This window comes from Prochlorococcus marinus XMU1411 (assembly GCF_017696075.1).
Classification (GTDB): Bacteria; Cyanobacteriota; Cyanobacteriia; order PCC-6307; family Cyanobiaceae; genus Prochlorococcus_A; species Prochlorococcus_A marinus_V.
The window spans coordinates 1-56226 of sequence record NZ_JAAORI010000002.1 but is presented as its reverse complement, the minus strand read 5'-3'; the positions used below and the strand labels follow the sequence as shown (position 1 = coordinate 56226).

Sequence of the window (56226 nt, the reverse complement as noted above, 5' to 3'; positions counted from 1 at the left end):
TAGAATTCAACTGTATTCTGTTGGTTCTCCTTAATAATGCTTTTATGCGTACATGTAATTCTTCCAAATCGAATGGTTTAGTGATGTAGTCATCAGCTCCGGAATTAAAACCAGTAACTTTATCTTTAAGGCCACCTAATGCTGTTATCATCAAAATTGGAATATTCGAAGTTCTTTCATCTCTTCTAAGTCGCTGACATAATGTTAATCCGTCAACACTTGGTAGCATTAAATCCAAAAGTATTAAATCTGGTGAGTATTGAAGAGCTAATGCTTGCCCTTTAATGCCATCTTCAGCTTTCTGAACATCGAAACCAGAATGTTCTAAATGCTTAGCCACCAAATCACGCATATCTCTATCATCTTCAATTAAAAGGATTGAAATTTTCATAATATAGACTATTAAATTAAAATTAAATTTTTGTAATATGATTCTCTCAAGTTTTTAGAAAGATTGCATAATTAATGTAAAAAGTTTTATCAATTAGATTTATCAGATTTTTCAATAATTGCAAGGCATTAGAGAGAAAATAGGAATTTTAAAAAGAGTTAAATTTTAGAATTTCTTTCGATTTTATTAACTATTTCTTAATAATCAAGAGGATATCTGAAATAAATATGGATTGAATTTAAAAAAATATTTAATTCAGAGTGTGATAAATCAAAATTGAATTAAATGGAATTTATCAATTTTCAAAGCGGCTTAAACAAAATTTATGGTTCTAGATTTTTTTCTGGGTGTTTAAGTTATAGATATTGTCTATATTAAAAAAAATCTAAGTTTTTATGAAAAAGAAGTCTTTAATCTTTTCTGATTTATCAAAAAAACAACTAGAAAATCTAAAAGAACTTTATATTCAAAAAAAAGTTGAATCGATGAGTCATCAAGAACTCAAACAATATGTACGAGAAATTATTTCTCATCAGATAAACGATACTATAGACAAAGAAGAAGAAATGGAAGCTTGGAAGGAAATGTCAGATTTCTTTGGAGAGCAATTTGAGATAGTTATTTTAGAAATACAAACAAAATACATTGACGATAAAAACTTACTTGAAACAGAAATAGATTCTCAGAAACAAAGAATGGAATTACTTGAAAAGAATAATTTAGATAAAGAGAAAACGGATATGTGGGATGACTAGAATTTTCTGAAAAGTGTAATGTATAAAATATAAAAAAAATATCTTAATTATTTAGAACTTTAAAATCAATTAAAAAACTTATTTTATATGTGTAAAGATTTCGATAAATGTTCTATTTACTGTTCTTAAAACACATTTTTTCTAATAAATATAATTTGTTTTTGGATAAATTTTTTTGTTCTATTTACTGTTATTAATAATACAATTTCTTAGATTATATCCTTTGCTAACCACTTTTTGACAAAAAAGAGGTGATAAAAATAAAAAATCACCTTTATTAGGATGACTTTGCATGATTTTTTGAAATGTAGAAACTCCCTAAGGGAAAGCCTAGTAGACCTTTGCTAATATTGCCTTAATAAGCCTCATATAAAAAAATCGAAATTGAGATATATTCTCAAAATAATATTACATTCATAAAAAAGCATTAAAAAGGACCTCAAGTGCAATAACCTGAAGTCTTTAGATCATAAAATTTAACTCCCCGGGCGGGATTCGAACCTGCGACCAATCGATTAACAGTCGATCGCTCTACCGCTGAGCTACCGAGGAATATATGATGAATTTAACTCTTTAAAGTGCCTTATGACAAGTAGAGGAATTCATTTATATAGAAATTTTGATGGTTCTTGCCAGTTAGATAAAAAACCATTTTTCAACTCTGCTACATAATCAGCGTAAAGTAATTCTTCATAACGATGAGTAATCCATAAAGCGGATAAAGGTTTTTTATGGTCACTTGTAAGATTTTTAATAGTTTTTAAAACTTTTAATTGGCTGGTTTGATCAAGTAACGCTGTAGGCTCATCTAAAAGGATAAAATTTCTATTACTAATCAGAACACATGCAATAGTTAAGCGTTGTTTTTGCCCACCGCTTAACGTGTGTACTGGCCTTTTTTCAAAACCAGACAATCCCACCTGAGCAAGCACATATTCGATTTTTTTATTAATTTCATTATCACTTATACTTTGGTTAATATTTATAAGAAGTTCGCTCCTGCAATTTGGCATCAATATTTGATGATCAGGGTTTTGAAATACCATCCCTATATTTGCTTTAGAATTAATGACTCCATTTTTGGGTTTAATTATTCCATTAATTAGTTTTAGGAGGGTGCTTTTTCCACTCCCATTTTTACCGACTATCATCCAAAATCCAGTGTTTTTTATTGATAAATTACATTTAAAAATTAAATTTTCTTTTTTCCCAGGATATGAAAAAGAGACATCTTTGAAATGAATATGAGGTATTTCATTTTCAAGAGAATCTCTCATTAATTCTATTAATCTATATTGAGAGAAAATCCTGGTCTTTTAGCTCCTCCTGCTACTGATGATTTTTCGTATATCTGAACAGAAATGATTTCTTTAGCTCTGACAGCAATTAATTTATCTTGCACTTTATCACACCTTAATTCAATCAAGTTTGAGGATTCTAAAGTGTCATTCATAGAACTTTTTATTTCATCAAAAATTCGTTTAGCATCCTCCAATTCTTTCTTCTGAATTGAAAGTGGAAAAGGTGAATATCTTAGATTTAGTTCCAGCGAATACATAACCATTATTAAAAACTTCCTTTTATAATAATAAATAATTTCTCGTTGAAAGTATTATAAATTAAATTCTTTTGAGAAAATTATATAAAAGATCTTTAAATACAATTACTATAGAAATAGGTTTTTTAATTTTGCAATTTAAATAATCATTTTATGGAAATAGCAAATGATATAACTTCTCTAGTTGGAAATACCCCTTTAGTTAAATTAAATCGAATCAGAAAGTATTTTAATTGTTATCCAGAAATAATAGCCAAACTAGAAAGTTTCAATCCATCAGCTTCTGTTAAAGATCGCATCGCTTATTCAATGTTAAGTAAAGCTGAAGAAAAGGGATTGATAGAACCAGATAAGACGACTTTAATTGAAGCAACAAGTGGCAATACTGGTATCGCATTAGCAATGGTTGCTGCAGCAAAAGGCTATAAATTGATATTAACTATGCCAGATACGATGAGTATTGAAAGAAGGGCAATGTTGAGAGCATATGGCGCTGAATTACAGTTAACACCAGGAAAAGATGGAATGAAAGGAGCCTTAGATTTAGCTAATGAGTTATCCTCAAGCATTGCAGATAGCTATCAATTTAATCAATTTGAAAACTTTGCTAATCCAGATATTCATGAAAGAACAACGGCTCAAGAAATATGGACCCAATCCAATAATAATTTAGATGGATTAGTTACAGGGGTAGGAACAGGAGGAACAATTACTGGTTGCGCACGTTTTTTGAAAAAAGTTAACCCAAATTGCAAAATTTATGCTGTAGAGCCCAAAAAAAGTGCTGTTATATCAGGAGAAAAAGCGGGATCTCATTCTATTCAAGGAATAGGAGCAGGTTTCATACCGAAAGTCCTTAATACTAAATTAATTGATGAAATTATAAAAATAGATGACGTCGAAGCATTTCATTATGGGCGTCTATTAGCTAGATTGGAAGGCCTTTTATCAGGCATTAGCAGCGGAGCAGCTTTAGCAGCAACGATACAAATCGGTAAACGGAAAGAACTAATGAATAAAAGATTGATTGTAATTCTTCCTAGTTTTGGGGAAAGATATTTATCAACCGCAATGTTTGAATCTAATACCTCAATTCAAGCCAGGAAAGATGGTTATCTTTAATCCCTAATTTATAAAAATGAAAAAAAATTTATATGAAGAATTAGGCCTCAAAAAAAATGCAACCAAAAGTGAAATTAAATCTTCATATCGTTCTTTAGTTAAGAAACATCATCCTGATGCAGGAGGGGAAAAAGAACGATTTCTTGCGATACAAAATGCCTGGGAAATTCTAAATGACCCCATAAAAAAAGAACAATATGATAGAAATTTTTTCTCTTCCAGATCATCATTTGATTCATTAAATGACAATTGGGAGGAGAAATTTAATTCAAAAAAATATAATTCGTCAATTAAAGACAGAGAAGTTGAAACATGGATTAAAGAAATTTACACTCCAATCAATAGAGCAATTAGCCAAATAATTAAACCCTTGAATAACGAAATAAAAGAACTTTCTGCGGATCCATATGATGACAAACTAATGGAAAACTTTTGCAACTATATAAGTCTTTCACAAAAGAAAATAGAAAAAGTTGAAAAAATTTATAACAAAAAAATAGTCCCAAATTCTATTACAGCTTTAGGCCTCAATCTATATCATTGTTTTTCACAAGTTAAAGATGCTCTATCAGAATTTGATAGGTATACACAAGGATATGTGGATGACTACTTATTTGATGGTAAAGAAATGATTAAGGAGGCAAAAAGAATTCAATCAAATATGTCTGCAGAGAAAAAAAATAAAAACTTTTAGATATAAAAATTTATTGAATATACTCTTTCAGTTGATCCAATTTCAACCAAACATCTGGCACAGGTCTGCGCCATCGAACCTGAGCATATTCCTCTTTGACTAAAAGAATCTCTCCAGGACCTTCAAAGACATAATTCGGCAGATCATTATCACTGGCTAGAGCCTCTATACTGTTTATATAATTTTCTCTATCGACAAAAACTAAGCTTCCTTTTTTGAGAGGTTTCTTTGGAATAGAATCTGTCATAATAAAGTAAACAAAGTTATTTGAAATTTATTATACAAAAACTTGTTTGATATACATTTAAAAAAATTGATAACGGAATAATAATTACAAAAAACTAAAAAATTTAATAGCCTTTAATCATAAATATCTATAAAAAATGCGTCTTTTATTACTTGGCTGCACTGGATTTGTTGGTAAAGAATTAGTTCCAACACTAATCAATGAAAATCACGAAATATATATTGTAAGTAGAAAACCCATAAGTAAATTAAAGCTAGATTTAGATTTCAATAAATTTAAATTTTTTCAAATAGATTTAACAAAAGAAAAAAACTGGAGTAACGAAAATCTTCTAAATATTTTAAGAGAGACAGATGGAATTATTAACTTAATGGGAGAACCAATAGCAGAAAAAAAATGGACTTCGTTACAAAAACAGGAGATTGAAAATAGTCGTATTAACACTACGAAATTTATGATGAAGGCCCTTAAAAATTTCAAAATCAACCCAAAAGTCATTATTAATGGATCAGCGATAGGTTATTACGGTACAAGTTCTTCTTGTGAATTCACTGAAAATAGTATGGGAGGAAAAGACTTTTTAGCTACTCTTTGCAAAAAATGGGAAGCGGTCGCCGCTGAAAAACCATTTTTCACAAGGTTAGTTATCTTTAGAATTGGAATTGTACTAGAGGCAGATGGAGGAGCATTAGGGAAAATGCTCCCTATTTTTAAAGTTGGATTAGGTGGACCAATTGGAGATGGTAAGCAATGGATGAGTTGGATACATAGAACTGATTTATGTGCATTAATTACTCAAGCATTAATTGATAAAAAGTATACGGGAGTATTTAATGCTGTAGCACCAAATCCAGTATTTATGAAAGACTTTTCTCAGACTTTAGGCAAATGTCTGAATAGACCTAATTTACTTCCAGTACCTGGAGCGGTTTTAAAAATATTACTAGGAGATGGAGCAAAAGTAGTATTAGAAGGACAAAAAGTGATAAGCAGTAAACTCAAAAATTATGCCTTTAAATATCCTCTTCTTGAGAAAGCAATTTTCGCCTCCACCAAGAATTAATACCGTTTACTAAAGCACCAATAATAAGAACTGTTATCAATGGGACTATAAAAGGGTTCCAAACTAACTGAATAAAATTAATAAAAACAAATATCCCATTTAATTGCATTATGATTGCAAAAATAAAAAATATTGCAAAAAAAATTACCGTAAATAAATTTATTAATAACAAATTATCGATAATTTGTTTTAACTTATTTTGAGTATTTTCCTTAGTCATTTTTTATAACAATATTCACATCATCAATCATCTTAAGACAAGCTTTGTTTTCACCCAATCTTTTTTTGGCATTTTCATTACATGAGATCATAAACTTCTTATTTAGTTGTATTAGATATATTACTTTTATAATCAGTTTTATTGTCTGATTTATTTGATCATTCTTATCTTTATAATTACTGGCACAAAAAACATATTTTCCAAGCAAACGTCTTTGGGCTTCTGCAAAAGTTTTTGTAAATTGTGGACCTTTACCTTCGATCTGAATAACAGGTTTTCCTAATCCAATCGCTTGCTCTGCTGCTGTTCCTGCCATGCTTATACAGCATCTACTTTGCAATAAAATTTTATCAAAATTATTCCAATATATATTCACTTCTAAAAATTTATATTTAAATTTCAAGAGATACTTATCTTTTATTTTTTCTATGTTTAACCATCCTCTTTTTTGGAATATCTCCTTTATTTTTGATGAAGATAAATCATTAACTATTGCAAAATTAAACTGAATTTTTTGAAAATATCTTAAATCTGATAATGCCTCTAAAACCTCTAAAATCAAAACAAAATTATCTAAAATCTCAGGGAATCTACTTCCTGGAAATAATGCAATACTAAATTCAGATTTCTTTAATTCTTTGTTTCTAAAAAAAAACTTATCCATAAATGGATTGCCTAAAAAAGACACTTTCTTTTTTAATTGGAAAGTTAAATCTTTAGCTGTAAGAGAATCTCTCGTATATATTTTTTTTGCTTTTTGTGAGAGCAAGAAAAATTTAGAAGGCCATGGTAATTTTAACTTCCCTTCATAATGACTAGAATAAGCAACTAGATATGTAAAAAAATCTTTCTTACAAACCCATGCAAACAAAACTGGCACAATATCTCCAACTACAAAAAAATAGTCATATTTTTTCTTTATTGTAAAAGTTAAATATAATCTTTTTAGAAGATAAAATATCTCTCCCCCAAATATCTCAGTTAGTCTACCCCTAAAAGAATTATAACCAATTCCTCCGGTACTAAATTCTCTAGTTTTTCCAATAATCTTAATCTTTTCTTTTATGTAATGTTTTCCTTTACCAACAATTGGCAAAGCATGAACAACATAACCATTTTTTACAAATTGCTTAGCTATTAAACTCCCAGATAGATCTTCTCCATGCCCATTACTTAATATTAAAATTTTAAACAATTTAAAATTCCAACCATTTTTTGACTTTGGTTAACTCAGGCCAATCTGGATATCTACTTAATCCGTCTTCAATAGATTCATTCAACTCACTTCTCACATCTGGCATCATCATAGACATTTTTTTTATTAACTCAATATGATCCCTAACACCTTTGTTATTAGTGGCCAAAAGAGCTAAAGACAAATTCATTCTTGCTTGTGGATCTTGCTGATTTAATCGAACAGCTTGTCTTGCAGCTGCCAAAGCTTCTTCATTATTTTTCAAAAGTAATTGAAGCCATGATAAACAAGTCCAGGCAGCAAAATGATTTGGTATTTGCTGTATAATTTTCTGAAAATCTTGAACGATTGGAATTAAATCTTGCCCAGCTTTATATCTTGATAGAGCTGCATTAAAATCCTCTTCGATAGGACTAATTTCTTTATTCATTAAGTATTAGACTGCAAAGGAGCTTCCACAACCGCAAGTTTGAGAAGCATTAGGATTTACAAAATTAAAGCCACCGCCAATTAATTCCTTACTAAAGTCTAATTGCATTCCATAGATATATAAGAGACTTTTTGGATCACAAACTACTTGAAAGCTTTGATCAGCTTTTAATGAATAATCGTAAACTTTATCATCTGGATTTATTTCATTACTCCTTATAAAATCCATTGTATAACTCATACCACTACAACCACCTGATCTGACTCCTACCCTTAGTGCTTTTTTATCACTTTGGCCCTTTAATAAATTTGAAATTTGCTCTATAGCATCATTCGTAATTAAGATACCTTTGCCATCATCAGAATTCTTAATTTCCTGTTTAACTTCTACATTTTCCATAAACAAAGAATTTCTACTATTTATAATATAAAAACTTAATCGAAAGGATGCATAGAACAAACAATATCCAAACTTGATTTGTTATAATTTTAATAAAAAAGTGAAAATCGCAATAGTTGGTTCTGGATTAGCTGGTCTTACAGCTGCAGTTAATTTAGTTGATGAAGGTCACGAAGTTGAAATTTACGAGAGCAGGTCATTTTGGGGAGGCAAAGTAGGAAGTTGGGAAGATAAGGATGGCAACCACATAGAAATGGGTTTACATGTATTTTTTTACAATTATGCAAATCTGTTCAAGTTAATGAAAAAAGTGGGAGCTTTAGATAATTTACTCCCGAAAGAGCATACTCATCTATTCATCAACAACAATGGGAATTTGAAATCTTTAGATTTTAGATTCCCATTGGGTGCTCCATTTAATGGACTAAAAGCTTTTTTTACCACCGAACAACTTACTTTGGTAGATAAGTTCAGAAATGCCCTAGCTTTAGGAACGAGTCCAATAGTTAGAGGATTGATAGACTATGAAGGAGCAATGAAAATAATTAGAGAGCTAGATCGAATTAGTTTTAAAGAATGGTTTTTAAACCATGGTGGAAGTGAAAAAAGTTTAGAAAGAATGTGGGATCCTATTGCATATGCTTTAGGTTTTATTAATTGCAAAGATATTTCAGCAAGATGCATGCTAACTATTTTCATGATGTTTGCTTCAAAAACAGAAGCCTCAAAACTAAATCTTTTGAAAGGTTCACCACATAAGTGGTTAACTCAACCTATTGTCGACTACATCACAAATAAAGGGGCAAAAATCTATCTCAACCACAAGGTGGAAGAAATTATCTATGAAAAAGAATCTTCCTATTATTCAGTTAATCAGTTAAAAATATCTTCTCCAGAAGGAACTAAGGCAGTTTTTGCAGATAAATTTCTTGCTGCCTGTGATGTTCCTGGAATAAAAAAAATAATTCCAAAAGAATGGTATCAATTTAAAGAATTTGAAGGTTTAAAAAAACTTAGAGCAGTTGCTGTTGCCACAATTCAATTGAGATACGATGGTTGGGTTACCGAATTACAAAAAGATAATACTGGAAACACACCAACTGGACTAGATAATCTTCTTTATTCTGCTGATGCCTCTTTCAGTTGTTTTGCGGATTTAGCACTAGCAAGTCCGGCAGACTATAGAAAAAAAGATATGGGATCGCTCCTCCAATGTGTTTTAACTCCAGGAGATAGATGGATGGGAAGATCTACAGAAAGAATTACAAAAGAAATAGATAAAGAGGTTCGCCGTCTATTCCCATCCTCAAAAAACCTTAAATTGCTTTGGAGTAACGTAGTGCAAATTCCACAATCACTCTATAGAGAATCTCCTGGTATGGAACCATTCAGACCCGATCAAAAAACATCTATATCTAATTTCTTTATGGCTGGTAGTTACACAAAACAAGATTACATAGACTCTATGGAGGGAGCTACAATGAGTGGTCATTTGGCTGCTGCTGCAATTTTAGAGAAGAAAGCAGAACTAGCTAAAAATCTTGCGGTAAGTTAATTTATGGGTACTTGGCTAAAACATGACGTTATAACAGTTGTTAATGCGCCTCTTGAAAATGTTTGGAGTACATGGAGCGATTTAGACTCAATGGCACTTTGGATGAGCTGGATTGAATCTGTAAAAACAGTTGACGAAGAGACTAATACCTTACCAGATTTAACAGAATGGACTTTAGCTGCAAATGGCTTTAGGTTTAAATGGAAAGCTCAAATTACTGAAAGAGTCGAAAAAAGCAAACTTAAATGGAAATCTATAGGAGGTTTACCAACTGAAGGGTCAGTAGTTTTCGAAAGTAAAGGTGATCAAATCACAACGGTAAATTTAGCAATAACTTATGAGCTACCTAAAATGATTGCGCGGTTTATGGAAGAAAATATTTTAGGCAAAATGGTTACAAACGAATTACAGGCCAATATTGATAGGTTCAAAGATTTAGTTGAAAAGAACTATAGAAAAAATTTTTCTAACTAAAAATATTAATTGCTACATCAAGTAATCCTTCAAAAGTATATTTTTGTGCCTGACTATCAACTCTGCCAAAAATCTTTTTACATATTTTTGTTGTCTGGGGTCCGATAGTTAACAACTTAATTTGATCAAAATATCCTAACCATTTTTTACCAAGTTTTTTTTCTAATAAAATAGCAGAATTTGATACGGTTTTGCCGCTTGAGAAAATAATTGCATCGACTTTTCTATTAAAAATAATATCAATTGTTTCTTCCGGAATTGAGTCAGGACATCTAGTTTCATATGCGGCAACCTCAAATACACGTGAACCAGCCTTTCTAAATTGATCTGCAATTAGATCCCTACCACCTGTTTGAACTCTTGGCACAAAGACTCGGAGTCCATAACCAGATACTGGAAAATTATTGATTAAACTTTCAGCAACAAATTCTGGAGGTATGAAATCAGCCTTAATCCCAAAATCATCAAGAGTTTTTGAGGTTTTTTCTCCGACTACGGCGATTTTTGTTTTTTTTGAACATTCTTTTAATGAACTATTAAAGTATCTAAGTCTTTTATCCACAAATTTGATCCCATTACTACTGGAAAAAATAATCCAATGAAAATCATTTATTTGATTTAATGCTTCATCAAGAGGATTCAAATCATCAGGATCAGCAATACTTATTGCAGGTAAATCAAATACATTAGCGCCCTTGCTTATGAATATCTTTTTTATATCCAATATCCCTTCTTTTGATCGAGTAATAATTATATTTCTTTGATCAAGGGGTAGATCAACTTTTGGCATCCTTATCCTCAACATTAAGATTTTGATTGTTATTTTTTAATTCATCGAGAAGTTTCAAGACTGATAATCCTTTATCAAGAACAACATCGTCTTTAAAAATTATCTCTGGAACTCTTCTCATCTCAATTCTTTTTCCTAAACTATGCCTTATAGAGCTTTTAGCAGTATTCAAGTTTGATACAATTTCTTTCCTCACTTTCTCTTGAGCAGTTGAAGTTATATAAATTTTACAGTGTTGCAAATCACGTGATAAATCAATCTTAGAAATATTGACGAAATGATCTCTAATAAGATCATTTTCTAAATCATTCTGCAAAATAAGGGTTATTTCTTTCTTCAAAAGAGAAGAAACTTTTGCAAGACGGTAATTATTTGGCATTATGTTTGTAAATTTATTGGGTTTGTCATCGCTTGCAAGACAAAATAAACAGTTATGAAAGCACTTAAGACAGAAGATATCAAACCTACTATTGTGAGTGGATTTGATCTATTCTTGAATAAAGGTTCAAGCAAAGCAACAAGTCCCCCAACAATGATAGATATCAAATACTTTGGATATCTCGCAACATTAGAGAAGAATTCGCCCATCAGCTCCACAAATAGATTACTTTTTTAGCTAAGTTTTAACAAACATTAAACAGCATGATTACATTATATCAATTTAGGCATAGTGCTTTTTGTTTAAAAACAAGAATGGCTCTTCATGCAAAAAAACTACAATATCGAGTTGAAGAAGTAACACCTGGAATAGGCCAATTTGAAATCTTTAAATTATCAGGTCAAAAACAAGTACCTGTAATAGTCGATAGTAATGATCAAGTTATTAATGACTCTTCAACTATTTGCGAATATATAGATAAAAAAAATGAAAACAATCCACTGTTTCCAGAGGATCCAATATTATTTGCACAATGCAAACTAATTGAAGACTGGGCAGATACTACAATGGCTACAACTTGTAGAAAAACTTTAATAAAATCTGCAATAGAAAATCCACAGCTAAGAACTGCATTACTTCCAAATGAAATACCTTCTTCAGTTAAAAGTATTGTTGATAAATTACCTTTTGAAAATCTTAGTAAAATTTCTAATGTAGTTTTATCTTCTAAAGATAATTTAGAACTCCAAAAATTACTGGAAGCCTTATCAAAATCCTTGATCAACAAGAAATATTTAGTTGGAGATAGTTTATCAATTGCAGATATTTCAATTGCTGCTCAATTATCCCTTATTAAATTTCCAAAGTCTGCAGGACCAATTCTTTCAGGAGAGGGGAGCCAAGAATACATAAACAACCCTTATTTAGAAAATCTTTTCATTTGGAGGAACAACTTAGAAGAATATCTTTTTAGTGCTAACTCTCAATAAATTCAAACTTCAATTTATATTTATTTGTTTTGATAGCATGAATAGAAGGATCACCAACTTTTGAACCATAAGAAGCAACATATTGCACTCCACAAATTGATGGTTTGATTGAATTATCAACTTCCAATATTTCTTCAGAACATTTTTGAAATTTACTAATGGTCTCTACCTGATTAATCCTTGAAGCACCTGGCTTATGTGCTGTTTGTATAACTAGCTCATCTGCGAAAAAAATATCATTATCTTGGATCTGATTTCTCCCTGTAATTCTTGAATCAATATAAAAATCATCTTTCAAATAAGTAATTTGATTATTAATAGATTGAGGATCATTTACAACCTTGATTAAGGTTTCACCAAATATTGCTTTTCCAATAGATTCAGAATTTTTTGCACGATTACCAACAATTAAATCTGAATCATTCTTAAAGAAATTTACTTTATAAATAACTGGCTCTTCTGAATCATTAACTATATCTTGAGAAGTAACAAGCCAATTCCCCTCGAACCATTTAGGATAAATTAAATCCTTAGAAGTATCCGATAATTTAAAATTTGGCAAATATAATTCTGGCCATTGATTTACACGATTTTCTAAAAACTCTCGTACGTTAGAATCTACGAGAGCAAAAGAACTTTCTAAAAAAATTCCTTGAAAAATCAAGCAAAGAATTAATCCAAGAAGAATTTTCATTATGTCAAATCCACTAATAAGAGCATCAGATCATTATGTATTATTAGAGCCAGATTCGAAGGAAAAAATTGTATCAAAACAAGAAGCAATTTTATGGTTGAAGAATTGGCTTAGTAAGACAGAAACACAAACAATATATCAAAATATAGAAGATCCTGATCAGGAATTTTTTGAAGAATTATTGGAAAGCACTTATGAATTAGAAATAAAATTAGGATACGTTATCAAATGGTTTGCAGTAAGAATTAAACCAGATTAACTGATTATTTCTTTATGAATTGCATTAATTATTTTCATAGCAACTTCTTCAATATTTTCTTTTTTTACTTGAATTCTTAAATCTGCTTGAGAATACAAATTTTCTCTAGATTTAAAAATGCTCATATATAGATCATTTAGATTCTTTCCCTGAAGAAGTGGCCTATTTTTAATTTCATTTTTCAATCTTTCAATTGCTATATCTTTGTCGAGATCTATCCAAGCAATTATTCCCTGTCTTAAGAATCCCCAGTTTTCCGATTTGGTAACTATTCCTCCCCCAGTTGAGATTACTAATGAAGGAATTTTGATAGTTTCTTTAAGGCAGTTTGCTTCTAATTCGCGGAAATCATCTTCTCCTTCATCCTTAAAAATTTGATTGATAGATTTTTTTGCCAACTTCTCTATTAATGAATCTAAATCAATGTATTTATACTTCAATAATTCAGCCAGCTTCAAACCAGTTTGTGACTTACCAGAACCCATCATTCCTATTAAAAATATGCTTCTACCCTTAATAGCATGAACTGTTTTTTCGATAATGGATTGTTCCATAAAGACAAAAGCGTATTTAAAACCTTAAGATAGTATTATCGCAGACAGGTATGACTTCTACACAATCCAAACCATCTCATGGAAAAGGACGTGAATGCGTCATAACTCGACGTGCCTGCTTTAGTTCTAGTCACCGTTATTGGCTTCCTGAAAAAAGCCCAGAAGAAAATTTATCTCTTTTTGGAAAGTGCAGTATTGCACCAGGTCATGGTCATAATTATGAACTTATTGTTTCAATGGGTGGAGAACTAGACTCTGATGGAATGGTACTTAATCTCTCTGATGTAAAACACTCTATTAAAGATAAGGTTACTGGACAATTAGATTTTCGTTTTTTAAATGATGTCTGGCCTGAATTTAATGTTAATAATCAAGAAGGTATACTTCCCACAACTGAAGCATTAGTAAAGGTCATTTGGAGTCGTCTGAAGGATGATTTACCTCTTACAAGTCTAAGACTTTATGAAAACCCAAATTTATGGGCAGATTATTTTGGAAAAAACATGGAAGCATTTTTAACAGTACAAACTCATTTTGCAGCCGCTCATAGACTTGCAAAAGAAGAGATATCCTTTGATGAAAATAAAAAAATCTATGGGAAATGTGCCAGAGTTAATGGACATGGTCATAACTATCTTGTCGATATAACTGTAAAAGGAGACATTGATAAAAGAACAGGAATGGTTTGCGACTTATCTGCCCTGCAAGAGATAATTAACGATTTAGTTGTTGAACAACTAGATCATACTTTTCTTAATAAAGACATAGAATTTTTCCATAGTTGTGTTCCAACTGCTGAAAATATAGCTTTATATATTTCTGATATTCTTAAGAAACCAATACATAATCTTGGTGCAACATTATACAAAATAAGACTCCAGGAGAGCCCAAATAATGCTGCAGAAATTTATGTTGATCAAAAGTTGACCAATTCGTTGAAGTTGAAATTGGAAAATAGTTTAGTAACGCAAACTTGAATATCCCAAGAGTAATAATTGTTATAGCATCAAGTCTTGATGGGAGAATTGCATTTCCTGGAGGTGGAGAATCGCATCTTGGCAGCGATGAAGATAAAAAAATATTAAATCAAAACTTATCAATGGTTGACGCCACCATTTTTGGTTTAGGTACTTTAATAGCTCATCAATCAACTTTCCTAGTTAAAAATCACACTGATAATGACAAAGTAAATATATCAAAAAGTCAACCAATTTCTATAGTTGCTTCAAATAGCAAAAAATTTAACAGTAATTGGAAATACTTTCGTCAACCAATTAGAAGATGGCTAATAAGCTCAAGTAAAGTTGATAATTCGTCGAATAATGAATTCGAGAAAGAACTCTTTTTCGAAGATTCATGGAAAAAAACTTTAATTTCACTTAAAAAAAAAGGGATAAATGATCTAGCTCTTTTAGGAGGTGCAAAACTTATAAATTCATTTATAAAAGAGGATTTAATAACAGATATAAAAATTACAATAATTCCACGAATTATTGGAGGTAGATATACATGGATCCCTCCAGAACAAACAAATGCGATTTTTAATCTCAAAAGGCTATGGGAAATAAAATCAATTAAAAATTTAATGAATAATGAAATCCATGTTCATTACAAAAAGATTTGAAATAGTTTCAATAATAAATGAACCAAAAAATACATAAAGTTGAAATCAAATTGTCAATTAAGGAAATCTCCAAGGAGATATGGAATGAATTAGCAAATGAAATTAATAATCCATTTTATGAATGGAATTGGATTAAAAACCTTGAGATGTCTAAAAGTGTTTCAAGAGAAACTGGTTGGCAGCCTCTATATTTTGTTGCTTATAAAAATGAAGAAATACTAGGAATTGCCCCACTTTTTTTAAAAAATCATAGCTATGGAGAATTCATTTTTGACCAATCATTTGCAAGATTGGCTCAAGAGCTGAATTTAAATTATTACCCTAAATTAATTGGAATGAGTCCTTATAGTCCTGTAAATGGATATCAATTTCTTTATAAAAAAAATAAAGACAAGAAAGAAATCACAAATTTACTGATAAACCATATCGAAAGCTTTGCGATTACAAACAAAATCCTAAGTTGTAATTTTTTATATATTGATGAATGCTGGGGCAACTATCTTAAATCTTTGGGATACTATGAATGGATAAACTCCAGCAGTGAATGGAGGAGTAATGGAGAAAAAACATTCGACGATTTTCTATCTAGATTTAACTCTAATCAGAGAAAAAATATAAAAAAAGAGAGAAAATCAATTACTAAACAAGACATTAAAGTAGAAATTTTTAATGAAGATGATATCAACCAAGAAATCCTCAAAAAAATGCATAATTTTTATGAACAGCATTGTTCGAGGTGGGGAGTTTGGGGAAGTAAATATCTAACATCTAAATTTTTCGAAACACTAGTTGATAATAAAAAAAATCTTTTACTTTTTAGTGCATCAAAAAATGATTCAAATGAAATTTTTGCTATGTCGATGTGCGTTAAAAATCAAAAAAACTTATGGGGTAGATATTGGGGTAGTCAAGAAGAAATATCTAATTTACATTTTGAATTATGCTATTACCAGCCAATTGAATGGGCAATAAAAAATAGTATCCATTTGTTTGATCCTGGAGCGGGTGGTAAACATAAAAGACGGAGAGGGTTTTTTGCAAAAAGCACCTTTAGCATGCATAAGTGGTTTGACAAAAATATGGAAAATATAATTTATCCTTGGCTAAATGAAGTGAATAAACAAACCGAGATGGAAATTGATTTTGAAAATAAATCCATACCTTTTAAATAAAAAATTATTCGGCTTTACCAAAGATTATATTAGTAATATAGTTTTTTATTAACTTCTAAGAATGGATTCTAAGAACAGTTTCGATGAAAAAACAATCATTGATAATAACCTATCCAACCGATATATAGATTTAGATCCAAAAGGTTATTTTATTATCAAAGTAGATTTAGAAGAAAATAAAATAATTTTAGAGCACTTTCTAAATAATATTAATGATGACGGATATGCTCTTGACCCAGAAACAAATGAACCAATTAAATGCGACTCTCAAAATAAAAGAGTTAGTAATGAAGTTTTTAAAGGTATTAGTGCTAAACAACTTGGAATAATGATCACTGAAGAAAGAAATGACTTAATAACCAGATTCGACCATGCCCTATATTTAGGGCGGGAACTACAAAAAGCAGAAGAATGTTTATACAAAAGATTACCATATATCCAAGATTAAGAAATTAAACGAAAAAATCTAATCTTTTCATCTGATGTTAAATTAAATAAAAATAAAAAAATTAATGAACATCATTTTCTATTTTGCATTTATTGGTTTTGGTTTTGGAGCTGCTTTCGCATTAGATAAGCTCTTAAGAGCAGTTAAATTAATTTAAAAAACTATAAAATTTTAATAGTCTCTCCATACAAATCATATTCATCAGCAAAACAAATATTTGCTTCAACAAATTTACCAATATAATTTTTCAAATCAATTTTATCCTTAACAGATAAAATTACTGTTCCGTCAATTTCAGGGGCGAAATTATAGGTCCGACCTATTAATTCGTTATTATCTGATATTTTTTCTACCAAAATCTTCATTTTTGAACCAACATATGACTGATTTTTATCTTTGGAGATATTTTGTTGAACTGAAATAACGTTATCTTTTCTTGCCTCTGCAACCTCTAGGGAAACTTTATTTGGTAAATGAAAAGCTGCAGTTCCTTCCTCAGGAGAAAAAATAAACACTCCCACATGATCAAATTTGTGCCTATCCAAAAATTCGAGAAGATGTTCAAAATGTTCTTTTTTTTCTCCCGGGAATCCAACAATGAGACTAGTTCTTAATACAGCAGATGGAATTTCATCTCTAATTTTCTCCAAAATTGATTCATTCAAAAAAGCCTGCCAAGGTCTATTCATACTCTTCAATATATCTGGATGACTATGCTGAAGTGGTAAATCAAAGTAAGGTACTATATTCTTTGAATCTTTGAAAGCTCTAATAACTTCATCAGTTAAACCCGTTGGATAAGCATAATGTATCCTTATCCAAGGAATTGGAACTTTAGAAAGCTCATTCAAAAGTTTGGCTAATGATGGTTTTCCATAAATATCTTGACCATAATTAGTTGTTATTTGACTAATTAAAATGATTTCTTGAATACCCTGTTTTGCAAGACTTTTAGCTTCTGAAACTATAGATTCTATTGTTCTACTTCTTTGAGGACCTCTCAACTTAGGAATAATACAAAAAGCGCAATTATAGTTGCAGCCTTCAGCAATACGAAGATAAGCAACAAATTTATTTTTATCTACAAAACGAGGTATTTCCTCATCTGCAATAAATTCCGGTATTTTTGAAACTTCATTAACGATTTCCCCTTTTTCTACTCTGTCTAAAACCTTGGCTATCTTTTGATAATCTCCTGTTCCAATCAAACCTTTTATTTCAGGGATTTCTTTTATAAGCTCATCTTTAAAATGCTGAGCCATACAGCCTGCAACTATTACTTCCTTTCCTTGATTTGTATATTCTAGAATTTTTCTAATAGATTCTTCTCTAGCTGTCTCAATAAAACTGCAAGTATTTACAACAACAACATTTGCATCATTTATATTGCTATCAACTTCATAACCCTCTTTATCTAATAAGCCTTGCATATGTTCAGTATCAACAAGATTTTTCTCACAACCAACATGACTGAATGCAACCTTAGATAGTTTTTTTTCTTTTACATTGAGACTATTTTGTTTCACAACTTGAAAAATAAGAATTAAAAGATTTATACAGCATTTCGTAGATAAATCTCATGCCAAGATAATATTAGGATAGATAATGTAAATAACAAACTTTCTTTTCTATGGCCCTTAAGACTTTAAACAGAAGAAATAAAAAAGATTTGAAATGGCCAAAAATCATAATCGCAATTCTTAGCACTATAGGAATAGTTGACACAGGTTCGATTACTTTAAAAAACTGGGGATTATTTACTTCGCTTTCATGCCCAGGGATACAAAATGGTTGTGAAACAGTTTTAAATAGTCCTTGGGGTACTTTATTTGAAAATAATCAAATCAATATACCTCTCTCATTAGCTGGATTTATAACGTATTTATCAATATTATTTATCACAATAATACTTTCGCTTAATTTAATTTCACCGAAAGAAAAACTAAATAAGTTTTTATGGTGGTTAGTATTTCTAATATCTTGTGCGTCATCAACATTTAGCTTTTTATTGATAAATATAATGTTTTTTAAGATTCAAGCATATTGCTTTTTTTGTATACTTTCAGCAATTTTATCGTTTTCTATCTTTATAATTTCTATGATTGGAGCAAAGTTCGAAAGTAGAGAACCAATGATTTTTAGAGGTTTCATTGTAGCCATTAGTGTCCTTCTTGGGGGCCTAATTTGGTCAACAAACGTTGACCCCTCTAATGCTATTGATGTTGCAAGCCCCACTGAAAATGTATCGCCAAAAATTACCACTTCAAGCTCTCCCCAAAAGGTAAAGTTTGCAAAATTTTTAAGTGAAAACAATATTGTTATGTATAGTGCATACTGGTGTCCACATTGCCATGATCAGAAACAATTATTTGGTAAAGAAGCAGTTAAAGAATTAAAAGTGATTGAATGTGCTAAAGATGGTAAAGATAATGAGTATGAGCTATGCCAAACGAAAGGAATCAGTGGATTTCCTTCCTGGGAAATAAATGGAGAAATTATTAGTGGTACGCGTGACTTAAATGAATTAGCAACAAAAACCGACTATAAGGGAGATCTTAATTTTTAATAAATCTTTTTTTAATTTTTTGATCTAACTGTTGTCTAGTATGGCATTCCCAATTTTTATCTTTATCAGGGAAATCATCTCTATAATGCCCTCCTCTACTTTCTTCTCTAAATAGACAAGCCTTTAATAAAGTTAAGGTGGTTATTTGTCTATTCTTTAAATCAAGTAAAAGATTTAATGCTCTTCTATTGCGTTCACTAAGTTTTATTTTTTGATCAAAATTTATTTTTTCAAGACTATTTAGTAAATCATTTTTATTTAATTTATCTATGTCATTTTGAATATAATTTAAAAATTTACTCATATTTACCTTATTTCTAGATACACCTAAATTTAACCAACATAGTTTTCTTAGTTCATCAATTTTTTCAGCAATTATAGAAATTTGATCTTCTTTAGGATCTTCAATATCAAACTCTTGAAATGATCGATCAAATTTTTCAAATTTAGAAAGGTCATTCAAAACAATTGAAGACATTTTTCTTGCGAAAACAAGACACTCCATCAGTGAATTACTTGCCAATCTATTAGCACCATGCACACCTGTAGAAGCAACTTCTCCAACGGCATATAGTCCTTTTCTTGTTGAACATGCATTTAGATCAGTTTTAACACCTCCCATCCAATAATGAGCTGCAGGTGCTACAGGAATAACCTCATTTAAAGGGTTAACTCCATAATCCTGACATCGACTTAAGATCGTGGGGAAGCGCTCTACAATTTTTTCTGGGTCAATATAACGAAGATCTAAGCCAACATGGTCTACATTATTATCATGCATATTTTTCATAATTGCTCTACTTACTTGATCTCTAGTAGCTAGATCACGATTTTCAAGATTTTTAACTGGACTTTCACCATTTTTATCAACTAAAATTGCTCCCTCCCCTCTAAGTGCCTCAGATATTAAAAAGCAAGGTGCACCATAAAACTTTAAAGCTGTTGGATGAAATTGCACGAACTCTAAATCTTCGATAGCAGCTCCTGCTTTCCATGCAAGAGCAATCCCTTCACCAGAGGATTGAGCAGGATTTGTTGTATTTGTAAATAAGTGCCCACCCCCACCTGTAGCCAAAACAACAGCTCTAGATTTAATCCAATATAAATTTGCTCCATCAAGAACCTGAACTCCTCTACATTCCTTATTTTCAATGAGAAGTTCAGTTACTCTTACGCCCCTGCAGTGAAGAATATTTTTTTGAGTCTCAATATGATCTTCTAGAACTTCAACTAATGCTCGTCCAGTACGATCCTTAACATGTAAGACTCTTCTTCGTGAATGTGCTGCTTCCAAGGTAGTAGCTAGTTGATCAGAACTTTGATCAAAAATCATCCCTAAATTCTGTAACCTATTGACACAACCTGGAGCTTCTTTAACTAGCATTTCTACAGCTTGAAAATCACATAGTCCATCTCCTGCTTTTAAAGTATCCTCAGCATGAAGATCAAATGAATCATCTTGTCTAACAACAGATGCAATTCCACCTTGAGCCCATCTACTGGAAGATACCTTACTAGTATTTCTATTTAAAAGAAGCACTTTTAAATTTGAGGGTAATTCAAGACAAGTCATAAGGCCAGCAGCTCCAGCACCTATAACAATTACATCCCAATTATTTATTGGTATCGGTTCTTGCGAAAATGGAGCCCTTAACATTAAACCAATCCACTAAAAGTTGGTTGCAGAATTGCTAAAACAATAAAAATACCATCAACAATTAATGTCGTTTGAATTACGTAACCAGAAACCAAGAGTGCTTTACCACTAGTAGTATTAATTGTGCCAGAATCTAAAATTTCTTTTGAAATAAACCAAAGTATAAGAGCAACAAAAACGATAATAGATAAAGATTTTATTTGAATAAGACTCTCTGAAGCTTTTTGAAGAATAATTGGTGCATTTTCAGAATCTGCTGTAATTACCTGCCTCCATTGATCCATGATTCCGATTAAAAATATCGTTATGTCGGTTACTGCCGTTCCAAATAAAGAAGAGATATAAAAACTTGAACCTATTTTCCAATTAGTACCTAATCCAATTAAAGCTAATGGTAGAACTACAGCTTCAACAGGTATGTGTAGGATAGGAAATGGGCTTAACCATCCCCAGAACAAACATCCACCAAGCCAACTACCTGATATACCAAGTAATAATGAACTGACAATAAACCACTTATTTGATCTTTTCTGATTCAAAACAATTGCCACTAAGACAATAACAAAAGTAAAACAAAGTGCACTTATTGGTTCTAATCTAACCCAAGGGGCTTGAACAAAAATAGGTAAAATTACAAAAAAAGAAGACCACAATCTTAAAGATATAGGATTTGATAAAAAACTATTTTCGTATGAATCGACTGTCTGATGGGATTCATAGTTGAATTTATCTTTTACTTCTAAATTTTTTGTAATTAATTCTTTCAATGAAAAAGGTTATTTTAATTAATCTAAATCGTGTTTAAGAAAACTGCGAATGCCATATTTTAATAAATAAAAGGCCCATATTTTCACACCTTTATTTAGTTTTTTAAAAGTATTTAATACACTTTAAGTCATATATAAGTTTAGAATAAATATAAAGACGAGTATTTGGGCTTAAATTGTGTGGCAAGAAATTAACTATAGAGAAGATCCCAATGATCATTTAGTTCCTAATGTTACTTATAAAATAAATCCTGCAGAGATTGAAAGTATTGAAGCTAATTCCATAGCTCAAGAAATAGGATTTGAATCAGGTGATTCAATTATTAGTATTAATGGCAAAAAACCAAGAGATTTAATTGATTATCAGATTCTCATTAGTGAAGAAATTCTAGACATATCAGTTTTAGATAAAAATCATGAAATTCACAATATAAGTATTGAAAAAGATCAAGATGTTAATTTAGGAATTAATTTTAAAGATGCATTATTTGATTCAATCAAGCAATGCAATAATAAATGTCCATTTTGTTTTATAGATCAACAGCCAAGTGGTAAAAGAAAAACCCTTTATATAAAAGATGATGATTATAGATTAAGTTTTCTTTATGGCTCTTATCTAACTCTTACGAATTTAAAAAAAGACGACTGGGAAAGAATTGCCATGCAAAAACTATCCCCACTTTTTATTTCAGTTCATGCTACTGATCCCAATACAAGAGAAAAATTATTAAAAAATAAAAAAGCAGGAGTGATCCTTGATCAACTTTCTTGGTTTGAAAAAAACTCTATTCAAATACATGCTCAAATTGTTGTTTGTCCAGATATAAATGATGGGGATATTCTTGAGAAATCAATTTTAGAACTTGCTAATTTCTACAAAAAAACTTCTCAGACAGTACTTTCAGTTGCAATAGTTCCCGTGGGGCTTACAAAATTTAGACCTGAGAATGATGGATTGAAATCAATAAGTCCAGAATGCGCAATAAAAACGATTAAACAAGTAGAGAGAATTCAAGCCTCTCTACAAATTACTCTTGGAACTCGTTTTTGTTGGCTAGCAGACGAATGGTATTTAATAGCTGGTATAAATTTACCTAGTTATAAAACCTACGAAAATATGCCACAAGAATCTAATGGAGTAGGATCAATTAGAAACTTTTTAAAAATATTAAATGAGAAGTCTAACAACCTCCCAAAAAAAATAAAACAGCCAAAAGAAGTCAGTTGGATTGTTGGTAAATTAGTTCATGAAGCCCTAATTCCTACAGTTAAGAAATTAAATTTAATTGATGGTTTAAAAATCAACTTATATGGTTTACCAAGTGTGTATTGGGGACAAGATCAAGTTGTCACAGGTCTTCTTACTGGAGAAGATCTAATTTACGGTCTGAAAAATAAGAATTTAGGAGAAGCTGTTTACATACCATCTATTATGTTAAAACTTAATACTGATTTATTTTTAGATGATAAAAATATTAAAGAAGTTGAGGATCAATTAAATACAAAAATTCACGTTCTTGATGATTCAAATGATATTATTAATACTTTGATTGATTAATCTAATAGCCTCGATACTATAAAACATGCTTAGAAGAGTAATAAATCCATTCTTATTCTTGCCTCTTACTCTAAGTATCAACTCTTTTAATGTACTATCGAGCGAAACAAAAAATTCTATTGATAATGTTTTAGAAGAAAAATCAAACATTACTTTTGTTGATTATCAAGAAATAGAGAAAATTGTCTTAAATAATCAAGAATTAAAATCATTAAAAAACTTATTAACCTCTGCAGGCTTTAACCTTTCCAGTCAAGTTGCTCAAAGATACCCAACCTTAGATTTTCAAGCAAATGGTTTACCAAAATATGTTGCAGGAAAAAATTACAGCAGCAATTCACAGACACTAAAAACATCGCAATTTTCGGCTAATCCATCTCTAAATATTAGATGGGATTTAATAGACCCACTTAGAGGATCGGAAATTAAAATTGCCAAAGAAAATTACAAAATAGCAAAAAATAATTACGAGATTAAGAAAAAAGATTTAATTCAAGAAGCAAGAATGAGGTATCACAAATACCAAAAGTCATATCAAGATATCAAAAATAAAAAATTTACACTTGATTTATCAATTACAAGTTTAGATAATGCTAAAACAAAATTAGAATCTGGAATTGGTACAAAATTTGAAGTTCTTGAAGCAGAAGCGCAATTATCTAGAGATCAACAAGCTGTAAACGAAAAGAAAATAGAACATGAAATTAATACAATTTCCCTCAAAGAAATACTTAATATTAAGGAGGATTTTGAAATTCATCAAGAGCAAAAACTTGTAGGGTTTTGGAATCATAGATTGAATAAAAATATTAATGAAGGTTTGGATAAAAATCTTTCCTTAAAAAACCTTATTCTTCAAAAATCAATCAAAAAGAGCCAAGCAAATAGTTTTGTAGCTCAAAATAAGCCAAATATCTATATTAGTAATTCATTATCTAGTACATTTTCAAAGGGTGACTCTTTAACAACTAATATCGATTCAAAAAAATCTGGATCTAATTATACAAATACTATAAGTCTAAATTTTGCATGGAGGATTTTTGATGGCGGACAGAATAAAAACTCTTACAATTCAAAAATAGCAGATGCAGAAGCTGAAAAATATGCTTATGAGAATCTAAAAAATGTTTTAACCACAAGTATTACTAAAGCCTACTTGAATCTTAAATTAAATGAAGAGAAAATAATTTCTTCTCTTAAAGAAATTAAATCTAGCAAAGAGTCTGTAAGGCTTTCCAGACTGAGATATAATGTTGGAATATCAACTCTCAAAGATGTTCTTATTAGGCAAAGTGAATTAAGTAATGCGACATCAAAAAATATTAATGCAATATATAACTATAATTTGAATCTAGATGAATTAAAAAGATTAACTTTTCTTGATATAAGCGAGAGTTGTTTGGGCTTCAATAATACTAAACTTAAAAATACAGAGTCTATTTGCAATATACAAAGATGAATCCACCAAATTTAACTGATAAGCAACTAAGTGAATTAGATTCTTTATTTGAATTAGTTAGTCAACGTCAAAAAAAAGATTTTGGAAATATTAGCGCCAGCAATAAAGCAGATGGATCACTATTAACAAGTTGTGATTTATGGAGTGACAAAACAATCGTAGATGGCTTAGCTTCAATAGCGCCAGGTGAGGGAGTCCTTAGTGAAGAAGGGCAAAAGTTTATTCCAAACTCAAAAGCTTATTGGGTTGTAGATCCACTTGATGGGACAACAAATTTTGCTGCAGGGATTCCTTACTGGTCTATATCAGTGGCAAGGTTTGTTGATGGGAAACCACAATCTTCTTTTTTAATAATTCCCACATTGAAAAAAAAATTTGTATCTATTAAAGGTAAAGGGGTTTGGTTAAATAACCAGAAAATAGATCCCAGCCAAAATAATCGTCAAAGTGAATGCATATCTTTGTGCAGTCGATCTATAAAAATTCTACAAAAAAAGCCAAACTCAGTATTTCCTGGCAAAATTAGACTCTTAGGTGTATCGAGTTTAAATCTAACGAGCGTAGCGATGGGACAAACTTTCGGAGCGATAGAATCAACTCCCAAGATATGGGATATAGCAGCAGCATGGCTATTATTAGAAGAACTCAATTGTTCTATAGAGTGGTTAGAAACGAATCCTTTAAAGCTAGTTAAAGGACAAAACTTAAGCGATGTTAATTTTCCATTAATTGCTTGTAGAACGATAGAAAAATTTGAAATCTTAAAGCCTTGGGGTAATTTACTAGTGAAAAAATAGTTGCATTATTAATAAATAATTGCTTGAAAAATTTCTTTATTAGATACAATAAAAAAAATATATAAGATAAATATTTGAAGAAAATAAATATGCAGCGCAGCTCAACATGGGTACTGAAAAGTTTATGGGGAGCTTGTGAAAGATGGAGCAAATCTGATTGTATTGATTTAAGTGCTGCATTTGCTTACTACACATTACAATCATTTTTTCCTATTCTTCTAATTTCTCTTTCAATAGCATCATGGTTTCTTGGCAAACAAGATGGATTAGATCAACAAATTATCTCTATTGCCGCTCAGCTTTTACCTCCTTCAGTAGTTGAATTAGTAGAAACAACATTATTTAATTTGATTGATCAAGGTTTTGGAGCAGGTATTCTAGGGGCTATGTTTTTACTATTTACAGCAGGCAATGCATATCTATCCCTTCAAAGGGGCTCAGATAGACTATGGGAAGACGAAATTCCTTCTAAAAAAGTAAATGCTGCTTGGAGAGAACAAGCTTCGAGATTTCTCCGAAATAGAATTGAAGCTTTCTTAATAGTATTCTTTATAGGTTTTTTAATGGTATTAGATCAGATTAGTGCAAATCTTAGGATGATTCCAACTAATGTTTTGGAAAATATTGCAAAATCTAATAATTTAATTTCTAATTTATTTCTAAAGTTACCACTATTACAGGTTGGTCAATTTGCAATACCACTTATTGGATTTACTCTAATGGCTCTTTTATTACAGGCCCTCTTACCAAGTAGAAAAGTTCCTTTAAGACCTCTCATGCCGGGATCTCTCCTTATTGGAATTGGCTTAACTACATTGAACCTAGCAGTAAGTAAAAGTATTCTTTCACTTGGGGTAAGATTTCAGGCCTATGGTTTTATTGGAGGTTTTCTTGTACTTACTTTGTGGGTATGGCTACTAGGAGTGATTTTATATTTTGGACAATGTTGGAGCGTTGTTATTGCTAGTATGTCCTTAGTAAACAAAAAAATAAGTAAGAGATAAAAAAACTACCATGAATTATTTGCTTCAAATTAATAAAAATTTTCTTACCTATTCATTAATCACTTTTATAGTTATTTCTATTTTTGGAGTTAACTTTTTTATAAGTTTTTTGGGAAACATCGTACTCATTATCTTCCTAATTCCTGTATTATTATTACTTTTAGTGTTTATAGGTTTTAACTCTTTCAAGTCAAAAATAATTACATGTAGTAATTGCGGTGCAATATCTTTAAATAAGAGTAAAACCTGCATGGCTTGTGGTGCAAATTTACATGATATTAGTGATATGGATCAATTAGATAAAAAACCGAGCGAAAGTATCATTGATGTGAATGCAGAAGAAATAAAATAAAATCTAACCTATTCCAATTTGTCTAAGGATACTCTGTCCAGTGATTAACTCAGTACCAAGACCAATTAAAATACCCATCATCGCCATTCGACCATTCCAAGTTTCTGCAAAATTTACAAAGCCAAATCTTGGTTGATTTACATCATTCATAATAAACTTGTTTATCTATTTGGCTATTTTAACGTTTAGAGGAAGACTTTATGATAATTAATATATTAATTATTTAATATGTCTAATACCATCAACAGGTCGATACTCATCTCCAGTTAATTCCTCATATACAATAGCTGGCAATCCTGTATCAAACATTGTTTGTAATGCTTCCTTTAGCATGGGATTCCATCCTCCAGTACTTACTTTCCCATGTCTTACAGTCCAATCCCAAGTTCCTTTAAGATCTCTAGGTAATCTACCTTCTCTATCTCTTCGAGCTACTAAGTCTAGAGATTCAACTAAACCAACAATAATTGGATTTTTACCATAAGAAGGAGTAAGACTTAGTTCAAGCCTAACAGGATCTTCTTTAACCATTTTTAATCTAAACCTTGGAGGCAGCTTGAGAGATCTTATGACTGCTGAGACAATTTTTGTTCTTAATTCCAATTTTTTTACCTTAAATTTTACTAATCAGTAGTTGAACCCTTTTCTTCTAGGGTAGTGTCGTTATCATTCGAAAATCTAACTGTCAATAATTCTTCTTCTGTTATATTTCCTGATTTATCTAAAAGTTCTGGGTGGATTGTATATTTTTTCTGTTGAAAATTAGAATTATTGAAATGTTTTTTTTCTTTACTAGGTATATTCCAACCATTAGACATTACTTTAAAAGCTTTCCATACCAAATAGGTTAAAGCTGCAGAATATATTATAGGAAAAAGGATAGTCATCAAATTTATAGATTAGTTTATTATATGATTAATATCATAGCCCGAAAAAAAGTAAATTTGCTAATTTAAGTAAAAAAAATTTTATTCTTAGCTGAATTTATTTTTTAATAGTTATATTTAATCTGAGCATATTATTTTTAAGTAAATTTATTCGAAAACATAAGAAAATCAAAATTGGAAAGCTACAATCAAAAGCATCTATTACTCTTTTCAGCAATTGCACTGGGTTTTATATGCCCTTCAAATGTAATATCCCAACCATTCATTAAACCAAAATTTAATGAAGTTAATCTTTATTCAAACAAATCTTTCATAACTAAAGCTGTCGAAAGAACAGGACCTTCTGTGGTAACTATTGAAACTCAAAGATATGTAAAAAAAAGAAGAATTCCAAGAAATTCTCAACTATTTCTAGACCCATATTTTGAAAGATTTTTTGGATTGGATTTACCTAACGATAATCAGCCAAGGATAGAGCAAAATCAAGGAAGTGGATTTATATTCGCAGACGGACTTGTAATGACTAATTCTCATGTTGTAAATGGATCAGATAAGGTAATTGTAGGTTTAACTAACGGCAAAAAACTAAAAGCAAAACTTATAGGGCAAGACTTTTTTACTGATTTAGCTGTGCTTCAGATTTCAGGAGAAGGACCTTGGCCAAAAGCAAAATTGGGCGATTCAGCAAAGATTAAAGTTGGGGATTGGGCAATCGCAGTTGGAAATCCATTCGGACTTGAAAACACTGTTACGCTGGGTATTATTAGTAATCTAAATAGAAACGTTACTCAACTAGGTATATATGATAAAAAACTTGAGCTGATTCAAACAGACGCTGCTATTAATCCTGGAAATTCTGGAGGTCCACTATTGAATAGTAATGGAGAAGTAATTGGTATTAATACCTTGATTAGATCTGGTCCAGGAGCAGGTTTAAGTTTCGCAATTCCGATTAATAAAGCCAAGGAAATTTCCTTTCAACTAATAAATAATGGAAAAGTAATACATCCTATGATTGGAATCAGCCTAATAGATGAAAGTAATTTTGAAAAAAATAAGAATTCCGTAAAAGTTGGGTATGTAGTGCCGAATAGTCCCGCTGAAAAGAGTGGAATTATGGTAAACGACATAATCCTAAAAGTTGGTAATAAAGATATTGAAACAGCTTCAGATGTTATAAGCCAAATAAGTAAAAATGGTATTAATAAACAAATAAATGTATTTTTGAAGCGCAAAAATAAACTTATAAGTTTAAAAGTAATTCCAACTGATATAACTAATCTAGATAAACAGTAAGATTTTCAAACGTTATTCTTCTTAAGTATTTCGACACATCTAGAAATACAATTCCCATCTCTAATATCACAAGTTGAAATACATTCAAAATAACTTTCAATAGGATCAGAAAGTTGAAACGTTTTTTTTTGAAAATCATTATTTTTCATATCAATTATCCAAAATAATTTTTGTATTTTCAGATTAAGCAACGAAGATAAACTATGTAAAGATAAATGAGTGATCTTGCCTACCTATATGTAAACTTTATTAAAAGTAATAAAAATTTTTTCAAGAAATAACTATTTATTAATAACTAATCTTTTTATACTTTTTATTTTTTCTCTAAAAAATATTCGTAATTCCCATCATATGAATATAACTTTGAATCTTTAATTTCAACAATTCTATTTGCAACTTTTGAAATAAAATATCTATCATGAGAAATGATTAATAGGGAGCCTTTATAATTATTAATTGCTAATTCTAAGTTTTCTTTAGATTGCAGATCCAAGTGATTAGTTGGCTCATCCAATAACAAAAAATTACTTGGATTCATAATCATCAAAGCCAATGCTAATCTTGCTTTTTCTCCTCCGCTAAGTTGTTTAACATATTTAAAAACAGTTTCATTTTGAAAACCAAAACCTCCTAAAAATGTTCTTACTTTTTTTTGTGACCATTCTGGTGATTTACTAAATATTAAATCAATAACCCTTTTATCGGGTAAAAGCGCTTCAGCCTGGTTCTGTTCATAATAACTTGTAATTATGTTATGTTTACCAAGATTAATTTCTCCAATTTCAGGAGATATTTTTTTCATAATAATTTTTAGCAATGTAGATTTACCACAGCCATTAGGTCCTAATATTGCAATTTTCTCACCTGAAGAAATCTTTAAATTCGCATCTAAAAAAATAATCTTATCATCGTAACTATGAGATAAATTTTTGATATTTAGGACAGATTTTCCTGAGCGAGGACATTCTGGGAAATTGAAGACAGGACTTTTTGATTTTGCTCTCGGAGCCTGAATTTTAGAAATCTTTTTTAGTTGTTTTTCTCTACTTTTGGCTTGAGAACTTCTAGTTGCACTAGCTCTAAATCTATCAATATACTTCTTCTGGATTTCAATTTCTTTTTGTTGTAATTGATATGCTTTATTTTGTGAGTCTTCCTTTAAGGCTTTCTGTTCCACAAAAAAAGAATAGTTTCCATTATATATTTCAGATATTCCACTTTCTATAAAAATTATTTTTTTACATAATTTGTCTAAAAAATATCTGTCATGACTAATTATAATGATTGAAATCTTAAGCGACGATAGATACTCTTCCAGCCAGAAAATAGTATCTAAATCTAAATGATTAGTTGGTTCATCAAGTAAGAGTAAATCAGGTTTTTGCAAAATTATTTTTCCAAGTGCTACTTTCATTTGCCAACCACCTGAAAAATTTCCAACCAGTTTATTAGCATCTTCAAGAGAAAAGCCTAGTTTTGGTAATATTTTTTCTACATCAGATTGCATTTGATAGCCACCTAAAGCTTCAAATTTTGCTTGATAATTTGCAAGTTGATTTACTAATCCCTCAAGTTCTTTGGAATGTTTTATTATGTCCAATGATTTCATTTTATTCTCAATTTCTAGGAGTTTAAAGGCAACAATTTGTATATCTTTGAAAGAACTTTCTAATTCCTCTCTCACTGAACAATTCAAGTCACAATCAAACTCTTGTTTTAAATGAGCAATTTTAGGATTTCCCTCCTTGATTATCGTTCCACTTGTTTGATCTTCCTCTCCAATTAAAATCTTAAATTGGGTTGATTTTCCTGCACCATTTGAACCAACTAAACCAACTTTTTCTCCTTTCTTAATCTCCCAGTTAATATCTTTTAAAACAACATCTGTAGAATAAATTTTGCTTACACCATCAAATCTAATCACTGTTTTAAAATAGAATTTACAAAATCTAAGGCTTATTTACTAAAAAATATTTTGTGGAATAAAATTGGTTTATGAAAAGAATAGAACAAATCGTAGTAATTTTCATAGCTGCAGCTCTTGCGATTCCAAGTTATTGGTTTTTTTGGACTTTAGCTGGTGGAGGTGGCTACAACAAAAGGATAAAACCTATGACGAATCAGAACAATAATTATTCTAAACCTTCTCCTAAAGACCTCCCCGAGCCTTAACTAACCACATTTTAGTTGCCTCATCATCAATGGTACTCAAATATTCAATAACCTCTTCTTTAGTCACAGCAATATTTAAATCTCTTCCAATATCGCATATTTTATCTAGAGCTTTTTTGGGATTAGTCAGAGCTACCATAAACAAACTTTGTTTCTTTTTTGAGTCGTTTGCTATTAACTTGTAGAGCTTTTCAGCATTACTGGACATGTTTAGTAAAATCTATTTATTAATAGATTATTACTTCAAGCTACATTTTGTTCATTATATTTATTAATAGATAAATCAATGTCACTATCTTTTATTTCTTTTGCTGATGCATCTGCCATACTTCTGGCGTCTAGACATAAAACCTTTCTTAATTTAGCAAAGTTAGCTGCATGAGATTTTCTACCATCTTTTTGAGCATAATATTCAGACTGTTGAAGAATGTGATGAAGATGAGTTAACAAATATGGACTAATAACTGCTGACACCAAAACATCACTATTTTCATTCTCGTAAGAATCAGAATTTACTAATCTTTTTTTCTTTTTATCAATTATCGACCTTTTAGATGAATCAATTTTTCTTGAATTTTTCATGGGACAATAAAAACAATTAATTGATACGGATATATATTTCCTTATTAATAATATACACAAAGATAGTATCCTTGACTAACTGTGTATACTAATAAGTAACAGTTATACACTTTGACTCATGGCTACCCGTCAAAATTCAACAAATGGGAAGCCTAAATCCCCCAGAATCCAAGTAGTCCTTCCAGAATTAATATGTGAGCAACTTACGATCTTAGCTGGTAATGAATCTAGGACAGTTAGTAACATGGCAAAAGTGTTAATACAAGAAGGTATAAAAAAATACTTCGAGAATAATGGTAAAGCACTTATTTCAGAAAAGAATTTCGATACAAATAAATTCAGAGGCGAACTTGAAAAACAAAGCGTCAAAAGATTAAAACAACCTCCACAAAGGATTAGATACTACAAAAAAACTAATTAAATATAATTAACTCTGGGGCAATTTCTGTAAATCTGCAGTTTTTCCCATAACCACCAAAATATTTCCTCTTTCCAAAATATATTTTGCAGGAGGATTAACTGTTAACTTTTCGGCAGGTCCTGCTGCAAGAACATTTACTAAATAATTTTTCCTCAAATTTAAATCTCTCAAAGATCTTCCAATAAATTCCTCTGGAACAGTTATTTCATCTATGCCAGTTTGATTATCTAATTCTAATCTTTCAATTAGATTTGGTCTAACCAGCTCTAAACCTAATCTTTCTCCTTGCATTCTCGAAGGAAAGACAACTTTATCTGCGCCTACCCTTTTTAACATTTTTTCGTGCAGGTCACTCGTAGCTCTCGCTATTACTCTTTTAACTTTGCTACCTTCGCTATCTTTAGCAATAAGTGTAGTTGTTATACTTGCTTCAATTGGTTCACTTATCCCAACTACGACAGTATTCATTTCAAGTATTCCAGATTCCTTCATAGACTCTTCGTCAGTACAATCTACAACCCTAGCTTCTATCGAAGGTTCTAGTTGTCTCAAATCATCAATAGCTTTTTCTGAATAATCTGCAGCTAAAACATCTGCGCCATTACTTATAAGCTCTCTACAAACAGCGGTTCCAAATCTTCCAACGCCAACAACTGCAAAAGTGAGGGCTTCTTTTTCTCTCTTTTGAGACCACTGCCACCAATCAGCCATAATAAAATTCAGTCAATCTTAGACATAAAGATCAGCTCTAGGATAGCCAATCCTTTTTTGTCTATCTATTCTACTCTTATAAAGAGCCTGCCAAAGTGCACTTAATAGTAAAAGGATACCAAGTCTGCCCACAAACATTCCCACAATGAGTATGAATTGGCCAAAATGATTTAATTTTGTAGTTAAACCAATATCAAATCCAACTGTTGCAAATGCAGATATGCAAGTAAACAGAATTTCTAGGAATGTGAAAGATTCTTTTTTAACAAACGTATTAGTTGTGCTTAACAGCATTGCCATTAAAAGAACGAACAACAAAGATCCTACAGTTATTCCAACTGCCTTTAGAATAACTTTATCTGAAATTAATCTATTGCTAATAATCACATCTTTCTGACCTCTCAAAGTTGATCTAGTTGCAGCCATTAAAGCAATAAATGTAGTTGTTTTTATTCCTCCCCCAGTACCCCCAGTACTTGCACCAATAAACATAAGTGTCATCAATAACAAAAGACCAGTATCTGAGATGGAATCCAATGATATAGGGTAATTTGTAAAGCCTGCAGTTCTCGCACTCACTGTTTCAAATATTGATGATAATAACCTTTCAAATAAATTCAAATCATCGAAAAATTGACTATTTAGCAATGATTCAGTAATAAAGAATCCTAATGCTCCGAATAGGATAAGAGATAAACTTGTCCTAATAACTAATCTAGAATGAAGACTCAATTTTTTATATGAAAGATTTTTTTTATTACTCCAAATATCATCAATAACCCTCCATCCCAGTCCACCCATGACAATGAGAAAAACAAACACACTATTAACCAAAAAATTTGTTCTATAGTCTTGGAGACTATCTGACCATAAAGAAAAACCAGCATTGTTATATGCAGAAATGCTGTGAAAAATTGAGGACCAAAGTCTTTCCCAATTATTTTGTATATCTACAAATCCAAAAGAATATAAAATAATTGCTCCAAAAGATATGATACAAGTTGCAGTAATAGCAATGCTTTGAAAAGTTCGACCAATTCCCCCAACTCCAAATTCATCAAGAGTCTTTCCTTTGTCTAATCTAGTTTTGAGCTTTGTTCCTTTGACTACGAATCCTTGTAAAAATGTCGTAATAGCCATTAATCCTAGACCACCTGATAAAAGCATAAAAGCCAAAAAAACTTGGCCTAAGAAATTTAAATCAACACCAATGTCTATTATGGTGAGGCCAGTTACTGTTATAGCAGAAGTAGATGTAAAAAATGCTTCCCACAAACCAACCTTTGAAGATGAGCATAAAGGAGAACTCAAAATTAAAGTTCCAAAGAAAATAATAAACAAACCTGTAATAATAGTAAATTGAGGAACAGATAGTTTTCTGTAAGCATCTTTTAACTTGTAAACTTGACTTCTGAATTTCACTTTATTTATCTGAAATTTAAAATTATCAATGCTGGCACTATAAGGGACATTATAAGTGTTAATCCAGCTCCGTATTTTGCGATATCAAAAAATCTATATCTTCCAGGACCATAAACCATTAAATTTGTTTGATATCCCATTGGAGTCAAGAAAGATTGACTTGCTCCAAATAAAACAAGCATTATTAAAGCACTGGGAGAAATGCCTAAAACACTTGAAAATTCAATAGCAACGGGCAAAATCAAAGCAACCGAAGCAGCATTACTGATGAATTGAGTAAGGATAACGGTCGATACAAAAATTACGACAAGTGAAAAATACAAAGGCAACCCATCAAGAGCAAAATTAAGATTGAATGCAATTAAATCTGCTAATCCTGTTACCTGCATAGCAACACTAAAACAGGATAAGGATCCCAGCAATAAAATAACATCTAACCTAATAGATTTTTGTATCTCTGCAGGTCTTAAACATCCAAAAGCAACCATTGCAATAACTGCTAAAAGAACTGAACCTACTAGTGGAATATTAGTAACAGAAGGTAAAACAACCATCCCTATTGCAATTGCAATCGATATTGGTTTTTTTATCAAGACGGGTAAATCATCTTCGAATTGATCTAAAACAAGCAAATCATTACTTGCTTGCAAACCTCTTATTGAATCTAACGGCGCTTGCAATAATAAAACATCTCCAGCCCGTAAAACAGCTTGGCCTAATCTCTCCTGAACAGTTTGTTGACCTCTTCTTAGTGCTAAAACTGTTGCATTATGACGCTGCCTAAATCTTAATTCTCTCAAACTTGCCCCAGCCAGAGTTGAGCCAGCTGGTAAAAGAGCTTCAAAAGTTTTAGTACCTTCGTCATCTGAGAAAATATTAACTCCGTCAAAAGATGTTTTATTTTCTCCCAACAAAATGGTATGTTCCTGCTGCAGCCTAAATAAGTCAGCCCTTGTAACGCGAATTATCAATCTATCACTAGGTTCAATCTTTATATCAGCCAATGGTGGAAGAATAACTTTTCCATTTCGTTGCAATTCGAGAACATCAACATCAAAACGTCTTTGCAATCTACTATTTCTGACAGATTGTCCAACTAATTCTGAAGTAGAGGGAATAGTAACTTCAGTAAAGTAGATATTCATATCCCCATTTTTAATAAACTCCTTATCTCTCCCTCTATCTGGCAAAAGTACGTCAGAAACTAGGATCATATAGGTTGTACCTATAAGCCACACAGGAATTCCAATTGAAGTCAGACTAAATAATTCCAAAGCGCCATAGCCTAATTGTTGACTAATATCGCTTACAAGAAGATTTACTGAGCTACCTAATAATGTCAGAGTTCCACCTAGCAAAGTCGCAAAAGAAAGAGGTAATAAAACTTTTGATGGCGATATATTTCTCCGCTCGCACCAACCTTCAATTAAAGGTAACAAAGATGCTACTACTGGAGTATTGGGGACAATTCCAGATATTGGAGCAATCAAAAAAGCGATTAAAGAAATTAATTTCCTTGGCGTTCTAATACTTTCAGAAGAAATCAATTCTCTTACTCTATCTAAAGCACCACTTTTGAATAATGCAGAGGAAACTGCAAATAAACCCATAAGGGTTATTAAGGAAGGGCTACCAAATCCAGCTAAAGCTTTTTCAGGAGAAAGAACCCCTGTAGCTATAAATATTCCAACACATAACAAACCAGTCAATTCTGGCGCAATTGTATTTTTGATAAACAAAATTATTGACATTATTAAAACAACTACCGTTATTAACGCATCAAAATTATTACTAACTACTGAAATTAGATTCATATGAAACTTATTTAACTCAATATACCCAAAAACAATATTTCAAAAAAGTTTAATTAGAATTATCTTTTTAAAAAAACTTTTTAAAAATAGATTTTTTTTGGAATATCCATGAAGATGCAGATTTTAAACTTTCAGTAATATCAGGCAACTTAGAAGCATATATAAGTCTTCGTGCTTCAAAAGCTAATTTTCCAAATAAAGTAACCCCAAGCCCAGAAATTGAAGCTTCGCCTATTCCTAAGCTAATCATTTCACCATTATCTTGAAATTCAAAGGGTAACGGATCTTTGCCTTGAATTAAAAGTTCTAAATTATTAGCAAGATGATTTCCTTCCTGCATAGCGACCTGAGCAGTTATGGGTAAATCCTCCTTGCCTTCAATAACTGAAATATCACCAATAGCAAAACAGTTCTTATGGTTTTCTATTTGCAAATTATTGTTAACTAAAATTCGTCCAAATTTTTTTGTTATTTGATCAGTTTCTAAGTAAGACAAATTAGGTTTAACACCTGCAGTCCAAATAACAATATCTTTATCCAATGAAGTTATTCCAAACTCACTAGAAATACTAATCTTAGTTTCAGAGACTTCTTTAACTGTGGAATTCAAAAGAACGTTTATTTTTCTTTTTTCTAATGCCTTTTCTGCTTGTTCTCTATTAAAAATTTTGTTTTTATTGAGGATTTCGTTTGATTTTTCTATAACATTAATTTCAAATTGGTCTTTAAATATATCTTTAATTTTGCATGCCAACTCGATGCCGGAGGGACCACCTCCAACTATGAATAACTTTTGATGAAACGCAGTATCTTTTGATTTTTTTAAAAAAGAATTTAATTTATTTAGATCATGAATATCATTAAAAAAATAACAATTTTCATCTACACCTTTTATAAAAAAACTATTTGGAATAGACCCTGTACAGATAACAAGATACTGATAACTTAATTTTAAACCGTCACTAAATTCAAGAATATTTTCTTTGAAGGAAATCTTGGTTAAACAATTTCTTAAAAAAGTTATACCCGCATCAGAAAAGATATTTGCAAATTTTGGGGTAGCTTCCCAACTTCTTATTTCTTTACTTAAAACTTCGTACATTAAAGGTTTAAATATAAATTTAGTTTCATAATCAACCACAAGAATTGGTAAAGAAGGATTAAGTTTCTTTAAATTCAAAGCAAATGTCATACCTGCAAAACCTGCTCCAACTATTACTATTGGTTTTTGTATTGATTTCATTAGAGAAATATTGTTATGCGTAAATGTATTATTAAACTATACGAATAATTTTTAAATTGAGCGAAATAAAATCAAACTCATAACCAACCTGAAGAATGATTGAAAAAATTCACAAAGATATTCAAACTAACTTGAAGAAATATAATCAAGAGCTAATAGATATGAAGCCTCTAGAAATACTTACATGGGGTTATGAAAAGTTTGATAATCAATTTGCTATTACAACAAGTTTTGGTATACAGTCATCAGTCATTTTAGATATGGTTAGTAAATTATATCTACAAAAAAAAATCAAAATATTTTGGATAGATACAGGTTACCTTCCTCCAGAAACATATCATTACGCAGAAAAGCTTATTGATAATTTATCCTTAGAAGTTGAAGTTCTGCAAAGTGAATTATCTCCAGCAAGAATGGAGGCCACATACGGAAAACTTTGGGAAACAAATAAAGAGAGTGATTTAGATAAGTATCATGAATTAAGAAAGATAAAACCTTTAGAAAATGGTCTAGAAAAATATGATATTTTCTGCTGGGCAAGCGGTGTTAGATCAAGTCAAACAGAAAATAGAAACAAAATGAAATTCATAGATGTAATTCGTCAAAGACTGTCTTTAAGACCTTTATTAAATTGGACCAATAAAGATATTTTTTATTATATGGAAGAGAATAATTTACCTGCCCATCCACTTTTTATCAAAGGTTATTCTTCTGTAGGAGATTGGCATTCAAGCAGTCCCGATGGTATTAAAATAAAGGGCAGAGATACAAGATTTGGGGGGATAAAACAAGAATGTGGAATACACACAAATAATTAAATTGATCATAGAACAATGATCTCAGATATAAATTTTTTATTAGTAGGCAATAGTAGGCTTCATTGGGCAAAATATTCTAAAAATCAATCTAAATTCTTCCATACCAAAAAAGAGCACAAAGTTCCCGAAAATATAGATCTTGATCAATTAATTTGGGCTTCTGTAGGAAAACTACCAAATTTTTTGCTGAAAAAAGAAAATGAAATAAAAACTAAAGATATTCAGTTGTCAAATCTGCCTGATTATTTTGGAGTTGATAGAGCTCTTGCCTGTATTGCAGCTTTAAAAATTATTGAAAACCCTTTCAAAAAAGATTTACTAATTGCAGATTTTGGAACAATATTATCAATAACAAAATTGAATTCAAATGGATCTATTATTGGAGGTCAACTTCTTCCAGGTTTTCTAACACAATTAAAATCAATGGAACAAAATACAAAAAATCTTAAAGTTCCCAAAAAATATGATATTCCGATCAAAGATTTTTTAATTAATACAGAAGAAGCAATTTTAAAAGGAGTAATCAACTCTCTGACTGGCGTGATTAATAGTTTATTTAATCCCGAAAAGGATATTTTAATATTCTGTGGAGGAGACTCTCAATTACTCACAAAATCTCTAAAGACTCAAAAAGAAAATATTATCAATGCTCCTAATTTAGTTATGGAGGGGATGATAATTCATAACCTGTCCATAAAAAAATTAGCTTAACCCAAGGTCTGCAATTATATGATCAGCCATTATTGCTGCTTTTACCTTTAAATAAATTTTTTCAATGTTACCTTCAGTATCAATTAAAAAAGTATTTCTCATCATTCCCATATATTCTTTTCCCATGAATTTCTTCAATCCATAGCTATCGTAATCAGAAGAAACTTTGAAAGGTTCAGGATCAGTTAAAAGAATAAAAGGTAAATTAAATTTTTCTATAAACTTCTGATGAGAAGATGCATTATCTTTACTAATACCAAGCACAACAATATTATTTTTTTGGAGCAAATCCCAATTCTCTTTAAAATTACATGCTTCTTTAGTACATCCTGGAGTATTATCTTTTGGATAAAAATATAGTATTATTCTTTTACCTTTAAAATCACTAAGAGAAACTTCTTTCTCAAAAGAATCTTTTAATTTAAATTCTGGTGCTTTGTCGCCAACCTTAAGAGCCATTGAAATTATTAAATGAGTATGAATATAAAATACCAAAAATTTGGTTTTATGAGATTAAAGGTGTGCAAGATGTCGCAACTGTAGAAGAAATTAAAACTGCAAAAAACCTAACAAATTCAAGATCAAAGATTTTCTTAGAAACAAGAGCTTATTTGCGACAATCACTTTCAACACTTTTTGATTTAGACCCCCTAGAAATTCCAATTAATGCTCATCCTGGAGAACCTCCAAGTTTACCCTCTGGCATGGGAAATATCAGTTTAAGTCATTGTAAAGATGCCATTACTATAGTCTGGCATAAAAGCAAAATAGGGATTGATATTGAGAGAACAGATAGAGATTTTAACCATATAAAATTTGCAGAAAAATATTTTTTTCATACTAATAAATCAAACCATAATAATTATTTAACAAAAAATATGATATTAAATCAATGGTGTGCTGTTGAAGCGGCTATAAAATGGGATCATGGAAAATTAGCTAAAGACATTAACCATTGGCAATTTTTTGAAAAGCCAAAAGAGTTAATTCATAAGAAGAAAAACATACATTTAAATTATTCACAGATTAACTTCCATAATTGGACTATCGCTTTGGCCTACGAAGAAGAAACTTCTTTTAATCCTGAGATTATTTGTTGTTCAAAAAATTTTTAATTTTCTTTTCTTCTAAGCAGTTCTTCATAATGAGTTTTTTCCCATCCATTATTATTTGGTTCCCATATTTTTAAACCTCTTAAAGATTTAGGAAGATATTCTTGTAAGACCCAATTACCCGGATAATTATGAGGATTTACATAACTATTAGAATTATTTTTTAAATGAAGTGGAACATCAAGAGCATTGGTAGATTTGATTGTTTCAATTGCTTTAAAAATACTTTTCGTGCTATTACTTTTTGGAGAAATAGCTAAATATAAAGAAGCCTGAGTTAAAAAATATAATCCTTCTGGAAAACCAACTCTATCAAAAGCATCACAACAGGATTGTACAACTACTATGGCATTAGGATCAGCTATTCCAATATCTTCACTGGCAGATATAAGTAGTCTTCTAAAAATAAAATTAGGATCTTCACCAGCCTCCAGCATATTCGCAAGCCAGAATAATGTTGCATCTGGATCAGAACCTCTTATGGACTTGATAAAGGCACTTATTACATCGTAGTGATTTTGACCATTTTTATCGTAAACAATATTTTTCTTTTGTATTGCATCCTCTGCTATTGAGAGATTAATGTTGATTTCTTTAGCATCATTTTCAGCAGTTGTTTCTATGGCCATCTCTAACGCATTGATTAATGTCCTTGCATCTCCGCCAGAAAATTTAATTAAATGACTTATAGCATCTTGAGTTAAATAAACCTTTTTTGAATCTTTTTGTTTTGAATAGTGAGTAATGACTTTTTGTATTATTTTCTGCAAATCATTTTCTGCCAAAGGAAGTAATGTGAAAATACGAGACCTGCTAACAAGCGCTTTATTAACAGCAAAGTAAGGGTTTTCAGTTGTAGCACCAATAAAAGTTATAGTTCCATTTTCTATTGAAGGTAATAAAGCATCTTGCTGAACTGATGTAAATCTATGAACCTCATCGATAAATAAAATTGTTTTTCTTTTTGAATTTATTAATCTATCTTTTGCATTAGCGATTTCATTTCTTAATTCTTTAACACTTGATAACACTGCATTTAACTTAATTAATTTTGAGCGCGTATTAAAAGAAATAATTTCAATTAGAGTGGTTTTTCCAACACCTGGAGGGCCAGAAAAAATAAAATTACTAATCTTATCGTTTAATATTGCACTTCTTAAAAGCGAATTCTCATTGAGAATTGGTTGTTGACCAAAAAAATCTTCCAAATTCTTTGGTCTTAATTTATCTGCCAAAGGTGCATTGTTTTCTATTTGAGAATAATTAGTAAATAAATTTTCTGAATGCATATAAATAAAATCAAAAAATCATTACTTTCAATTCTATGTAATTACTGTAGGAGTTTCCATTTGAGTAAGTTTTGAAATATTCAATAAAGCATCTAAGTCATCTATTAGAGGTTTCAAAGCGATCTGAGGATTTAACGAAAGATTCTGTTGAGGATCGAAAAATTTCTCAAAGTAAAGTCTTAATGTTGCACCCTTAGTTCCAGTTCCAGAAAGGCGCACAATTACTCGAGAATTATCATCAAGGACTAATCTTAAACCTTGATTTTCACTTATGGAATTATCAACGGGATCTAAATATGAAAAGTTATCTGCAACTTTAACTAAATGGCCAGCAAAACTATTTCCTTTTAAATTTTCGAGCATAGAAGTTAGATTACCAAAGATTTGATTAGCAATATTTGAAGGAATTGCCTCATAATCATGTCTTGAATAATAATTCCTGCCAAATTGTTTCCAATGATTCTGCATCAAATCACTTACCGAACATTTTTTCTCAGCTAAAACTTGTAACCAATACAAAACTGCCCATAGTCCATCTTTCTCTCTCACATGATTACTACCTGTTCCGAAACTTTCTTCTCCGCATAAAGTAATTAAATTAGAATCTAAAAGATTTCCAAAAAATTTCCAGCCAGTAGGTGTCTCGAAACAAGGTATATTTAATGCTCGAGCGACATTATCAACCGCTGAGCTGGTTGGCATGGATCGTGCGACACCTGTAATACCATCTTTATAACCAGGGACACATTTTGTGTTAGCAGTGATAACTGCAAGGCTATCACTAGGATTTACAAAACATCCACTTCCTAAAACCATATTCCTATCTCCATCTCCATCGCATGCAGCACCAAAACTATAAGATTTTTTATTTAATAACAAATCAGCCAAGTGGGATGCGTAAGTAAGATTTGGATCAGGATGTAAACCTCCAAAATCTTTTAACGGGTTACCATTCATGACACAATCAGGTGTGAGACCCATTTTTTCAACAAAAATATTTTTTGCATATGGACCTGTAACCGCATTCATTGCATCAAAGATTAACGAGAAGTCTTTATTTAAAAAATCACTAATTTGATCAAAGTCAAAAATTTTCTCCATCAAATTAGAATAATCTGTTAACCCATCAATAATTTCTAAGGTAGTTTCGTCGTAATGATAAGTTCCATATTCACTAAAATCAGGTAATTGAATTTTACAAATTTTATAACTAGTTAGTAATTGTGAAGCCTTAAAAATCTTATTAGTAATTATCTCAGGAGCTGGGCCACCATTAGAGATATTCAATTTCACTCCAAAGTCGCCATCAATCCCACCAGGATTATGGCTTGCAGAAAGAATAATTCCACCAATAGCGTTTTCTTTTCTAATTAAATGAGATGTCGCAGGAGTAGATAATAAACCGTATTTTGGAACAATAACCTTTTGAACTTTATGAGCGATGCATATTTGGACAATTTTTTCTATTGCTTCAATATTGCCATATCTGCCATCACCACCAACTACTAACGTTGAACCTTTTAAATCTTCTAATGATTGTAAGATTGCTTCAATAAAAATTTCTAGATAATGTTCTTCCTGAAACTTTAAAGTACTTTTTCTTAATCCAGAGGTACCAGGTTTTTGGTCTAGAAAAGGAGAATTGATATTAATTTCACTAACTTGATTCATATTTTTAAGAAACTTCCAAAAATCTAACTAAATTAATGAGGCATTTCGGAAGTTCTTAACATAGCGATAAACCATAATGAAGAAATTAATAATGCACTAAGAATTCCATAGTTAACACCAAATTTAGAAATTGTAATTGGAACTATTAATGGAAACGTTAATGCACCAAACAATGGAGTAAAAGCTACAATTTTTTTCAGCATTAATTTAATTTATTAAAACCATTCAGTTTCAGCATTATCTTTTTCATTAGTATCGTCAAGTGGTGTAGTTCTGTCAAATTTCATTGATATACTTTTTTCTTGCTCACCAGATACACTAACAGCTTTAATATCATATTTTTGAGTCCCGTCTCTAAATGGAACTTGAATTCTAAAAGTACCATCTGCAGCAAGAGGTACATCTTCTCCACCGATTGTCAGTTTTGCAGAAGGCTCTGTAGCTCCATAAACAATTAATTCAGCATCAGCAACTAGCCAAAAAGATCTATTTTTAACAATTCCGCTTCCAGAATCATTTAAACCTGATGACCATTTACCAGCACCTGAGTCTGTAAGATTATCGTTAAGATTTGTTGAGTTTAAGTTTTCCATAAATTCTTCAGAACCAACTTTTCTTCTGAGAGGAATGTTAGTTGCTGCTTGGTATAACCTTTCATGCATACCATTTAATTCTGAAACAACAGGATTAGAAATATCTGGGATTGACTCAGAAGTAGAATCTAAATTAAAAGGTACAAATTTATCAAGAATTTGCTCAGAAGGATGAGACCCAGGAACATGGCTTATCGAAGAAAATGCCAATGACATCCAGTTAAAACCATATTTGTAACCTAATTCAACTTTATAATCTCTATCTGCAAGTGGGATCGGCAAGTACCACTCAGTACTGTAACTATCAACTGCTATCTCTCTAAGTGTTCCTTGATTCAAGTTGCTTCCTTCAGAACCAGATGCATCAAATAATCTTAAACATAATTTATTGGCTCCCAAAGATTGTGCTTTTTCTCTATCTGCATCAGAAATTTGCCAAAAAACATAAGCCCAATCTGGATCTCGGGGTAGGAAAACTACATTTGTTTTAACTTCTTCACTACTCTTAAAAGCACTGGACTCAGAAGTTTCTTCAGATTGTGACTGAGGAGCTACAGTGTATGTTTTTTTTGTAGATTTTTCTTGATATTTAAGTATTAAATCAACTAAAACGGCTTTTGTTTTGCGACTGTACAGAGGTACCGATAATTTACTTGCTTCTTGACGTAATTGTCTGAGTGTTAGTGAGAGTAATTGATCTTTATTCATGATCCCATCAGCCACTTTAAATTCTCCGTTTTTGTTTGGGATCAGTATGTTCTTTTTTTTTAGGAATTGTGTGTCTTTTTGGCCTGTCGTCAGGATCCTCTGACTACTAAAGAATTTTCAAAATTGATATTTCTCTTCAAAACAGTTGGTATCAAAGCAATTAATTAATTTTTAGATCTTTTTGAAATGTAAATTAATTTTCTTTTTTTTTAAAATTTATTACCTGAATTTGTTAACGACTCAACAAAAATATATTTTTTCTTCGGGATCATTTAAATAAAAAGAGAATTCAGCGTTGTTCAACTAGAAGTACTAAATCATCTATCTCTAAATCCTCAATACTTTTACCTATTTTTTTTGAAAAAGTACTTAATTTTTTGGAAGTAGATTCTAACTGCTCATAAAAAAGATCACTAAATTTTTTATCATCAAATTTTTTGGATTGGTTATCACACCATTCTCTCAGGGGATTTTTATTTTGATATTCCAAACTATTATCTACATTGATAATTTTTAAAATCTGAAGGCAATGAGCGAGAATTCTTAAATGATGTTTCTGCATTATAGGTAGATCAAGATTATCAATTTCTTGAATAGTTTCTACGTTTAATGGGTTAGACAAGGGATCAAGATGATTAGACATTAATTTTTAGTTTTAATAAAGGAAAAAAACTCAATATTGGGGGTATCTTTCGTTAAAGTATATAAAGCTAATTGTAATAAGTTATTTTTGATAACATGGTCAACGAAAATTTAGTTAAAGATGTAGTAAAAGAGCCTTACAAATATGGTTTCGTTACTGATATTGAAACTGAAAAAATAGAAAAGGGATTAAATGAAGATATCATAAAATTAATTTCACAGAAAAAAGAAGAGCCAAAATTTCTTCTTGATTTTAGATTAAAAGCCTTTAAAAAATGGCAAAAAATGAAAGAGCCTGATTGGGCAGCATTAGGATATAAAAAAATTGATTATCAAGATATTATTTATTACTCTGCTCCTAAGCAAAAAGAGAAAATTTCTAGCTTAGATGAAGTTGATCCCAAACTTCTTGAGACTTTTGACAAATTAGGAATTCCCCTCACGGAGCAAAAAAAACTTACAAATGTAGCAGTAGATGCTGTCTTTGATAGTGTTTCTATAGCCACAACTTTTAGAGAAGAACTTGCTGAACATGGAGTTATATTTTGCTCAATTAGTGAAGCAGTAAAAAATCACGCGGATTTGATTGAAAAATATTTAGGTACAGTAGTTCCAGCTAGTGATAATTATTTTGCAGCACTAAATTCTGCAGTTTTTAGTGATGGTTCTTTTGTTTATATCCCAAAAGGTGTTACCTGCCCTATGGATCTATCTTCCTACTTCAGAATTAATAGTGGAGATTCAGGACAATTCGAAAGAACATTAATCATTGCTGAAGAATCAAGTTCTGTAAGTTATCTAGAAGGTTGTACAGCTCCAATGTTTGATACAAATACCCTACATGCAGCAGTTGTAGAGCTTATAGCATTAGACGACGCCTCAATAAAATATTCTACAGTGCAAAATTGGTATGCTGGTGATGAAGAAGGTATTGGCGGAATTTTTAATTTTGTCACCAAGAGAGGAAAATGTTTAGGTAAGAGAAGTAAAATTAGCTGGTCTCAAGTTGAAACAGGGTCTGCAATTACATGGAAATATCCTAGCTGTCTTCTTTTAGGGGAAGAATCTGTAGGAGAATTTTATTCAGTGGCTCTCACCAATAATCTTCAGCAAGCAGATACTGGCACAAAAATGATCCATATTGGTCCTAAGACCAAATCAACTATTGTTAGCAAAGGTATTAGTGCAGGTAACTCAAAAAATAGCTATAGAGGTCTTGTCAAAATGGGAACAAAAGCTACAGGATCAAGAAATTACAGTCAATGTGATTCAATGTTAATAGGGGATCAAGCTTCTGCAAATACATTCCCTTACATAAAATCTCAACAACCCAATTCTGAAATTGAGCATGAAGCAAGCACATGTAGAATCTCAGAAGACCAACTTTTTTATCTCCAAAGCAGAGGTATAGAATTTGAGGAGGCAGTATCTATGATGGTCAGCGGTTTTTGCAGAGATGTATTTAATCAATTACCTATGGAATTTGCTGCTGAAGCAGATAAGTTACTGGCACTTAAACTAGAGGGATCAGTAGGTTAATTAATCAATTTCTAAACTGAAATGCAAAATAAAATGAAAGAATCAGATCCAATTTTAGAAGTTGAAAATCTCTCTGCATCTATTGATAATCTTCCAATTTTAAAAGGAGTTTCACTTACTGTCTATCCTGGAGAAATCCATGCCATTATGGGAAGAAATGGATGTGGCAAAAGTACTCTTTCGAAAATCATTGCAGGACATCCCTCGTATAATATTACAAATGGCTACATAAAATTTTTAGGTGAAAACATCAACTCTCTAGAACCTGAAGAGAGATCTCAATCAGGAATTTTTCTCGGTTTTCAATATCCAATTGAGATTCCAGGTGTAAGTAATCTTGAGTTTCTTAGAGTTTCAACTAACGCTAGAAGGAAATTCCTCAACAAAGAAGAATTGGATACTTTTGATTTTGAAGAATTAGTTAAAGAAAAGTTAGAAATTGTGAAAATGGATCAGGCATTCCTATCAAGGAGTGTAAATCAAGGCTTTTCCGGAGGTGAAAAAAAAAGAAATGAGATACTGCAAATGGCTTTACTTGAGCCTAAGATAGCAATATTAGATGAGACCGATTCTGGTCTTGATATCGATGCTCTAAGAATAGTGGCATCAGGAATTAAAAAAATATCTAATGCACAAACTGGAATTATACTTATTACCCACTATCAAAGATTATTAGATGAAATTAAACCAAATTATGTCCATGTTATGTCAGACGGACAAATCATAAAAACTGGTGAGAGTGATCTAGCTCTAGAGCTTGAGGAAAAAGGGTATGAATGGACTGATAACTTTATAAAAGAGACCTAAACAAATGGAAATTATTGAAAAAATAAAAACCAATAAATCGGATAATAACCTAACAGAAATACAAAAAATCTGTCTTCATAAATTACAATCAAGCCCTCTCCCTAATCCTAAAAGTGAACTATGGAGACTTTCAAATAAATCAAAATTGTCAAACTTTTTAGATTACTCAATTAATGAAAAAGATTCAAAATTTGATATACCATATCCGAAAAATTCTCAAAGTACTATTAGATTAATAATTGGTGAGAATTGCCAAACTAAATTAATAGAGAAAAATTATTCAATACAGAAATTAAGTGAGGATGAATTACAAAAATATATCAAGGAACAGATATCTTTTTTTAAGCAAAACGAAAATTGGAGTGACTTACTAAATCTGTCTTTAAGTTGTAAAAATAATATTTTGGGATTAAAAATAAATGGATCAAAAATTCCTCCTATTGAAATTTTTAGTCATGCATCAAGTAATTCTTTAAACGCAAAAACCCTCGTAATATTTTTAGAAAAGAATTGTGATGTTGAATTATTACAAGTAAATCTTGGTAAAGAAAACTCTTCATTATCTCAATCAACTTTCTTTTGCTTGAAAGAAAATAGTTCAGTAAATCATGGTGTTGTTTCTTACGGTGAAAACAGTTCCAATCTATTAAATTCTCTCAATGTAATTCAACAAAAAAATAGTGTATACAACTTAGGATCTTTACATTTCAAATTCAATTACGCGAGATTTGAAATTAGTATTAAACAATCTGCGGGCAACGCTAAAACAAATATCAAAGGTATGCAAATAACAAAAAAAGATGAGCAAATTTCAACTTATACAAAAATAGAATTTAATGGCCCAAATGGATTTCTAGATCAAATTAATAAATCACTTGCTGATGATAAATCACATGCAATATTTGAAGGTTCAATAATAGTTCCGAAAATTGCCCAGAGAACTGATGCTTCCCAATTAAGCAGAAATTTACTTTTATCAAATCTCGCACAAATAGATACCAAACCTCAATTAGAAATAATTGCTGATGATGTCAAATGCAAGCATGGGGCTACAATTTCGCAACTAAATGAAGAAGAACTTTTTTATATGCGAACAAGAGGAATCACATTAACAGAAGCAAGTAAACTACAATTAAGTTCTTACTTTCAAGAAATAATTTCATTTATTCCCATTTCAAAAGATAAATGGGATTTGCTTGATAAACTTTTAAATGAGAATTAATGGAAACGATTCAAAATTTTCCTGAAATAACTAAGAAAGACTTTCCTCTTTTAAATAAGACCTTAAAAAGTAATGAGCAAATTATTTATTTAGACCATGCTGCAACCACACAAAAACCAGTACAAGTCTTAAAAAAAATTGATGAATATTACAAAAACTTTAATGCTAATGTACATAGAGGTGCACATCAATTAAGTGCTAAAGCAACAGAAGCATTTGAAAATGCACGATATTTAATTAGCAAATATATAAAAGCGAATTCAGCAAAAGAAATTATTTTTACAAGAAATGCTACTGAGGCAATCAATCTAGTAGCTAGATCATGGGGCGAATATTCATTAAAAGAAAATGATGAAATTCTCTTGTCAATAATGGAGCATCATAGCAATATTGTTCCATGGCAAATGGTTGCAGCAAAAAATAAATGCAAATTAAAATTTATAGGTATAGATAAAGATGGGAAATTAGATATAGACGACTTTAAATCAAAACTAACATCTAGAACTAAGCTTGTTAGCATAGTACATGTTAGTAACACTTTAGGTTGCTGTAATCCAATCAAAGAAATAACTAAATTAGCTAAACAAAAAGGTTCTTTAGTATTAATAGATGCATGCCAAAGTTTAGCCCATCAAAAACTGGATGTGATTGATCTTAATATAGATTTTTTAGCTGGATCAGGACATAAGCTATGCGGTCCTACAGGTATTGGTTTCCTCTGGTCAAGAAAAGAAATCCTAGAAAAAATTCCTCCTCTCTTTGGAGGTGGGGAAATGATTCAAGATGTTTTTGAAGAGACAAGTACTTGGGCAGAGCTACCACACAAATTTGAAGCTGGAACTCCAGCCATTGCAGAAGCAATAGGTCTTGCAGAAGCAATTAATTATATTAACAATATTGGATTGAATGAAATTCATGAATATGAAAAGACTATTACTAAATATTTATTTGAAAAATTAAATCAAATAGAAAATATTGAAATCATAGGTCCATCGCCTGAGATAGATCCAGACAGAGCCTCACTTGCCACTTTTTATATAAAAAATATACATTCAAATGATATTGCTGAAATTCTTGATTCAAAAGGAATTTGCATCAGAAGTGGTCACCATTGCTGTCAACCTCTTCACAGATACATTGGAATTAAATCAACAGCTAGAATCAGCATGAATTTCACAACCAATAAGGAAGAAATTGATATGTTTATAGAACAATTAAAAGATACTATTGATTTTCTAAAAATCAATTCTTAAATATTTAAAGCATTTTTTAAAAATTCCTGAGATTTTTGCATTACTACTTCTTTATTTTCAATATTTCTAAAACCATGCCCTTCATTATCAAAAAAAATAACTTCTGAATATTTATTATTCTGAATCAAAATCTCTTTAATTTTTAAAGTTTGTTTATAAGAAATAACTGCATCCTTTTTTCCATGAAACAATAAGATAGGTTTTTTTATTTTGTTAATATGATTTATCGGTGATCTATTTATATAATCATCATGATTTTTTGCATAATTTCCTACCAAAGAATTTAAATAATCTTTTTCAAACCTATGAGTGTTGTAATACATATCCTTCAAATCAATAACAGGATATTTACAAATTGCTGCTGTAAAAATAGACCCATATAATAAACAATTAAGTGCAGTTAACCCACCAGCACTATTGCCAAAAATTACTACTTTTTCACTATCAACTTGATTTGATTTAATCAATTCAAGAGCTAGTGCTTTGCAATCATAAGAATCAACAATACCCCATTTATAGTTCAACCTCTCTCTATATGCTTTGCCAAATCCTGATGATCCTCCATAATTAACTTCAGCAACAAAAAATCCCTTCGACGTCCAATATTGAACTTCAGAATTATATGATCCATCAAAACATGAAGTCGGTCCGCTATGTGCTCTAACAAGGAGCGGTGGCTTTCTAAAATTGTCGAAAAGCGGCCTATAAAGAAAAGAATGAGTAGATTGGGCCTCAAAACCTTTAAACCAAAATGTTACAGGTTTTGAACAATCTTTTATATGTTCAAAAAATATCTGCTCAGAAAAATTTGATAAAACTTTTTGTGCAAAATCAATTTCAAATACAATTCCCAAAAAATCAGATCCATAACCTTTTAAAAGAACTTTTTCCCGGAAAACACTGAAATCACCTATTGAGGTAAAAGGAGTAGAAAATTCTTTAACAAATTCAAGATCTTTATATTGTTCCACTATTAAACTATTTTCTTTTTTTGCTATACAAAATAAATTTTTTATTGTCCCTGAAAAGAATGTTATTCCAGTTACCCATTGCGGTGATCCATATTCAATCAAATTTCTCTGTACTCTTTTCTTAATAACAATATTCTCAATTTTACTAACATCTAAAAACAATAAGTTCCACCATCCAGAACTATCTTCAGAGCATACTAAAAGTGTTTCACTTATCCAATAGGGTTGAAAAAAAGAAACGTTTTTTTTGAAATTTATCAGCTTATTTGAGAATTTTCTTATTTTTTGTATCTCGCCATCTAAATCTATTTGAGCAAAAAACAGCTCATTTTTCTCCCAGGGCATATATGGAGAATCCCACTCTATCCAAGAAAGTAAGTTAGCAGATTTATTAGAAGATAATTCTCCAGCAAAATTTTTAAATTTTTTTATTAGATGAATATCTTGTTTAGTTTTTTTTAAATTTAATGAAAATAAATAATCTCTATTATTTATTTCGCAAATTCCATACAAAAAAAATTTTTCAGAAATGACAAATGAAGAATCAAAATTTCCATCAATTGATTTAGATAGTTGACTAGGTTCTTGAACTGAAACGAGATATTTATTTTGGCTTCTATAATTTGATGCTGCCTCTCTAAAAATTTGAAACCATACTGCCTTTGTAATCTGATCTATCCATATCAAATAAAAATTATTATTAAAATCTATACATTTATAAGATTTACCACCATATCCATGAAAATTATTTTTAATATTATATTTTTTACTTGTTAATTTCTGGGGAAACGCTTCTTTGTCATTAAATGGTCTTGCAAAAATTGCATTTTCATTTTGACCTTCACCAACAACATCAATCCAAAAAATTGTATCCCTAATAATAGTTAATTCCTTAAAAGCTTTTTTAGATTCTGTTTTACTAACTCTTAGCTTATCATCATTACTCATTTAAAAATTATAAAGAACGTAAATTAAAGTGCTAGTATTTTTATAGCTAAACTCTTAATTAAAAACTTTTTTAACGTGGCTAACCATTTTTCACAACTTGCAAAAAAGTCAAAAACAATTGGGAGCGCGGAAAAAATTGCAAAAGAACAAACAGGTAAGCCATCTCTAGACATTTATAAACTTGGTGATGATGTATTAAGACAAAATTCCAAAAGAATAACTAAGGTTGATGAATCGATTAGAAAACTTGCTAGAGAAATGCTTCAAAGCATGTATGCAGCTAAAGGAATTGGACTTGCTGCACCTCAAATTGGTATCAATAAAGAGCTTCTTGTCATAGATGTAAATTTTGAAGATTCAGCAGCAGAACCTCTAATATTAATCAATCCAGAAATTACAGACTTTGGAACAACCCTTAATTCATACGAAGAAGGCTGCTTAAGTATACCTGGCGTATATTTGAATGTAGTAAGACCATCAACTATAAAATTAAAATTTAGAGATGAAATGGGGAGACCACGTAAAATGAAAGCAGATGGACTTCTGGCGAGGTGTATTCAACACGAAATGGATCACTTAAACGGAATATTATTTGTTGATAGAGTTACATCAAAAGATGATTTGAACAAAGAACTTATAAAGGAAGGGTTCAACGAAAAAGACGTAATTTCTATTAATTAATCTAATGACTGAAACTACAATATTTCAAAAAATAATTAATAAAGAAATACCCTGCGATAAGCTTTATGAAGATGAGTTTTGTATTGCTTTTAATGATATCCAAGCACAAGCACCAGTACATTTTTTAGTGATCCCAAAAAAGCCAATTATTAGTTTATTAGATTGTATTGAAGGAGATGCAAATTTATTAGGGCATTTAATGTTTGTTGGTAGTAAAATAGCTAAATCAAAAAATTTAACTAATTGGAGAACAGTAATTAATACTGGAGCTGAATCCGGACAAACAGTTTTTCATTTGCATATTCATTTTTTATCTGGAAGAAAAATGAATTGGCCCCCAGGTTAAAACTCTCGAAAGAAATGTTTTTGGGTTATAAATAAGTAAAAACAAAATGAATACTCCAGATTCCTTAAATACTGAATCCAAAAATTTATTCAATTTAATCTCAAAAAATTGGGAAGATCTAGACGATTCACTCAAAACTAAGTTAATAAAAATTTGGAAAGTTTTAACTTATAAATGGCAATTACAAATTTTATTTAATTTACCTTTCCTTTTATGGTGGTTATTAGATAAATCATTTCCAAAAGTTCATGAATTTGATGCAACAATTTTGAATTACTTAAATTTACCTGACTGGGTACTTTCATTTATTGGCTTTGGTCAATAGACTTCTAAAAGTTATAATTTATTTTATAAAATTTGTCGAGTAATGAATAAAGCAGTTAAAAATAAATCCAAAATACTTTACCAATTACAAAAATTAAGGAAACTATCTCAGCCATTTTTTCTTCCCATTGACCAATGTAATGGATTTCAATTCATATGGCTTTTGATTTCTCTTTTATTTTGTGTTGGTGGAGTAGTACTTGTTGGCCTTACAGGAATAATCAGTTTTTTTGAAAGCTTTCAACCAATTTTTCTTGAAAAGTATTTCGGAGGTGTAGTAAGTACTGTCAATTCAATTTGGGCTGGTAGCTGGGGATTGCTTTTCTCTGCCTTATTTCTGATTGGATCAGGCAGCTTTTTTAGTTTAAGACGTCAATTAAAAAACCGTAGATGGTTACATTGGTTATTCCTTGCAATAATTGTATTAATGCTTTTAGCTGTAAACGGAATAAACGCAGGAATAGGATTTATAGCAAGAGATTTAACAAATGCTTTGGTAGAAAAACAAGAAGATGGGTTTTATCGTATATTAGGGATTTACGCGTGTTGTTTCGCTATAGCTCTACCAATACGTGTTTCACAAATATTTTTTACATATAAATTAGGAATAATTTGGAGAGAATGGCTTTCGAAAAGTTTAGTCAAAGATTATATGACTAATAAAGCTTATTACCAATTAAATCCCAATGATGAAGAACAAACTGATGTAGATAATCCTGATCAAAGAATCACAGATGATACCAGAGCTTTTACCGGACAAAGTCTTTCTTTCACTTTAGGTATTTTTGATGCCCTATTAACATTTTCACTTAATATTCTTATTTTATGGAGTATTAGTACAACACTTACTTTTTCTTTATTTGGTTATGCTGCATTTGCTACTTCTATCCTTTTAATTGCTGGTAAAAATCTTGTAAAGATAGACTTTGATCAACTCAGATACGAAGCAGATTTTCGATATGGATTAGTGCATATTAGAGATAATGCTGAATCAATAGCCTTTTACTCTGGAGAGAATCCTGAGCGAAGTGAAACCGAAAGGCGATTAGGAGAAGTTGTGAGAAACTTTAATTTACTGATTATATGGAGAGTAATAATTGATGTCATGAGAAGATCCATTAATTATGCTGGAAATTTCTTTCCATATTTAATAATGGCAATACCTTACTTTAAAGGGGATATTGATTATGGTCGCTTTATTCAGGCAAGCTTTGCATTTGGAATGGTCGAAGGTTCATTGTTTTTCATTGTTAATCAAATAGAAGAACTTGCAAAGTTTACTGCTGGGATTGGAAGATTAGAAGGATTCCAATCAAAAGTCGAATCTATAAGTCAATCTAGCCCTACAATAAATCGAAAGGTTATTTCAGATTATCCCTCTATTCTTATTAATAATGCTGACCTATGCCCACCAGGTTCAAATAAAACAATAATTAAAAATTTAAATTTGAGTATCGACAATAATCAATCACTTTTGGTTGTAGGACCTTCTGGATGTGGAAAGACATCTTTACTAAGAATGATTAGTGGTTTATGGGAGCCCGATCATGGAGTAATAAAAAAACCAAAAATTGGGGAATTATTATTCATTCCACAAAAGCCTTACATGTTACTAGGTTCTTTAAGAGAGCAATTATGTTATCCCACAGAAGTAAAAAAATTTAGTGATGATCATCTTACTTCTGTACTTCATGAAGTAAATTTGCAATCCTTAGTCGATCGTTATCCTAATCTTGATATCAAACAAGATTGGCCAAGAATACTTTCTTTAGGAGAACAACAAAGATTAGCTTTTGCTAGGCTTTTACTAAATTCTCCAAGATTTGCAGTACTTGATGAGGCAACAAGTGCTTTAGATATTGAAACCGAAAAAAAACTATACTGTCTACTAAAAAAAAGGGAGCTTTCTCTTATTAGTGTTGGACACAGACCAAGCTTGAAAGATTTTCATGAAAATATTTTAGAGTTAAATGGAAAAGGAGACTGGAAATTATTGACTTCTGATAAGTATAATTTTAGAGACTAGTAAAAAAAATGAATTCTAAAGAAGAACAAAGTAACTCAGAAGCCTCTAATTTAGTGAATGAGAGTTCTTTTGACAAAGAAAAAGATGCGAATAATATCAATGAACAAACTACAGATATTAAATTAGCTGAACAATCAATAGATATTGAAGATGAATATAAATTCGGATGGAGTAATTATTCTGAAATTATTAATGGAAGATTTGCAATGATCGGATTCCTAGCGATAATTCTGATTGAATTGTTTAGTCAACAATCGTTTTTAAAATGGGCAGGAATTTTATAATTAATCATCAAATCTAGAACTGTTATCTCTAGGTTTCCTTTTGTCTGTTCCAACGGTATATCTACCATTTTGATTTTTTGAACTTGATCTCGCTGAAGAGCTTACTCTACGAGTCTCACGTGTTTTTTTGACTTGATTAGTATCTTTGAATGAAGCATCTTCTACTTGAGCTGTTGAAGTTTGCTGCCTGATAGGAGATCTAGTAGGTTTCTTTCTTAATGGAGAAGAATCATCAGGCGAAGAAATATTATCTTGTCTAGAAACTTTCCGATTTATTCTAGGTCTTGATCCTGTTTTAGCTTCATTGCGAGATGTGTTTCGTCTCTCACCAAAGTTATTTATTTCTGATTGATTACTATTTTTATCTTCAGGAGCTCTTCTTCTTATAGGAGAACTTTCATTCCCAAACCGACTTGCTTCTCTTGAAGATGGCCTACTTCTACTTGCAGCATTAGAAGGTATAGCTCTTGAAACCAAAGCAATTCTTCTTCTAGGGTTAAAACCCTCACTAATATCTAACTTAACCGATTTAATTTCATCGAAATTTAATTTAACTTCAAT

The 56226-nt window shown here is 30.7% G+C and carries 68 protein-coding genes, 1 tRNA gene and 1 pseudogene (1 of these 70 only partly in view); 34 read left to right on the top strand and 36 right to left on the bottom strand.

What is annotated here, in order from left to right:
* A protein-coding gene (locus tag HA145_RS00730) for a response regulator transcription factor (protein ID WP_209127423.1) crosses the window boundary here: on the bottom strand, positions 1 to 391 show its 5' portion. It extends 383 nt beyond the left edge of the window; 391 of the gene's 774 nt are visible here — the first part of the coding sequence; it begins with the start codon at positions 389 to 391; its stop codon lies off the left edge, out of view.
* A 395-nt stretch (positions 392 to 786) separates the two neighbouring features.
* On the opposite strand from HA145_RS00730, the gene HA145_RS00725 reads away from it, so the two are divergent.
* Positions 787 to 1146: a DUF7326 family protein gene (locus tag HA145_RS00725; protein WP_209127422.1), complete on the top strand. Its 360-nt coding sequence runs from the start codon at positions 787 to 789 to the stop codon at positions 1144 to 1146.
* A gap of 480 nt (positions 1147 to 1626) precedes the next feature.
* Here HA145_RS00725 and HA145_RS00720 read toward each other — a convergent pair.
* The 3 genes from HA145_RS00720 to HA145_RS00710 all read right to left on the bottom strand — a co-directional run bounded on the left by HA145_RS00720 (position 1627) and on the right by HA145_RS00710 (position 2704).
* A tRNA-Asn gene (locus tag HA145_RS00720) sits at positions 1627 to 1698 on the bottom strand.
* 50 nt (positions 1699 to 1748) lie between these two features.
* On the bottom strand, positions 1749 to 2423 hold the full coding sequence (locus HA145_RS00715; RefSeq protein WP_209127421.1) for an ABC transporter ATP-binding protein: 675 nt from the start codon (positions 2421 to 2423) through the stop codon (positions 1749 to 1751).
* Between the two features lie 8 nt (positions 2424 to 2431).
* Positions 2432 to 2704 carry a hypothetical protein gene (locus HA145_RS00710; protein WP_209127420.1) on the bottom strand — a complete coding sequence of 91 codons (273 nt, stop codon included), beginning with the start codon at positions 2702 to 2704 and terminating at the stop codon, positions 2432 to 2434.
* A gap of 153 nt (positions 2705 to 2857) precedes the next feature.
* Here HA145_RS00710 and cysK point away from each other — a divergent pair, with 153 nt between their 5' ends.
* Both cysK and HA145_RS00700 read left to right on the top strand, forming a co-directional pair.
* Entirely contained in the window at positions 2858 to 3826 is a 969-nt protein-coding gene (gene cysK, locus HA145_RS00705) for a cysteine synthase A (protein WP_209127419.1), read from the top strand.
* Positions 3827 to 3842: 16 nt separating this feature from the next.
* A complete protein-coding gene (locus HA145_RS00700) occupies positions 3843 to 4520 on the top strand; it encodes a DnaJ domain-containing protein (RefSeq protein ID WP_209127418.1) in 678 nt (225 codons plus the stop codon).
* A gap of 10 nt (positions 4521 to 4530) precedes the next feature.
* Here the strand turns inward: HA145_RS00700 and HA145_RS00695 are convergent, their stop codons facing one another.
* Entirely contained in the window at positions 4531 to 4767 is a 237-nt protein-coding gene (locus HA145_RS00695; RefSeq protein ID WP_209127417.1) for an NAD(P)H-quinone oxidoreductase subunit O, read from the bottom strand.
* A 136-nt stretch (positions 4768 to 4903) separates the two neighbouring features.
* Here HA145_RS00695 and HA145_RS00690 point away from each other — a divergent pair, with 136 nt between their 5' ends.
* Positions 4904 to 5830: a TIGR01777 family oxidoreductase gene (locus HA145_RS00690; protein WP_209127416.1), complete on the top strand. Its 927-nt coding sequence runs from the start codon at positions 4904 to 4906 to the stop codon at positions 5828 to 5830.
* Here HA145_RS00690 and HA145_RS00685 read toward each other — a convergent pair.
* The 4 genes from HA145_RS00685 to HA145_RS00670 are packed head-to-tail and all read right to left on the bottom strand — an operon-like array spanning position 5781 to position 8074.
* Positions 5781 to 6050, bottom strand: coding sequence for a hypothetical protein (locus HA145_RS00685; protein ID WP_209127415.1), 270 nt, complete (start codon positions 6048 to 6050; stop codon positions 5781 to 5783). The two genes, HA145_RS00690 and HA145_RS00685, sit on opposite strands and share 50 nt — an antisense overlap.
* Positions 6043 to 7245, bottom strand: coding sequence for a lipid-A-disaccharide synthase-related protein (locus HA145_RS00680; protein WP_209127414.1), 1203 nt, complete (start codon positions 7243 to 7245; stop codon positions 6043 to 6045). Before HA145_RS00680 ends, HA145_RS00685 begins: the two co-directional genes overlap by 8 nt.
* 1 nt (position 7246) lies before the next feature.
* Complete coding sequence (locus HA145_RS00675) at positions 7247 to 7675, bottom strand: tetratricopeptide repeat protein (RefSeq protein WP_209127413.1); 429 nt, start codon at positions 7673 to 7675, stop codon at positions 7247 to 7249.
* Between the two features lie 6 nt (positions 7676 to 7681).
* Positions 7682 to 8074: a HesB/IscA family protein gene (locus HA145_RS00670; RefSeq protein WP_209127412.1), complete on the bottom strand. Its 393-nt coding sequence runs from the start codon at positions 8072 to 8074 to the stop codon at positions 7682 to 7684.
* Positions 8075 to 8174: 100 nt separating this feature from the next.
* Between HA145_RS00670 and zds the strand changes: the two genes are divergently transcribed.
* Complete coding sequence (gene zds / locus HA145_RS00665) at positions 8175 to 9629, top strand: 9,9'-di-cis-zeta-carotene desaturase (protein ID WP_209127411.1); 1455 nt, start codon at positions 8175 to 8177, stop codon at positions 9627 to 9629.
* Positions 9630 to 9632: 3 nt separating this feature from the next.
* Positions 9633 to 10103: an SRPBCC family protein gene (locus HA145_RS00660; protein ID WP_209127410.1), complete on the top strand. Its 471-nt coding sequence runs from the start codon at positions 9633 to 9635 to the stop codon at positions 10101 to 10103.
* Here the strand turns inward: HA145_RS00660 and HA145_RS00655 are convergent.
* The 3 genes from HA145_RS00655 to HA145_RS00645 are packed head-to-tail and all read right to left on the bottom strand — an operon-like array spanning position 10096 to position 11481.
* Positions 10096 to 10893, bottom strand: coding sequence for a uroporphyrinogen-III synthase (locus HA145_RS00655; protein WP_209127409.1), 798 nt, complete (start codon positions 10891 to 10893; stop codon positions 10096 to 10098). The genes HA145_RS00660 and HA145_RS00655 overlap by 8 nt on opposite strands.
* The gene (gene rbfA, locus HA145_RS00650) at positions 10880 to 11272 is read right to left on the bottom strand and encodes a 30S ribosome-binding factor RbfA (RefSeq protein WP_209127408.1); all 393 of its coding nucleotides are present in this window, start codon (positions 11270 to 11272) and stop codon (positions 10880 to 10882) included. The genes HA145_RS00655 and rbfA overlap by 14 nt, the downstream gene beginning before the upstream one ends.
* Entirely contained in the window at positions 11272 to 11481 is a 210-nt protein-coding gene (locus tag HA145_RS00645) for a DUF751 family protein (protein WP_209127407.1), read from the bottom strand. The genes rbfA and HA145_RS00645 overlap by 1 nt, the downstream gene beginning before the upstream one ends.
* A gap of 54 nt (positions 11482 to 11535) precedes the next feature.
* Between HA145_RS00645 and HA145_RS00640 the strand changes: the two genes are divergently transcribed.
* Positions 11536 to 12261, top strand: a complete 726-nt coding sequence (locus HA145_RS00640) for a glutathione S-transferase (RefSeq protein WP_209127406.1) — start codon at positions 11536 to 11538, stop codon at positions 12259 to 12261.
* Here the strand turns inward: HA145_RS00640 and HA145_RS00635 are convergent.
* On the bottom strand, positions 12248 to 12955 hold the full coding sequence (locus HA145_RS00635; protein ID WP_209127405.1) for a DUF6816 family protein: 708 nt from the start codon (positions 12953 to 12955) through the stop codon (positions 12248 to 12250). The two genes, HA145_RS00640 and HA145_RS00635, sit on opposite strands and share 14 nt — an antisense overlap.
* Before the next feature lies 1 nt (position 12956).
* Between HA145_RS00635 and HA145_RS00630 the strand changes: the two genes are divergently transcribed.
* Positions 12957 to 13214, top strand: coding sequence for a chlororespiratory reduction protein 7 (locus HA145_RS00630; RefSeq protein ID WP_209127404.1), 258 nt, complete (start codon positions 12957 to 12959; stop codon positions 13212 to 13214).
* Here the strand turns inward: HA145_RS00630 and HA145_RS00625 are convergent.
* Positions 13211 to 13768: a shikimate kinase gene (locus HA145_RS00625; protein ID WP_209127403.1), complete on the bottom strand. Its 558-nt coding sequence runs from the start codon at positions 13766 to 13768 to the stop codon at positions 13211 to 13213. The genes HA145_RS00630 and HA145_RS00625 overlap by 4 nt on opposite strands.
* A gap of 50 nt (positions 13769 to 13818) precedes the next feature.
* Here HA145_RS00625 and HA145_RS00620 point away from each other — a divergent pair, with 50 nt between their 5' ends.
* From HA145_RS00620 to petL, 5 genes are all read left to right on the top strand, one after another.
* Positions 13819 to 14745: a 6-pyruvoyl trahydropterin synthase family protein gene (locus HA145_RS00620; protein WP_209127402.1), complete on the top strand. Its 927-nt coding sequence runs from the start codon at positions 13819 to 13821 to the stop codon at positions 14743 to 14745.
* Positions 14742 to 15392 carry a dihydrofolate reductase family protein gene (locus tag HA145_RS00615; protein ID WP_209127401.1) on the top strand — a complete coding sequence of 217 codons (651 nt, stop codon included), beginning with the start codon at positions 14742 to 14744 and terminating at the stop codon, positions 15390 to 15392. The genes HA145_RS00620 and HA145_RS00615 overlap by 4 nt, the downstream gene beginning before the upstream one ends.
* A gap of 17 nt (positions 15393 to 15409) precedes the next feature.
* A complete protein-coding gene (locus HA145_RS00610; RefSeq protein WP_209127400.1) occupies positions 15410 to 16564 on the top strand; it encodes a GNAT family N-acetyltransferase in 1155 nt (384 codons plus the stop codon).
* A 61-nt stretch (positions 16565 to 16625) separates the two neighbouring features.
* The gene (locus HA145_RS00605; protein ID WP_209127399.1) at positions 16626 to 17012 is read left to right on the top strand and encodes a DUF4346 domain-containing protein; all 387 of its coding nucleotides are present in this window, start codon (positions 16626 to 16628) and stop codon (positions 17010 to 17012) included.
* 64 nt (positions 17013 to 17076) lie between these two features.
* On the top strand, positions 17077 to 17169 hold the full coding sequence (gene petL / locus HA145_RS00600; protein ID WP_011375671.1) for a cytochrome b6-f complex subunit PetL: 93 nt from the start codon (positions 17077 to 17079) through the stop codon (positions 17167 to 17169).
* A gap of 4 nt (positions 17170 to 17173) precedes the next feature.
* Here the strand turns inward: petL and rimO are convergent, their stop codons facing one another.
* Positions 17174 to 18538 (bottom strand): 30S ribosomal protein S12 methylthiotransferase RimO, encoded by a 1365-nt coding sequence (gene rimO / locus HA145_RS00595; protein ID WP_209127398.1) that lies wholly within the window; start codon positions 18536 to 18538, stop codon positions 17174 to 17176.
* 104 nt (positions 18539 to 18642) lie between these two features.
* On the opposite strand from rimO, the gene HA145_RS00590 reads away from it, so the two are divergent.
* The gene (locus tag HA145_RS00590; RefSeq protein ID WP_209127397.1) at positions 18643 to 19578 is read left to right on the top strand and encodes a vitamin K epoxide reductase family protein; all 936 of its coding nucleotides are present in this window, start codon (positions 18643 to 18645) and stop codon (positions 19576 to 19578) included.
* Here the strand turns inward: HA145_RS00590 and nadB are convergent.
* Together nadB and HA145_RS00580 are read right to left on the bottom strand one after the other, a co-directional pair.
* Positions 19568 to 21235, bottom strand: a complete 1668-nt coding sequence (gene nadB, locus HA145_RS00585) for an L-aspartate oxidase (protein WP_209127396.1) — start codon at positions 21233 to 21235, stop codon at positions 19568 to 19570. The genes HA145_RS00590 and nadB overlap by 11 nt on opposite strands.
* The gene (locus HA145_RS00580; protein WP_209127395.1) at positions 21235 to 22002 is read right to left on the bottom strand and encodes a DUF3120 domain-containing protein; all 768 of its coding nucleotides are present in this window, start codon (positions 22000 to 22002) and stop codon (positions 21235 to 21237) included. Before HA145_RS00580 ends, nadB begins: the two co-directional genes overlap by 1 nt.
* 178 nt (positions 22003 to 22180) lie before the next feature.
* Between HA145_RS00580 and HA145_RS00575 the strand changes: the two genes are divergently transcribed.
* The 5 genes from HA145_RS00575 to HA145_RS00555 all read left to right on the top strand — a co-directional run bounded on the left by HA145_RS00575 (position 22181) and on the right by HA145_RS00555 (position 27172).
* The gene (locus HA145_RS00575) at positions 22181 to 23560 is read left to right on the top strand and encodes a TIGR03279 family radical SAM protein (RefSeq protein WP_209127394.1); all 1380 of its coding nucleotides are present in this window, start codon (positions 22181 to 22183) and stop codon (positions 23558 to 23560) included.
* A gap of 25 nt (positions 23561 to 23585) precedes the next feature.
* Complete coding sequence (locus HA145_RS00570; RefSeq protein WP_209127393.1) at positions 23586 to 25019, top strand: TolC family protein; 1434 nt, start codon at positions 23586 to 23588, stop codon at positions 25017 to 25019.
* The gene (locus HA145_RS00565) at positions 25016 to 25816 is read left to right on the top strand and encodes an inositol monophosphatase family protein (protein WP_209127392.1); all 801 of its coding nucleotides are present in this window, start codon (positions 25016 to 25018) and stop codon (positions 25814 to 25816) included. The genes HA145_RS00570 and HA145_RS00565 overlap by 4 nt, the downstream gene beginning before the upstream one ends.
* Positions 25817 to 25905: 89 nt before the next feature.
* Positions 25906 to 26820, top strand: a complete 915-nt coding sequence (locus tag HA145_RS00560; RefSeq protein ID WP_209127391.1) for a YihY/virulence factor BrkB family protein — start codon at positions 25906 to 25908, stop codon at positions 26818 to 26820.
* A 10-nt stretch (positions 26821 to 26830) separates the two neighbouring features.
* On the top strand, positions 26831 to 27172 hold the full coding sequence (locus HA145_RS00555) for a hypothetical protein (RefSeq protein ID WP_209127390.1): 342 nt from the start codon (positions 26831 to 26833) through the stop codon (positions 27170 to 27172).
* A 3-nt stretch (positions 27173 to 27175) separates the two neighbouring features.
* On the opposite strand, the gene HA145_RS00550 is transcribed toward HA145_RS00555, so the two are convergent.
* The 3 genes from HA145_RS00550 to HA145_RS00540 all read right to left on the bottom strand — a co-directional run bounded on the left by HA145_RS00550 (position 27176) and on the right by HA145_RS00540 (position 28059).
* Entirely contained in the window at positions 27176 to 27322 is a 147-nt protein-coding gene (locus tag HA145_RS00550; RefSeq protein WP_209127389.1) for a high light inducible protein, read from the bottom strand.
* Positions 27323 to 27391: 69 nt separating this feature from the next.
* Complete coding sequence (locus HA145_RS00545) at positions 27392 to 27775, bottom strand: hypothetical protein (RefSeq protein WP_209127388.1); 384 nt, start codon at positions 27773 to 27775, stop codon at positions 27392 to 27394.
* 20 nt (positions 27776 to 27795) lie between these two features.
* On the bottom strand, positions 27796 to 28059 hold the full coding sequence (locus tag HA145_RS00540; protein WP_209127387.1) for a DUF2973 domain-containing protein: 264 nt from the start codon (positions 28057 to 28059) through the stop codon (positions 27796 to 27798).
* 174 nt (positions 28060 to 28233) lie between these two features.
* On the opposite strand from HA145_RS00540, the gene HA145_RS00535 reads away from it, so the two are divergent.
* The gene (locus HA145_RS00535) at positions 28234 to 29355 is read left to right on the top strand and encodes a trypsin-like peptidase domain-containing protein (protein ID WP_209127386.1); all 1122 of its coding nucleotides are present in this window, start codon (positions 28234 to 28236) and stop codon (positions 29353 to 29355) included.
* A gap of 5 nt (positions 29356 to 29360) precedes the next feature.
* Here HA145_RS00535 and HA145_RS00530 read toward each other — a convergent pair whose 3' ends face one another.
* Both HA145_RS00530 and abc-f read right to left on the bottom strand, forming a co-directional pair.
* Positions 29361 to 29504 (bottom strand): hypothetical protein, encoded by a 144-nt coding sequence (locus tag HA145_RS00530; protein WP_209127385.1) that lies wholly within the window; start codon positions 29502 to 29504, stop codon positions 29361 to 29363.
* A gap of 164 nt (positions 29505 to 29668) precedes the next feature.
* Entirely contained in the window at positions 29669 to 31279 is a 1611-nt protein-coding gene (gene abc-f, locus HA145_RS00525; RefSeq protein ID WP_209127384.1) for a ribosomal protection-like ABC-F family protein, read from the bottom strand.
* A 71-nt stretch (positions 31280 to 31350) separates the two neighbouring features.
* On the opposite strand from abc-f, the gene HA145_RS00520 reads away from it, so the two are divergent.
* Positions 31351 to 31527, top strand: coding sequence for a hypothetical protein (locus HA145_RS00520; protein WP_209127383.1), 177 nt, complete (start codon positions 31351 to 31353; stop codon positions 31525 to 31527).
* Here the strand turns inward: HA145_RS00520 and HA145_RS00515 are convergent.
* Together HA145_RS00515 and HA145_RS00510 are read right to left on the bottom strand one after the other, a co-directional pair.
* Positions 31505 to 31735 carry a hypothetical protein gene (locus tag HA145_RS00515; RefSeq protein WP_209127382.1) on the bottom strand — a complete coding sequence of 77 codons (231 nt, stop codon included), beginning with the start codon at positions 31733 to 31735 and terminating at the stop codon, positions 31505 to 31507. The two genes, HA145_RS00520 and HA145_RS00515, sit on opposite strands and share 23 nt — an antisense overlap.
* A gap of 35 nt (positions 31736 to 31770) precedes the next feature.
* Entirely contained in the window at positions 31771 to 32109 is a 339-nt protein-coding gene (locus tag HA145_RS00510) for a hypothetical protein (RefSeq protein ID WP_209127381.1), read from the bottom strand.
* 118 nt (positions 32110 to 32227) lie between these two features.
* Between HA145_RS00510 and HA145_RS00505 the strand changes: the two genes are divergently transcribed.
* A complete protein-coding gene (locus tag HA145_RS00505) occupies positions 32228 to 32530 on the top strand; it encodes a ribbon-helix-helix domain-containing protein (RefSeq protein ID WP_209127380.1) in 303 nt (100 codons plus the stop codon).
* 6 nt (positions 32531 to 32536) lie between these two features.
* Here HA145_RS00505 and HA145_RS00500 read toward each other — a convergent pair whose 3' ends face one another.
* The 4 genes from HA145_RS00500 to HA145_RS00485 form a co-directional block, all read right to left on the bottom strand.
* Positions 32537 to 33241, bottom strand: a complete 705-nt coding sequence (locus HA145_RS00500) for a potassium channel family protein (protein ID WP_209127379.1) — start codon at positions 33239 to 33241, stop codon at positions 32537 to 32539.
* A gap of 18 nt (positions 33242 to 33259) precedes the next feature.
* Positions 33260 to 34663, bottom strand: coding sequence for a TrkH family potassium uptake protein (locus HA145_RS00495; RefSeq protein ID WP_209127378.1), 1404 nt, complete (start codon positions 34661 to 34663; stop codon positions 33260 to 33262).
* Positions 34664 to 34668: 5 nt separating this feature from the next.
* Positions 34669 to 36477 carry an SLC13 family permease gene (locus HA145_RS00490; protein WP_209127377.1) on the bottom strand — a complete coding sequence of 603 codons (1809 nt, stop codon included), beginning with the start codon at positions 36475 to 36477 and terminating at the stop codon, positions 34669 to 34671.
* 67 nt (positions 36478 to 36544) lie between these two features.
* Positions 36545 to 37720, bottom strand: coding sequence for an NAD(P)/FAD-dependent oxidoreductase (locus HA145_RS00485; RefSeq protein WP_209127376.1), 1176 nt, complete (start codon positions 37718 to 37720; stop codon positions 36545 to 36547).
* 95 nt (positions 37721 to 37815) lie between these two features.
* On the opposite strand from HA145_RS00485, the gene HA145_RS00480 reads away from it, so the two are divergent.
* Together HA145_RS00480 and HA145_RS00475 are read left to right on the top strand one after the other, a co-directional pair.
* Complete coding sequence (locus HA145_RS00480) at positions 37816 to 38538, top strand: phosphoadenylyl-sulfate reductase (RefSeq protein WP_209127375.1); 723 nt, start codon at positions 37816 to 37818, stop codon at positions 38536 to 38538.
* Positions 38539 to 38553: 15 nt separating this feature from the next.
* The gene (locus tag HA145_RS00475) at positions 38554 to 39249 is read left to right on the top strand and encodes a type III pantothenate kinase (protein WP_209127374.1); all 696 of its coding nucleotides are present in this window, start codon (positions 38554 to 38556) and stop codon (positions 39247 to 39249) included.
* Here HA145_RS00475 and bcp read toward each other — a convergent pair.
* Complete coding sequence (gene bcp / locus HA145_RS00470) at positions 39241 to 39708, bottom strand: thioredoxin-dependent thiol peroxidase (protein WP_032516873.1); 468 nt, start codon at positions 39706 to 39708, stop codon at positions 39241 to 39243. The two genes, HA145_RS00475 and bcp, sit on opposite strands and share 9 nt — an antisense overlap.
* Between bcp and HA145_RS00465 the strand changes: the two genes are divergently transcribed.
* Positions 39708 to 40364, top strand: a complete 657-nt coding sequence (locus tag HA145_RS00465) for a 4'-phosphopantetheinyl transferase family protein (RefSeq protein ID WP_209127373.1) — start codon at positions 39708 to 39710, stop codon at positions 40362 to 40364. The genes bcp and HA145_RS00465 overlap by 1 nt on opposite strands.
* Here HA145_RS00465 and HA145_RS00460 read toward each other — a convergent pair.
* The 5 genes from HA145_RS00460 to HA145_RS00440 form a co-directional block, all read right to left on the bottom strand.
* Positions 40361 to 41650 carry an AAA family ATPase gene (locus HA145_RS00460; RefSeq protein ID WP_209127372.1) on the bottom strand — a complete coding sequence of 430 codons (1290 nt, stop codon included), beginning with the start codon at positions 41648 to 41650 and terminating at the stop codon, positions 40361 to 40363. The genes HA145_RS00465 and HA145_RS00460 overlap by 4 nt on opposite strands.
* Before the next feature lie 33 nt (positions 41651 to 41683).
* Complete coding sequence (locus HA145_RS00455; protein WP_209127371.1) at positions 41684 to 43321, bottom strand: alpha-D-glucose phosphate-specific phosphoglucomutase; 1638 nt, start codon at positions 43319 to 43321, stop codon at positions 41684 to 41686.
* A 32-nt stretch (positions 43322 to 43353) separates the two neighbouring features.
* Positions 43354 to 43524, bottom strand: coding sequence for a hypothetical protein (locus HA145_RS00450; RefSeq protein WP_011375642.1), 171 nt, complete (start codon positions 43522 to 43524; stop codon positions 43354 to 43356).
* A 12-nt stretch (positions 43525 to 43536) separates the two neighbouring features.
* Positions 43537 to 44637, bottom strand: a complete 1101-nt coding sequence (locus HA145_RS00445; protein ID WP_209127370.1) for a DUF4912 domain-containing protein — start codon at positions 44635 to 44637, stop codon at positions 43537 to 43539.
* Positions 44638 to 44911: 274 nt separating this feature from the next.
* The gene (locus tag HA145_RS00440) at positions 44912 to 45265 is read right to left on the bottom strand and encodes a hypothetical protein (protein ID WP_209127369.1); all 354 of its coding nucleotides are present in this window, start codon (positions 45263 to 45265) and stop codon (positions 44912 to 44914) included.
* 95 nt (positions 45266 to 45360) lie between these two features.
* Here HA145_RS00440 and sufB point away from each other — a divergent pair, with 95 nt between their 5' ends.
* The 4 genes from sufB to HA145_RS00420 are packed head-to-tail and all read left to right on the top strand — an operon-like array spanning position 45361 to position 50085.
* Positions 45361 to 46803, top strand: a complete 1443-nt coding sequence (gene sufB, locus HA145_RS00435) for a Fe-S cluster assembly protein SufB (RefSeq protein WP_079298087.1) — start codon at positions 45361 to 45363, stop codon at positions 46801 to 46803.
* Between the two features lie 21 nt (positions 46804 to 46824).
* Positions 46825 to 47610 (top strand): Fe-S cluster assembly ATPase SufC, encoded by a 786-nt coding sequence (gene sufC / locus HA145_RS00430; RefSeq protein ID WP_209127368.1) that lies wholly within the window; start codon positions 46825 to 46827, stop codon positions 47608 to 47610.
* Positions 47611 to 47614: 4 nt separating this feature from the next.
* The gene (locus HA145_RS00425; protein ID WP_209127367.1) at positions 47615 to 48832 is read left to right on the top strand and encodes a SufD family Fe-S cluster assembly protein; all 1218 of its coding nucleotides are present in this window, start codon (positions 47615 to 47617) and stop codon (positions 48830 to 48832) included.
* The gene (locus tag HA145_RS00420) at positions 48832 to 50085 is read left to right on the top strand and encodes an aminotransferase class V-fold PLP-dependent enzyme (protein ID WP_209127366.1); all 1254 of its coding nucleotides are present in this window, start codon (positions 48832 to 48834) and stop codon (positions 50083 to 50085) included. Before HA145_RS00425 ends, HA145_RS00420 begins: the two co-directional genes overlap by 1 nt.
* Here the strand turns inward: HA145_RS00420 and HA145_RS00415 are convergent.
* Positions 50082 to 52004 carry an alpha/beta hydrolase family protein gene (locus tag HA145_RS00415; protein ID WP_209127365.1) on the bottom strand — a complete coding sequence of 641 codons (1923 nt, stop codon included), beginning with the start codon at positions 52002 to 52004 and terminating at the stop codon, positions 50082 to 50084. The genes HA145_RS00420 and HA145_RS00415 overlap by 4 nt on opposite strands.
* Positions 52005 to 52079: 75 nt before the next feature.
* Between HA145_RS00415 and def the strand changes: the two genes are divergently transcribed.
* From def to HA145_RS00390, 5 genes are read left to right on the top strand one after another with little or no spacing between them, the layout of a single operon-like run.
* Positions 52080 to 52685 (top strand): peptide deformylase, encoded by a 606-nt coding sequence (gene def / locus HA145_RS00410; protein ID WP_209127364.1) that lies wholly within the window; start codon positions 52080 to 52082, stop codon positions 52683 to 52685.
* 4 nt (positions 52686 to 52689) lie between these two features.
* Positions 52690 to 53031, top strand: coding sequence for a histidine triad nucleotide-binding protein (locus HA145_RS00405; protein ID WP_209127363.1), 342 nt, complete (start codon positions 52690 to 52692; stop codon positions 53029 to 53031).
* Positions 53032 to 53077: 46 nt separating this feature from the next.
* Positions 53078 to 53356: a hypothetical protein gene (locus HA145_RS00400; protein WP_209127362.1), complete on the top strand. Its 279-nt coding sequence runs from the start codon at positions 53078 to 53080 to the stop codon at positions 53354 to 53356.
* 42 nt (positions 53357 to 53398) lie between these two features.
* Complete coding sequence (locus HA145_RS00395; protein WP_209127361.1) at positions 53399 to 55381, top strand: ABC transporter ATP-binding protein/permease; 1983 nt, start codon at positions 53399 to 53401, stop codon at positions 55379 to 55381.
* A gap of 8 nt (positions 55382 to 55389) precedes the next feature.
* Positions 55390 to 55665, top strand: coding sequence for a chlorophyll a/b-binding protein (locus HA145_RS00390; protein WP_209127360.1), 276 nt, complete (start codon positions 55390 to 55392; stop codon positions 55663 to 55665).
* Between the two features lie 471 nt (positions 55666 to 56136).
* Here HA145_RS00390 and HA145_RS00380 read toward each other — a convergent pair.
* A pseudogene (locus tag HA145_RS00380) lies at positions 56137 to 56226 on the bottom strand (photosystem I assembly protein Ycf4); the annotation flags it as partial.

Excerpts from the sequence above, each read along its gene's own strand:
- HA145_RS00725 (WP_209127422.1), top strand. The coding sequence starts at position 787 with ATGAAAAAGAAGTCTTTAATCTTTTCTGATTTATCAAAAAAACAACTA.
- HA145_RS00715 (WP_209127421.1), bottom strand. The coding sequence starts at position 2,423 with ATGAGAGATTCTCTTGAAAATGAAATACCTCATATTCATTTCAAAGAT.
- HA145_RS00710 (WP_209127420.1), bottom strand. The coding sequence starts at position 2,704 with ATGTATTCGCTGGAACTAAATCTAAGATATTCACCTTTTCCACTTTCA.
- cysK (WP_209127419.1), top strand. The coding sequence starts at position 2,858 with ATGGAAATAGCAAATGATATAACTTCTCTAGTTGGAAATACCCCTTTA.
- HA145_RS00700 (WP_209127418.1), top strand. The coding sequence starts at position 3,843 with ATGAAAAAAAATTTATATGAAGAATTAGGCCTCAAAAAAAATGCAACC.
- HA145_RS00695 (WP_209127417.1), bottom strand. The coding sequence starts at position 4,767 with ATGACAGATTCTATTCCAAAGAAACCTCTCAAAAAAGGAAGCTTAGTT.
- HA145_RS00690 (WP_209127416.1), top strand. The coding sequence starts at position 4,904 with ATGCGTCTTTTATTACTTGGCTGCACTGGATTTGTTGGTAAAGAATTA.
- HA145_RS00685 (WP_209127415.1), bottom strand. The coding sequence starts at position 6,050 with ATGACTAAGGAAAATACTCAAAATAAGTTAAAACAAATTATCGATAAT.
- HA145_RS00675 (WP_209127413.1), bottom strand. The coding sequence starts at position 7,675 with ATGAATAAAGAAATTAGTCCTATCGAAGAGGATTTTAATGCAGCTCTA.
- HA145_RS00670 (WP_209127412.1), bottom strand. The coding sequence starts at position 8,074 with ATGGAAAATGTAGAAGTTAAACAGGAAATTAAGAATTCTGATGATGGC.
- HA145_RS00660 (WP_209127410.1), top strand. The coding sequence starts at position 9,633 with ATGGGTACTTGGCTAAAACATGACGTTATAACAGTTGTTAATGCGCCT.
- HA145_RS00655 (WP_209127409.1), bottom strand. The coding sequence starts at position 10,893 with ATGCCAAAAGTTGATCTACCCCTTGATCAAAGAAATATAATTATTACT.
- rbfA (WP_209127408.1), bottom strand. The coding sequence starts at position 11,272 with ATGCCAAATAATTACCGTCTTGCAAAAGTTTCTTCTCTTTTGAAGAAA.
- HA145_RS00645 (WP_209127407.1), bottom strand. The coding sequence starts at position 11,481 with ATGGGCGAATTCTTCTCTAATGTTGCGAGATATCCAAAGTATTTGATA.
- HA145_RS00640 (WP_209127406.1), top strand. The coding sequence starts at position 11,536 with ATGATTACATTATATCAATTTAGGCATAGTGCTTTTTGTTTAAAAACA.
- HA145_RS00635 (WP_209127405.1), bottom strand. The coding sequence starts at position 12,955 with ATGAAAATTCTTCTTGGATTAATTCTTTGCTTGATTTTTCAAGGAATT.
- HA145_RS00630 (WP_209127404.1), top strand. The coding sequence starts at position 12,957 with ATGTCAAATCCACTAATAAGAGCATCAGATCATTATGTATTATTAGAG.
- HA145_RS00625 (WP_209127403.1), bottom strand. The coding sequence starts at position 13,768 with ATGGAACAATCCATTATCGAAAAAACAGTTCATGCTATTAAGGGTAGA.
- HA145_RS00620 (WP_209127402.1), top strand. The coding sequence starts at position 13,819 with ATGACTTCTACACAATCCAAACCATCTCATGGAAAAGGACGTGAATGC.
- HA145_RS00610 (WP_209127400.1), top strand. The coding sequence starts at position 15,410 with ATGAACCAAAAAATACATAAAGTTGAAATCAAATTGTCAATTAAGGAA.
- HA145_RS00605 (WP_209127399.1), top strand. The coding sequence starts at position 16,626 with ATGGATTCTAAGAACAGTTTCGATGAAAAAACAATCATTGATAATAAC.
- petL (WP_011375671.1), top strand. The coding sequence starts at position 17,077 with ATGAACATCATTTTCTATTTTGCATTTATTGGTTTTGGTTTTGGAGCT.
- HA145_RS00590 (WP_209127397.1), top strand. The coding sequence starts at position 18,643 with ATGGCCCTTAAGACTTTAAACAGAAGAAATAAAAAAGATTTGAAATGG.
- nadB (WP_209127396.1), bottom strand. The coding sequence starts at position 21,235 with ATGTTAAGGGCTCCATTTTCGCAAGAACCGATACCAATAAATAATTGG.
- HA145_RS00570 (WP_209127393.1), top strand. The coding sequence starts at position 23,586 with ATGCTTAGAAGAGTAATAAATCCATTCTTATTCTTGCCTCTTACTCTA.
- HA145_RS00565 (WP_209127392.1), top strand. The coding sequence starts at position 25,016 with ATGAATCCACCAAATTTAACTGATAAGCAACTAAGTGAATTAGATTCT.
- HA145_RS00560 (WP_209127391.1), top strand. The coding sequence starts at position 25,906 with ATGCAGCGCAGCTCAACATGGGTACTGAAAAGTTTATGGGGAGCTTGT.
- HA145_RS00555 (WP_209127390.1), top strand. The coding sequence starts at position 26,831 with ATGAATTATTTGCTTCAAATTAATAAAAATTTTCTTACCTATTCATTA.
- HA145_RS00550 (WP_209127389.1), bottom strand. The coding sequence starts at position 27,322 with ATGAATGATGTAAATCAACCAAGATTTGGCTTTGTAAATTTTGCAGAA.
- HA145_RS00540 (WP_209127387.1), bottom strand. The coding sequence starts at position 28,059 with ATGACTATCCTTTTTCCTATAATATATTCTGCAGCTTTAACCTATTTG.
- HA145_RS00530 (WP_209127385.1), bottom strand. The coding sequence starts at position 29,504 with ATGAAAAATAATGATTTTCAAAAAAAAACGTTTCAACTTTCTGATCCT.
- HA145_RS00520 (WP_209127383.1), top strand. The coding sequence starts at position 31,351 with ATGAAAAGAATAGAACAAATCGTAGTAATTTTCATAGCTGCAGCTCTT.
- HA145_RS00515 (WP_209127382.1), bottom strand. The coding sequence starts at position 31,735 with ATGTCCAGTAATGCTGAAAAGCTCTACAAGTTAATAGCAAACGACTCA.
- HA145_RS00510 (WP_209127381.1), bottom strand. The coding sequence starts at position 32,109 with ATGAAAAATTCAAGAAAAATTGATTCATCTAAAAGGTCGATAATTGAT.
- HA145_RS00505 (WP_209127380.1), top strand. The coding sequence starts at position 32,228 with ATGGCTACCCGTCAAAATTCAACAAATGGGAAGCCTAAATCCCCCAGA.
- HA145_RS00500 (WP_209127379.1), bottom strand. The coding sequence starts at position 33,241 with ATGGCTGATTGGTGGCAGTGGTCTCAAAAGAGAGAAAAAGAAGCCCTC.
- HA145_RS00490 (WP_209127377.1), bottom strand. The coding sequence starts at position 36,477 with ATGAATCTAATTTCAGTAGTTAGTAATAATTTTGATGCGTTAATAACG.
- HA145_RS00485 (WP_209127376.1), bottom strand. The coding sequence starts at position 37,720 with ATGAAATCAATACAAAAACCAATAGTAATAGTTGGAGCAGGTTTTGCA.
- HA145_RS00480 (WP_209127375.1), top strand. The coding sequence starts at position 37,816 with ATGATTGAAAAAATTCACAAAGATATTCAAACTAACTTGAAGAAATAT.
- HA145_RS00475 (WP_209127374.1), top strand. The coding sequence starts at position 38,554 with ATGATCTCAGATATAAATTTTTTATTAGTAGGCAATAGTAGGCTTCAT.
- bcp (WP_032516873.1), bottom strand. The coding sequence starts at position 39,708 with ATGGCTCTTAAGGTTGGCGACAAAGCACCAGAATTTAAATTAAAAGAT.
- HA145_RS00460 (WP_209127372.1), bottom strand. The coding sequence starts at position 41,650 with ATGCATTCAGAAAATTTATTTACTAATTATTCTCAAATAGAAAACAAT.
- HA145_RS00455 (WP_209127371.1), bottom strand. The coding sequence starts at position 43,321 with ATGAATCAAGTTAGTGAAATTAATATCAATTCTCCTTTTCTAGACCAA.
- HA145_RS00450 (WP_011375642.1), bottom strand. The coding sequence starts at position 43,524 with ATGCTGAAAAAAATTGTAGCTTTTACTCCATTGTTTGGTGCATTAACG.
- HA145_RS00440 (WP_209127369.1), bottom strand. The coding sequence starts at position 45,265 with ATGTCTAATCATCTTGATCCCTTGTCTAACCCATTAAACGTAGAAACT.
- sufB (WP_079298087.1), top strand. The coding sequence starts at position 45,361 with ATGGTCAACGAAAATTTAGTTAAAGATGTAGTAAAAGAGCCTTACAAA.
- sufC (WP_209127368.1), top strand. The coding sequence starts at position 46,825 with ATGCAAAATAAAATGAAAGAATCAGATCCAATTTTAGAAGTTGAAAAT.
- HA145_RS00425 (WP_209127367.1), top strand. The coding sequence starts at position 47,615 with ATGGAAATTATTGAAAAAATAAAAACCAATAAATCGGATAATAACCTA.
- HA145_RS00420 (WP_209127366.1), top strand. The coding sequence starts at position 48,832 with ATGGAAACGATTCAAAATTTTCCTGAAATAACTAAGAAAGACTTTCCT.
- HA145_RS00415 (WP_209127365.1), bottom strand. The coding sequence starts at position 52,004 with ATGAGTAATGATGATAAGCTAAGAGTTAGTAAAACAGAATCTAAAAAA.
- HA145_RS00405 (WP_209127363.1), top strand. The coding sequence starts at position 52,690 with ATGACTGAAACTACAATATTTCAAAAAATAATTAATAAAGAAATACCC.
- HA145_RS00400 (WP_209127362.1), top strand. The coding sequence starts at position 53,078 with ATGAATACTCCAGATTCCTTAAATACTGAATCCAAAAATTTATTCAAT.
- HA145_RS00395 (WP_209127361.1), top strand. The coding sequence starts at position 53,399 with ATGAATAAAGCAGTTAAAAATAAATCCAAAATACTTTACCAATTACAA.
- HA145_RS00390 (WP_209127360.1), top strand. The coding sequence starts at position 55,390 with ATGAATTCTAAAGAAGAACAAAGTAACTCAGAAGCCTCTAATTTAGTG.